This window comes from Xanthomonas sontii (assembly GCF_040529055.1).
GTDB classification, from domain to species: Bacteria; Pseudomonadota; Gammaproteobacteria; order Xanthomonadales; family Xanthomonadaceae; genus Xanthomonas_A; species Xanthomonas_A sontii.
Genome location: NZ_CP132342.1, coordinates 2,909,368 through 2,967,038, shown reverse-complemented (window position 1 = coordinate 2,967,038; position 57,671 = coordinate 2,909,368). Strand labels below are relative to the sequence as shown.

Sequence of the window (57,671 nt, the reverse complement as noted above, 5' to 3'; positions counted from 1 at the left end):
CAGCGGCGATTCGCCCAGCACCACGTTGGAATCGATGTACTCGCCGTGCAGCGCGTCCTTCAGCAAGGCCTCGATGCGCAGGCGCACGTCGGTGTTGAAACGCTCGCGCGGGATGTACACCAGCGCGGAAATGAAGCGGCCGTACTTGTCGCGGCGCAGGAACAGGCGGCTGCGCACCCGCTCCTGCAGGCCCAGAATGCCCATCGCGGTGCGGTACAGCTCTTCCTCGTTGGACTGGAACAGCTCCTCGCGCGGCAGCGTCTCCAGGATATGGCGCAGCGCCTTGCCGCTGTGGCTGCTCGGGGTCAGTTCGGACTTGCGCATCACGTAGTCGAAGCGCTCGCGCACCAGCGGGATCTCCCACGGGCGGCGGTTGTAGGCGCTGGAGGTGAACAGGCCGAGGAAGCGCTGTTCGGCGACGATGCGGCCCTTGGCGTCGAACTCCAGCACGCCGATATAGTCCATGTAGCCGCTGCGGTGCACCCGCGAGCGCGCATTGGTCTTGGTCAGGATCAGCGCTTCCTTGGTGCCGGACTCGCTGAGGCCGTGCGCGGCCAGCGTGCGCACCGGCCGCGCCGGCGACTTGTCCTGCCCGCGCAGCAGGCCCAGGCCGCTGTCTTCCAGCGGCGCCAGCACGTCTTCGCCGCCCTGCTTCTCCACGCGGTATTCGCGGTAGCCGAAGAAGGTGAAATGGTCGGCCGCGGCCCAGCGCAGGAATTCCTGCGCCTCGCGCCGGCCCTTGTCGTCCACCGGCAGGCGCCGCGTGGTCAGGTCGTCGGCCAGCGCCAGCATCTTCTCGCGCATGCCGCCCCAGTCGCGCACGATGTTGCGCACCTCGCCGAGGATACGCCGGATCGCCGCTTCCACCTGCGCCATGTCTTCCGGCGGCTGGCGGTCGATCTCCAGCGCCATCAGCGATTCCGCCTTGCCCTCGCCCACGTTCTCCAGCGTGCCGCCCTTGTCGCGCTGCATGCGCAGCACCGGGTGGCCGAGCACGTGCACGCCGATGCCCAGCTCGGCCAGCGCCATGCTCACCGAATCGACCAGGAACGGCATGTCGTCGTTGACGATCTGCAGCACCGTGTGCGACGACTCCCAGCCGTCGTCCTTCAGGTTCGGGTTGAACACCCGCACGTTGACCGTGCCCGGCTTGCGCTTGCGTGCGAACTCCAGCATCGACGCGGCCAGCGCCGCCCACTCCTGCGCGCTGTGGTGGGGGAACTCGTCCTCCTCCATGCGCTTGTAGAACTCCTCGGCGAAGGTCTGCGCCTCCTCCTGGCGCGCGGCCGGATAGCGCTTGCGCAGCGCCGCGAACACCGAGGCCAGGCTGAAGGCGCTGGCGGCCGGCGCCGCGTCGATCACCTTGGCGGTCGCCGGCACGGTCGCGGCCAGCCTGGGCGGCGTCGCGGCCTTGCGCGGGGCGGCGGCCTTGGCCGCAGGCTTGGCGGCCGCCTTGGTCTTGGCAGGCGCCTTGGCCGGCTTGGTGGCGGACGGGGTCGCGGAGGTGCGGGTGGCGGCCGAGGATTTGGAACGGGAAGCGGCGTGTTTGGGTTTCATGACGGAGAGCAGCAACGATGCTCGATGGGAAAGCCGGAATTGTACCGGTGCTCCGTTCAACTACCTTGCTGCATCGCAAACCAATGGAGCGGCCGCGGCGACGCACCAGATCGCGCAAAGCGACCGCAACACCATCATCACGCGGCGGTCACCATGCTTTGCCGGCCACGCTGTTGTCAGCAAGAACACCCGTGTGTCAAGGCTGTTCTAATTCTAAACTGGACGGTATAGTCCACAATCGATGAGCACTCCCCTCGCCTCCGCCGCACAGCGCCAGGCGCGCGACCAGCGCGTGTACGCTGCCGTGCGCGAATTGCTGGCCGAGGAAGGCATGGGCCTGAGCATGGATGCAGTGGCGGCACGTGCCGGCTGCTCCAAGCAGACCCTGTACAGCCGCTACCGCAGCAAGCAGGGCCTGCTGCGGCGGGCGATGCAGGATCACCTGGACCTGGCCACCGCGCACCTGGAGCCGGTGCAGGACGACCTGCGCGGCAGCCTGCTGCGTTTCGCCTGCGAGTACCTGGAACAGCTGTCGGAACCGCGTGTGCTGCAGAGTTGCCAGCTGATCGCCGCCGAGTCGCGGCACTTCCCCGAAGAAGCGCGCGCCATGTTCCGCGACAGCGCCGGCGCGCTGATGCAGCGCCTGAGCGAGCGCCTGCGCGGCGCCATGGCGCGCGGCCAGCTTCGGCATGACGATCCGCACTTCATGGCCGAGCTGCTGTTGAGCATGATCGTCGGCATGGATTTCGAGCGTCAGCGCTTCCACAGCGCGCATCGCGGCGACGCCGCCGCGCAGCGCGCCTGGGCCGAGTTCGCCGTGGACGGCTTCTTGCGCGCGTTCGCCGCCGCCCCTTTTCTTCCTTCTACAAAACCAGACCGGAGTACCACCCGATGACCTCCCCGTTGCGTTCTCTCGCCCTGGCCTGCGCCGTCGTGGTGGTGTTGGCGTCCTGCAAGAAACAGGAGCAGCAGCAGGCCATGCCGCCGCCGGAAGTGGGCGTGCTGCAGGCGCAGCCGCAGACCGTGCCGCTTGAGCGCGAACTGGTCGGCCGCCTGTCCGCGTTCCGCAGCGCCGATGTGCGCGCCCGCGTGCCCGGCGTGCTGGAAAAGCGCCTGTACACCGAAGGCACCGACGTCAAGGAAGGCCAGCCGCTGTTCCAGATCGACCCGGCGCCGCTGCGTGCGACCCTGGCCTCGGCGCAGGGCCAGCTGGCCGCGGCCGAAGCCACCTACGCCAACGCCAAGGCCGCCGCCGCCCGCGCGCGCAGCCTGGCGCCGCAGGCCTACGTGTCCAAGTCCGACCTGGACAACGCCGAGGCCACCGAACGCAGCTCCGCCGCGTCGGTGCAGCAGGCCCGTGCGGCGGTGGAAACCGCGCGCATCAACCTCGGCTACGCCACCGTCACTGCGCCGATCGCCGGCCGCGCCGGCAAGCAGCAGGTCACCGAGGGCGCGCTGGTCGGCCAGGGCGACAGCACGCTGCTGACCACGATCGACCAGCTGGACCCGCTGTACGTCAACTTCTCGATGAGTTCCGACGAACTGGCGCAGCTGCGCCAGGCGCAGACCGAAGGCAACGTCGCCCTCAACGCCGAGGACAAGTCCACCGTGCAGATCAAGCTCGGCGACGGCAGCACCTATGCGCATGCCGGCACCCTGGACTTCTCCGGCGCGGCGGTCGACCCGAGCACCGGCTCGGTGACGCTGCGCGCGCTGCTGCCCAATCCGGACCGGGTGCTGCTGCCCGGCGCCTTCGTCAGCTTCTCGGCCAACCTGGGCCAGCGCAAGGACGTGTACCTGATCCCGCAGGCGGCCGTGCTGCGCGACGCCAAGGGCGCCTATGCGCTGGTCGTCGGCAAGGACAGCAAGGTGGTGCGCAAGGACCTGACCACGGTCGGCCAGCAGGGCGACAAGTGGATCGTCAGCGGCGGCCTGCAGAACGGCGACCAGGTCGTGGTCAGCGGCCTGCCCAAGGTCAAGGAAGGCGCACCGGCCGTGGCCAAGCCGTGGGATCCGAATGCCGCCGCCCAGGGCCAGGGCCCGGGTGCCGGCGCAGCGCCCGGCCAGGGTGCACAAGGCGCCGCGGCGCCGGCCAAGGGCGCCGCCCCGGCGCAGGGCGCAGCGCACGGCGATGCGCCGAACGCCGCCTCGCCTTCCGACCAGCCGAAGCAGTAACGGACTCCCCCCATGCCTAAGTTCTTCATCGAACACCCGGTCTTCGCCTGGGTGGTGGCGATCCTGATCTCGCTCAGCGGCGTGATCGCCATCCTCAATCTCGGCGTCGAGTCGTATCCCTCGATCGCCCCACCCCAGGTCACCGTCAACGCCACCTATCCCGGCGCCAGCGCCAGCACCACCGAACGCTCGGTCACCCAGGTCATCGAGCAGCAGCTGACCGGCATCGACCACCTGCTGTACTTCAGCTCGTCGTCGTCCTCCAGCGGCAGCGCCACCATCACCCTGACCTTCGAGACCGGCACCGACCCGGACATCGCCCAGGTGCAGGTGCAGAACAAGGTGTCGCTGGCGACCCCGCGCCTGCCCTCGGAAGTGACCGCGCAGGGCGTGGTGGTGGCCAAGGCCAACGCCGGCTTCCTCAGCGTGATCGCGCTGCGTTCGGACAACCCGTCGATCGACCGCGACGCGCTCAACGACATCGTCGGGTCGCGCGTGCTGGAACAGATCTCGCGCGTGCCCGGCGTCGGCAGCACCCAGCAGTTCGGTGCCGAGTACGCCATGGACATCTGGTTGAACCCGGAGAAGCTGCAGGGTTACCACATGTCCGCCACGGACGTGTACAACGCGATCCGCGCGCAGAACGTGCAGTTCGCCGCCGGCTCGCTCGGTTCGGATCCGGCGCCGCAGGGCCAGTCGTTCACCGCCACGGTCAGCGCCGAGGGCCGCTTCACCTCGCCCGAGCAGTTCGAGAACATCATCCTGCGCGCCGACGGCAACGGCACCGTGGTGCGGCTGAAGGACGTGGCCCGGGTCGCGTTCGGCCCGACCAACTTTGGCTTCGATACCCAGTACAACGGCAAGCCGACCGGCGCCTTCGCCATCCAGCTGCTGCCGGGCGCCAATGCGCTGAGCGTGTCCGAGGCGGTCAAGGCCAAGATGGACGAGCTGCAGCCCAGCTTCCCGCAGGGCGTCACCTGGTTCACGCCGTACGAGAGCACCACCTTCGTCAAGATCTCGATCGAGGAGGTGGTCAAGACCCTGGCCGAGGCGATCGTGCTGGTGTTCCTGGTGATGCTGGTATTCCTGCAGAACTTCCGCGCCACCATCATCCCCACCCTGGTCATCCCGGTGGCGCTGTTGGGCACCTTCCTGGGCATGTGGGCGATCGGCTTCACCATCAACCAGCTGACCCTGTTCGCGATGGTGCTGGCGATCGGCATCGTGGTCGACGACGCGATCGTGGTGATCGAGAACGTCGAACGCATCATGTCCGAGGAGCACCTGGCGCCGAAGGCGGCCACGCACAAGGCGATGACCCAGATCACCGGCGCGGTGGTGGCCATCACCGTGGTGCTGGCGGCGGTGTTCATTCCGTCGGCGATGCAGCCCGGCGCGGCCGGCGCGATCTACAAGCAGTTCGCGATCACCATCGCCATGTCGATGGCGTTCTCCGCCTTCCTGGCGCTGAGCTTCACCCCGGCGCTGTGTGCGGCGTTCCTCAAGCCCACCCACAACGACAACCCGAACTGGGTCTACCGCACCTTCAACAAGTACTACGACAAGCTGGCGCACCGCTACGTCGGCGCGGTGGGCAACACCATCCGCCGCGCGCCGCGCTGGATGGCGGTGTTCGCCCTGCTGGTGGTGCTGTGCGGCTTCCTGTTCACGCGCATGCCGGGCAGCTTCCTGCCGGAAGAGGACCAGGGCTTCGCGCTGGCGATCGTGCAGCTGCCGCCGGGTGCGACCAAGACCCGCACCAACGAGGTGTTCGCGCAGATGCGCGGCGTGCTGCAGCAGCAGAAGGCGGTCGAAGGCATGCTGCAGGTGGCCGGCTTCAGCTTCCTGGGCCGCGGCGAGAACGTGGGCATGGGCTTCATCCGGCTCAAGCCCTGGGACGAGCGCGACATCGCCGCCGGCGACCTGATCCAGCAGTTGAACGGGATGTTCTACGGCATCAAGGACGCGCAGATCTTCGTGGTCAACCTGCCCACGGTGAACGGCCTGGGCCAGTTCGGCGGCTTCGACATGTGGCTGCAGGACCGCAGCGGCCAGGGCGAGGAAGCCCTGCTGCAGGCACGCAACATCGTGCTCGGCAAGGCCGCGCAGCGCCAGGACACCCTGGCCGGCGTGCGTCCGAACGGCCTTGAGAACTCGCCGCAGCTGCAGTTGAAGGTGGACCGCGTGCAGGCGCAGTCGATGGGCCTGTCGGTCAACGACATCTACCAGTCGATCCAGCTGATGCTGGCGCCGGTGTACGTCAACGACTTCTTCTACGAAGGCCGCATCAAGCGCGTCAACATGCAGGCCGACGCGCCGTTCCGCACCGGTCCGGAGTCGCTGCGCAACTTCTACGTGCCCAGCAGCACCGCCTCCGATAGCAGCGGCCTGCCGCAGATGATCCCGCTGAGCACGGTGGTGAGCTCGGACTGGATCTACAGCTCGCCGTCGCTGAGCCGCTACAACGGCTACTCGGCGATCAACATCGTCGGCAACCCGGCGCCGGGCGGCAGTTCCGGCCAGGCGATGAGCGCGATGGAGGACATCGTCAACAACGACCTGCCGCCGGGCTTCGGCTTCGACTGGAGCGGCATGTCGTACCAGGAAATCATCGCCGGCAACACCGCCACGCTGCTGCTGGTGCTGTCGATCGTGGTGGTGTTCCTGTGCCTGGCGGCGCTGTACGAAAGCTGGTCGATCCCGGTGTCGGTGCTGCTGGTGGTGCCGATCGGCGTGCTCGGCGCGGTGGCGTTCTCGCTGCTGCGTGGCCTGCCCAACGACATCTACTTCAAGATCGGCCTGATCACGGTGATCGGCCTGGCCGCCAAGAACGCGATCCTGATCGTCGAGTTCGCGGTGGAGCAGCGGGCGATGGGCAAGACCCTGCGCGAGGCCGCGGCCGAGGCGGCGCACCTGCGTTTCCGTCCGATCCTGATGACCTCGTTCGCCTTCATCCTCGGCGTGCTGCCGATGGCGATCTCCACCGGCGCCGGCGCCAACGCCCGCCACGCCATCGGTACCGGCGTGATCGGCGGCATGCTGTTCGCCACCGTGCTGGGCGTGCTGTTCATCCCGCTGTTCTTCGTGATGGTGCGGCGCATGCTCGGCGACAAGCTGGACGAGCCGTCGAAGGAGTTCATGCAGATGCAGGAAGCCGGCCTGGCGCGGCATCAGCCGGATCGCTGAGGAGCCGGGATGAGCAGCCATTCGGCTGCTGAAAAGCCAGGGATTCGGGAGTGGGGATTCGTGAATCCTCCTCTCGGACTTGATCCTTCCGCCTGGTAGAGGCAAACAAAGAGCGGCCGCAAGGCCGCTTTTTGTTGTCCGGGAATCTGGTCGGGAAGCGCGACCCAACACCCCATGCAGGCGGAGCGCTCCTTGAAGGCTGAGCGCTCCTTGTGGGAGGGACTTCAGTCCCGACGCATTGCAGCCCGAACCTCACTCATCCCTTTTCCACAAAAAGAAAAAAGCGGCCTTGCGGCCGCTTCTCCTGATGCCTCAACCGATTCGGGAAACGGCGAATCCCCAATCCCGAATCCCCACTCCCGGCCTCACCGCAACCCGGTCTCGTTGCGCGCGATCACCAGGCGCTGGATCTCACTGGTGCCCTCGTAGATCTCGGTGATCTTGGCATCGCGGAAGTAACGCTCCAGCGGCATCTCCTTGGAATAGCCCATGCCGCCGTGGATCTGCACCGCCTGGTGGGTGATCCACATCGCCGCCTCGGAGGCGGTCAGCTTGGCCACCGAGGCCTCGGTGGTGAAGCGCTGGCCCTGCCCCTTCAGCCAGGCCGCGCGCAAGGTCAGCAGCAGCGCCGCGTCCAGCTTGCACTTCATGTCGGCGATCTTGGCCTGGGTCATCTGGAACGCGCCGATCGGCGAACCGAACGCCTTGCGCTCCTTCACGTACTCCAGGGTCGCCTCGTAGGCGGCGCGGGCCAGGCCGATCGCCTGCGAGGCGATGCCGATGCGGCCGGCGTCGAGCACGCTCATCGCGATCTTGAAGCCCTCGCCCGGCGTGCCCAGCACCTCGTCGGCGCTGGCCACGTAGTCCTGGAACTCGATCTCGCAGGTGGCCGAGGCGCGGATGCCGAGCTTGGGCTCGGTCTTGCCGCGGTGGAAGCCGGGCTTGTCGGTGTCGACCACGAAGGCGGTGATGCCGCGCGCGCCCTTGTCCGGCTCGCTCATCGCGAACAGCACGATGTACTTGGCGACCGGGCCGGAGGTGATCCAGCTCTTCTTGCCGTTGATGACGAAGCCGCCGTCGTCCTGGCGCACCGCGCGGCACCGCATCGCGGTGGCGTCGGAGCCGGACTGCGGCTCGGTCAGCGCGAAGGCGCCGATCTCGCGGCCCTCGGCGATGGCGCGCACATACTTCTGCTTCTGTTCCTCGTTTCCGTTCTTGAGGATGCCGGCGCAGAACAGCGAGTTGTTGACCGACATGATGGTCGAATGCGCCGCATCGCCGGCGGCGATCTCGACCATCGCCAGCACATAGGCGATCGGGTCCATGCCGGCGCCGCCGTACTCTTCCGGCACCTCGATGCCCATCAGCCCGTTCTCGCCCAGCAGGCGGATGTTCTCCAGCGGGAACTCGCCGGCACGGTCGTGGTGCTCGGCGCTGGGGGCGATGCGCTCCTGGGCGATGCGCCGCGCCACGTCCTGGATCATCAATTGCTCTTCGGTAAAGCTGAAATCCACGTCGAACCCCTCCCGGGCATATTGGTCCGGCCATTGTAGCCGTGCCGACCATACGCCGGCGTGTGCAACTTGACCGGAACCGCCGCGCGGACCAAAATATCTCTATATCGCGATAGGAAGATATTTATGGATCTGGAGGACTGGTCGTCCCGGCTGAAGGTCTTCGCCGACGCCACCCGCGTGCGCCTGCTGGCACTGCTGGAACAGGAGGAGCTGACCGTGGCCGAGTTGTCGGCCATCACCCGCCTGGCGCAGCCGCGGGTCTCGACCCACCTGGCCAAGCTCAAGGAGGCCGGGCTGGTGCGCGACCGCCGCGCCGGCGTGTCGGCCTATTATCGCTTCGACGAGACCCTGCTGGACCCCGCGCAGCGTGCGCTGTGGCTGGCGCTGAGCACCGGCAGCGACGACCCGCTGCTGCGCCAGGACGCCGAGCGCGTGGCCGCGGTGCTGGCCAACCGCGCCGCCGACCAGAACTGGGCCGACTCGGTGGCCGGCGACATGGAGCGCCACTATTCGCCCGGCCGCACCTGGGAAGCGCTGGCACGCACCGCCCTGCCGCTGCTGGAGACCGGCGACGTGCTCGACATCGCCTCCGGCGACGGCGTGCTGGCCGAACTGGTGGCGCCGCACGCACGCCGCTATGTCTGCATCGACACCAGCGCACGGGTGGTGGCCGCGGCCAGCGAGCGCCTGCGCCGGCTTGGCAACGTGGAGGTGCGGGAGGGCGACATGCATGCCCTGCCCTTCGCCGATGCCAGCTTCGACCTGGTGGTGATGATGCATGCCCTGACCTACGCGACCAAGCCGGCGCAGGCGGTCTGCGAGTCGGCGCGGGTGCTGCGCCCGGGCGGCCGCCTGCTGCTGTGCAGCCTGGCGCGCCACGAGCACAAGGCCGCGGTGCAGGCCTACGGCCACGTCAACCTCGGCTTTTCGGCCAAGGAACTGCGCAAGTTCGTCGGCAAGGCCGGGCTCGAAGTCTCCAGCCTGGAAACCGTGACCCGCGAGAAGCGCCCGCCGCACTTCGAAGTGATTTCGTTGATTGCGGGGAAGCCGGGAATCGGGAGTGGGGAATCGGGAATCGAAAAAGCAAGCGCCAAGGCCAAGGTGGCCGCAGGAGATGTCGCATGAGCGCCGTCGCTCCTCCCCCATTCCCCATTCCCCATTCCCCACTCCCGGCCTTCCAATGGCTGCACCCGCAGCGCGCCGAAGCGCTGCTGCAGGCCTTGTCCCAGCGCATCCTGATCATCGATGGAGCGATGGGCACGATGATCCAGCGCCATGGGCTGCAGGAGGCCGACTATCGCGGCGAGCGCTTCGCCGAGGGCTACGACGCGCAGGCCGGGCACGTGCACGGCCCCGGCTGCGACCACGCGCCGCAGGGCCACGACCTCAAGGGCAACAACGACCTGTTGCTGCTGACCCGGCCGGAGGTGATCGCCGAGATCCACCGCGCCTACCTCGACGCCGGCGCCGACCTGCTCGAGACCAATACCTTCAACGCGACGTCGATCAGCCAGGCCGACTACCACCTGGAACACCTGGTCTACGAACTCAACAAGGCCGGCGCGCAGGTCGCGCGTGCCTGCTGCGACGCGGTCGAAGCGCTGACGCCGGACAAGCCGCGGTTCGTGATCGGCGTGCTCGGCCCGACCAGCCGCACCGCCTCGATCAGCCCGGACGTCAACGACCCCGGCTTCCGCAACACCAGCTTCGACGAGCTGCGCGCCACCTACCGCGAGGCCATCGACGGCCTGATCGACGGCGGCGCCGACACGCTGATGGTGGAGACCATCTTCGACACGCTCAACGCCAAGGCCGCGCTGTACGCGATCGAAGAGGTGTTCGACGCACGCGGCGGGCGCCTGCCGGTGATGATCTCCGGCACCATCACCGATGCCTCCGGCCGCACCCTGTCCGGGCAGACCGCCGAAGCGTTCTATGCCTCGGTCGCGCACGGGCGGCCGCTCTCGGTCGGACTGAACTGCGCGCTCGGCGCCAAGGACCTGCGCCCGCACGTGGAGACCCTGGCGCGGATCGCCGACGGCTACGTCAGCGCGCATCCCAACGCCGGCCTGCCCAACGCCTTCGGCGAATATGACGAGACCCCCGAGGAAATGGCGGCGACGCTGCGCGAGTTCGCCGAGTCCGGGCTGCTGAACCTGGTCGGCGGCTGCTGCGGCACCACCCCGGCGCACATCCGCGCCATCGCCGAAGCCGTGCGCGGGCTGCCGCCGCGCGTGCCGCTGGCGGCGCCGGCGCAGGCCGCCTGATGTCCGTCGCGCGCACGCCCGCCGCCCCCGCCCGCGCAGTCCTGCGCGGGCACGCTGCCGCCTGCGCGTGCGCCGGCACCTCCCCGTTTTTGGAACGCTGACCATGTCCTCCGCCCGCCACACCCGCCTGTCCGGCCTGGAGCCGTTGCTGCTGACCCCGGACCTGCTGTTCGTCAATGTCGGCGAGCGCACCAACGTCACCGGCAGCGCACAGTTCCGCAAGCTGATCAAGGAAGAGCGCTACGAGGAAGCGGTGGAGGTGGCGCGCCAGCAGGTCGCCAACGGCGCGCAGATCCTCGACGTCAACATGGACGAGGGCCTGATCGACTCGGAGAAGGCGATGGTGCGCTTTCTCAACCTGATCATGTCCGAGCCGGACATCGCACGCATCCCGGTGATGGTCGACTCCTCCAAGTGGAGCGTGATCGAGGCCGGGCTGAAGTGCCTGCAGGGCAAGAGCGTGGTCAACTCGATCTCGCTCAAGGAAGGCGAGGCGCCGTTCGTCGAACACGCGCGCAAGGTGCTGCGCTACGGCGCCGCGGCGGTGGTGATGGCCTTCGACGAGGTCGGCCAGGCCGACACCTGCGCGCGCAAGGTGGAGATCTGCACCCGCGCCTACCGCATCCTCACCGAGCAGGTCGGGTTCCCGCCGGAAGACATCATCTTCGATCCGAACATCTTCGCCGTAGCCACCGGCATCGAGGAGCACGACAACTACGCGGTCGACTTCATCGAGGCCACCCGCGAGATCAAGCGCACCCTGCCGCATTGCCACGTCTCCGGTGGTGTGTCCAACGTGTCGTTCTCGTTCCGCGGCAACGAGACCGTGCGCCAGGCGATCCATTCGGTATTCCTGTACCACGCCATCGCCGCGGGCATGGACATGGGCATCGTCAACGCCGGCGGCATGCCGATCTACGACGAACTGGACCCGGAGCTGCGCGAGCGCGTGGAGGACGTGATCCTCAACCGCCGCCGCGACGCCACCGAGCGCCTGCTGGAGATCGCCGAGCGCTACAAGAAAGCGGGGAATCGGGATGCGGGAATCGGGAATCGGGAAAAGCTGGCGTGGCGCGAGAAGACGGTGCGCGAGCGGTTGAGCCATGCGCTGGTGCATGGCATCGACGAGTTCGTCGAGGTCGATACCGAAGAGGCCCGGCAGCAGGCCGCGCGGCCGCTGGACGTGATCGAAGGCCCGCTGATGGACGGCATGAACGTGGTCGGCGACCTGTTCGGCGCCGGCAAGATGTTCCTGCCGCAGGTGGTGAAGTCGGCGCGGGTGATGAAGAAGGCGGTGGCCTACCTGCTGCCCTACATCGAGGCGGAGAAGCTGCGCAGCGGCGACACCGGCAAGTCCAACGGCAAGATCGTCATGGCCACGGTCAAGGGCGACGTGCACGACATCGGCAAGAACATCGTCGGCGTGGTCCTGGCCTGCAACAACTTCGACGTGATCGACCTGGGGGTGATGGTGCCGACCCAGACCATCCTCGACCGCGCCCGCGCCGAGAACGCCGACATCATCGGCCTGTCCGGGCTGATCACCCCGTCGCTGGAGGAGATGACCCACGTCGCCCGCGAGATGCAGCGGCAGGGCTTCTCGATGCCGCTGCTGATCGGCGGCGCCACCACCTCGCGCGCGCACACCGCGCTGAAGATCGACCCGCATTACGCGGCGCCGACGGTGTGGGTGAAGGACGCGTCGCGCGCGGTGGGCGTGGCGCAGTCGCTGATCTCGCGCGAACTGCGCGCGGCCTTCGTGGCCGCCAACGACGCCGACTACGCCGAGATCCGCCAGCGCCACAAGAACCGCGGCGACGCCAAGCGCCTGGTCTCGCTCGCGCACGCGCGCGGGCAGCGCTTCGACGGCGGCTGGGACGCCTACACCCCACCGGTGCCCAGGCAGCCCGGCCTGCACGTGTTCGACGACTACCCGCTGGACGACCTGGTCCCGCTGATCGACTGGACCCCGTTCTTCCAGGCCTGGGAACTGGCCGGCAAGTTCCCGGCGATCCTCACCGACGAGATCGTCGGCCAGCAGGCCAGCGAGCTGTACCAGGACGCGCGCGCGATGCTGCATCGGATCGTGGAGGAGAAATGGCTGACCGCCAAGGCCGTGTTCGGGCTGTGGCCGGCGCAGTCGGTGGGCGACGATGTTGTGGTCCTGACGGACCGGGAATCGGGAAACGGGAATGGGGAATCGTCAGGCGCGACCGCGCCGCTCGACCATTCCCGATTCTCCATTCCCCATTCCCTGCACTTTTTGCGACAACAGGTCGACAAGCCCGCCGAGCGCCCGGACTTCTGCCTGGCCGACTTCATCGCCCCGCGCGACAGCGGCAAGCAAGACTGGATCGGTGCGTTCGCGGTGACCGCCGGCATCGGCATCGAACCGCACGTGGCGCGCTTCGAGGCGGCGCACGACGACTACAACGCGATCCTGCTCAAGGCCCTCGCCGACCGCCTGGCCGAGGCGCTGGCCGAGCGCCTGCACCAGCGCGTGCGCACCGAGTTCTGGGGTTTCGCCGACGACGAGGCGCTGGACAACGAGGCGCTGATCGCCGAGCGCTATCGCGGCATCCGTCCCGCGCCCGGCTATCCGGCCTGCCCCGACCACAGCGAGAAGCAGACCCTGTTCGCCCTGCTCGATGCCGGTCGCAATGCCGGCATGTCGCTGACCGAGAGCTTCGCGATGCTGCCGACCGCCGCGGTGTCCGGCTACTACTTCAGCCACCCGCAGAGCCAGTACTTCGTGGTCGGCCGGCTGGGCAAGGACCAGCTCGCCGACTACGCCCGGCGCAAGGGTGTCTCGCTGCAACAGGCCGAACGCTGGCTGGCCTCCAACCTGGACTACGATCCGGAGTGAGCCCACGCCGACCGCAGGCGCCCCCCATAGCGCCTGTGCCGCCCCGCGCGCCTTCGAGTGCATCGCCGATGCCCATGTCCACACCGTCCCCATTGAAGATCGTGGTCACCGGCAGTGCCGGCCGGGTCGGCCGAGCGATCCATATCCGGCTCGCGCGCGCGCACCACGTCAGCGGCTTCGACCGGACGCCCTGCTCCACAACCGACTGGGTCGGCGACCTCGACGATGCCGCCCTGCTGGCGCGCGCACTGCAGGGCGTGGACGCCGTGATCCACACGGCTGCGCTGCATGCCCCGCACGTCGCGCATGTGCCGGCGGCGCGCTTCCGCCAGGTCAACGTCGACGGCACCCGCCGCGTGCTGGATGCCGCCGCGGCGGCCGGCGTGCGCCGCATCGTGTTCACCAGCACCACCGCGCTGTATGGCGACGCAGCCACTCCCGACGGCAGCGCCGGCTGGGTCGACGAGATGCTGGCGCCGCAGCCGCAAACCATCTACCACCACACCAAGCTGGAGGCCGAGGCGCTGCTGCGCGAAGCCGCCGATCAGGGCGGTCCAAGCGTGCGCATCCTGCGCATGTCGCGCTGCTTCCCGGAACCGGTCAACGTGATGGCGGCATTCCGCCTGCATCGCGGCATCGACGCGCGCGACGTCGCCGAGGCCCATGCGGCGGCATTGCGGCATGCCGGATCGGCAAGCGCGACGTTCGTGATTTCCGGCGCCACCCCGTTCCTGCGCGAAGATTGCGCCGAACTGCACACCGCAGCACCGGCGATCCTGCACCGCCGCGCGCCGACGCTGGTGGCGGCGTTCGCGCAACGCGGCTGGGCACTGCCGGAACGGATCGATCGCGTCTATTCGCCGCAACGGGCGCTGGACGCACTGGGCTGGCAACCGCGCCATGGTTTCGCGGAAGTGCTGCACCAATACGACACGCACGTGCCCGAGGTACTGCCGCCCAACGACGGGCGCGCCGTCAGCGACTGAGCGCCTGGCGCTGATCGGCACACCGGGTTCGGATGGCGGAGCAAGGATGTGCGCCGTCGGCGCGAACCGGAAGCGCCCGGGGTTTTCCCGGCCGGTTCGCGAATCCCGATAAGCACTTGATCGAAAAAGCGAAATGCCTGGGCAGCGTGAAACCTGGCAAGGCAGCCCCGCCCCCTGCACGTCGCCGCACGCCCGTTCCGCGAAATCGGCACTTTTTCCTTAGTCCCGGCCGGCAGTTATGCTGAGGGCTGTCGCGCCCTCACGGGCGCGTGGATTGAAACTCCTGCAACTGCCGGCGCTCGGCTTCGCGCCACGTCGCGCCCTCACGGGCGCGTGGATTGAAACTTGGAGTTATGGCCCAGGTACTCGAAGTCGCGGTGGTCGCGCCCTCACGGGCGCGTGGATTGAAACTTTTACGGTCGGATTCAAGGTTAAGCGCCATGCCGGTCGCGCCCTCACGGGCGCGTGGATTGAAACTTCAGGCTGGCCAGGAAACAGTCGCACAGCGCTGCCGTCGCGCCCTCACGGGCGCGTGGATTGAAACATCCAGCTCGTCGTAGGTGCGGCGGATCAGCAACCCGTCGCGCCCTCACGGGCGCGTGGATTGAAACTGGAAAACGCAGCTCTTGATCGTGGCGCGCGCAGGTCGCGCCCTCACGGGCGCGTGGATTGAAACTGCCAGTTCGGCTGGCCATTCCGACTCTCGCCGCGTCGCGCCCTCACGGGCGCGTGGATTGAAACGCATGCACGAGGCGGGGCTGCACGTCGTAGGCCAGTCGCGCCCTCACGGGCGCGTGGATTGAAACGCGTCACCACCGGCAACATCGACGGCGGCGAAAGTCGCGCCCTCACGGGCGCGTGGATTGAAACCACCGTCGGCGGTACCTTCGTCGTGTCGTGGGTGGTCGCGCCCTCACGGGCGCGTGGATTGAAACCTTCTCCGCGGCGACCTTAGTCGCCACACCATCACAGTCGCGCCCTCACGGGCGCGTGGATTGAAACCAGCTATCGACCGCTAGTTTATCCAGGTACGACTGTCGCGCCCTCACGGGCGCGTGGATTGAAACGGCCAACCAGGCGAACATGCAGCCATACTTGGACGTCGCGCCCTCACGGGCGCGTGGATTGAAACAATAAGTAGCGCGGAATGAGCAGCCGCACCGAGTGGTCGCGCCCTCACGGGCGCGTGGATTGAAACCAGCATGGTGCGCTGTACATCCCCGCGGGCTCCACCGTCGCGCCCTCACGGGCGCGTGGATTGAAACTGCTTCTTGTCGGGGGTGTGCGTGGGCGTTCTTGGTCGCGCCCTCACGGGCGCGTGGATTGAAACCAGTTCGGCATGCCCATAGCCGTCACGGCGCGGTTGTCGCGCCCTCACGGGCGCGTGGATTGAAACCAAAACGCGGATGCGCTCGCCCATCGCAGCGTGTGTCGCGCCCTCACGGGCGCGTGGATTGAAACTGGTCGTACCGCTCACCGATGGCCTCGGCCACGCGGTCGCGCCCTCACGGGCGCGTGGATTGAAACTTCTGCAGCGACGCAACACCTGCCAGGACTAAGTGTCGCGCCCTCACGGGCGCGTGGATTGAAACGCCGTTGTCTTCGCCGCCCTTACCGCGTGCATGTGTCGCGCCCTCACGGGCGCGTGGATTGAAACCTGCGTCCTCCTCCGGGCCGGCATCGCCTTCGAGCGGTCGCGCCCTCACGGGCGCGTGGATTGAAACTATCGTTCCAGCGCGCCGATCATCGACGCCAACGGTGTCGCGCCCTCACGGGCGCGTGGATTGAAACAAAGAATTTTTGCAGGACTGTGTGACCTGATTACCGTCGCGCCCTCACGGGCGCGTGGATTGAAACCCATCTGCCAGCACTGGTTCGGCCACCGCGCGCGCGTCGCGCCCTCACGGGCGCGTGGATTGAAACCTCTGGAACAACGATCGCTGATTCGCTGCTGAAGGTCGCGCCCTCACGGGCGCGTGGATTGAAACCCGCTCAACAAGCCGGTGCTCGTCACCGACGTCCTGTCGCGCCCTCACGGGCGCGTGGATTGAAACCTGTACGAACCGCGGCGGCGGCCGCTGCAGGCGGTGTCGCGCCCTCACGGGCGCGTGGATTGAAACCCGTTGTCCACGAAATAGCTGGCGCCGCCGCTGCGTCGCGCCCTCACGGGCGCGTGGATTGAAACATGATCCACAACGCGTGGACGATCGCCGTCGGCAAGTCGCGCCCTCACGGGCGCGTGGATTGAAACTTCGCTGCGGCGGTCAGGGTCATGCGTAGTCTCCATGTCGCGCCCTCACGGGCGCGTGGATTGAAACATCTCAGCGACGGTCTTCAGCAACTCGTTGCAGGTGTCGCGCCCTCACGGGCGCGTGGATTGAAACTCACCAATCCAGCCAAGTACTACCGCGGCGCCTACGTCGCGCCCTCACGGGCGCGTGGATTGAAACGGTCCACGACTCATGCAGCGTCACCGACGCCACCGTCGCGCCCTCACGGGCGCGTGGATTGAAACCGGATCGTGGTGGCGGCGCCCATCGTGTAGCTCTTGTCGCGCCCTCACGGGCGCGTGGATTGAAACCTCTCCACGCTCGCGTCGCCGCCTCCCATTTTCGTCGCGCCCTCACGGGCGCGTGGATTGAAACACGTACAGTGCTTTTTCACCGACTACCGGGTCGTGTCGCGCCCTCACGGGCGCGTGGATTGAAACGATGCACGGTCGTGGTAGATGGAGTGATGTACGAGGTCGCGCCCTCACGGGCGCGTGGATTGAAACTTGCTGCGCCATTCCTCAACCAACGCACGCAACTGGTCGCGCCCTCACGGGCGCGTGGATTGAAACGTAGATCAGCCTGACGAGCCGCGCATAGCGCGGGCGTCGCGCCCTCACGGGCGCGTGGATTAAAACCCTAATCGGGGTTGCCTCGCGCGGCACTCGCGCAGTCGCGCCCTCACGGGCGCGTGGATTGAAACGCATCGGACAGCGGGGAGAATAATCAGTGAGCGCCGTCGCGCCCTCACGGGCGCGTGGATTGAAACCTGGCTTGCAAGATCGACGCGCTGGTCGGTTCCGGTCGCGCCCTTACAGGCGTGTGGATTGAAACCCCTTGCCGGCAGGACTCGCTCACGCATGCCTGTCCCGCCATCCAAGGCGCCTGGGTGGAACCGTGCAGGCCCTTGGTTGCGCGTAGGCGCGATTCACGACATCACCGCACCATTGAACTCAGCGCAGCAACACCGAAATGCCGAGGCCGCCCTGCCAGTCCGGGGTCTGCGACGACAGGCCGCGCAGCACCGACAGATCCAGTTGCACGCGGTTGGCGAACAGCCAGGTGACGCCGCTGCCAAGCGCACGCATCTCGTCCTCGCCGCCGCCGATGCCGGCCTCGACGTAGGCGCTCAGCGTGTCGCCGGCGTAGAACGTGTAGCTCGGCGAGATGCTCCAGCCGGAGCCGTCCTCGCTGTCGCTGACATTGCCGTACAGCGCCAGGCTGCGCCCCTCCGGCAGGTCCCAGCCGGCGCTCACGCCCAGGTCGTAGCGGTGGCCGGCATCGCCGTACGGCGCGCGCCCGACCGGCAGGCTGGCGCTGCCGAGCAAGGCCCAGCTGACGCGGTCGCTGGCGCTGGGCAAGGCCTGCTTCAAGCCGATACTGGCGTCGCCGCCACTGTGCCCGCGCTGGTCCTGCCCGCCACCATGCACGCGCTGCCACACCTGGCTGTCGATCGCCAGCTGCAACTCGGTGCGCGCGCTCAGGCCGAACCGCAGCCGGCTGTTGGCGACGTATTCGGTGCTGCGCACGTCGCCGTCGCGGTCGTAGCTGCCATCGAAGAACGCCTGCTCCCAGGCCAACTGTCCACGCTGCAGGGTGGTCGAGGCGAAGCCGATACCGGGCCGGTCGAACGCCGGCGTGTCCTCGGCGCAGGCCACGCCGGCAGTGCCGGTAGTGGCCGCCAGCAGCAGCAGCGCCCCGCGCAGCAGCACATCGCCGCGGCGGCGCAACTGCGGCCGGCGGCCATGGTGGGTGGCGACGAACGACGGCACCGCCCGCGATCGCTGCGGCGCGAGAAAAGGCAGAACAGGCATGCGCGAACTCCTTGCGATGCGGGAGCGGAGGGCTGCGCCTCAAGGCGCCGGCGGCGAGTGTGCCTGGATCGCCGCAATGTGCGATGTGAAGCCCGGCAGCAGCACCCGGTTGCCGTAGCCGCTGAGGTGATCGGCATCGAAGAACAGCGGGCGCCCGTCGCGGCTGCCGCTGCAGTACTGCGCGTCGCACAGCAGCGGCAACGGATCCCACACCGAGGCATGCGGCAGCTGCGCGGCGATGCGCTGCAGGCTCTGCAGTACCGGCGCACGGTAGCGCTCCATCGTCGCGCGTGGGATCGGGATGCCGCGCGCGCAGATCGGATTGCCGCGGTTGAACCAGTCCGAACAGCGATACGGCGGCGCGCGCAGCACCGGCTTGGGCGCTTCGAAGACGATGCGCACGCCGCGCTGCGCCAAGGGCTGCAGCAGCGCGACCGCAGCCGCTTCGCCAGCGCTGCGCGCGGCCTGCGCCTCGGCACCCTCCTGCTCGGCCATCGCCGCGGTCTCGTCGAACAGGCGGTCCTGATCGGCCAGGCGCAGCACGCGCAGGGCGGGCAGAAACAGTACATCGCCGTCGCGCGCGTGCGCGGCGACGTCGGCCAGGGTGCTGCGCTCATAGGCCTGGCAGCCGGGATTGCTGGCCTGCCAGGCCTGCAGGCCGACGATGGGGCAACCGCCGACACCGTAAAGTCGCACCGGCACCCCGCTCTGCAGCGCGAAGCGCCGCAGCAGTTCGTTGTAGGCCAGCGCATGCGAGTCGCCGGCCACGAACACCTGGCCGCCGTCATCGCGGTTGGGCAGCGTGCAGGCGCCGCGCTCGAACAGCTTGGCGCTGCCCACCTGCACCGGCACCTGGCGGGTCTGCAGCGCGCACTGCGGAAACTCCCGGCGCAGGCCCTTGGCATAGGCGTACCAGTCCAGCGGATGCCGGCTGACCGTGCTCAACCCGTAATAGCGCTGGGCGTTCTGCAGCAGCGCATGGGTGCCGCCGGCGAGCAGCACCAGGCCCAGCCCGGCGACGATGGTCCGCGCCGGCGTGCGTGCGCGGCCGATGCGGCCATGCCGCCACGGCAGCTCCACCCAGCGGTACGAGGCCAGCGCCAGCAAGGCGACCAGCAGCAGCGCCGCGGCTCTGGTCGGCGCCGATTCCAGACCAACGGTCCAGCGGAACAGCACGAACACCGGCCAGTGCCACAGATACAGCGAGTACGACACGCGGCCGATCGCCACCGGTACGCGGTGCGCCAGCGCGCGCCGGGTCCAGCCGGCCGGGGCGCCATGCAGCAGCGCCAGCAAGGCGAGTGTGCCCAACACCGGCCACAGTCCATCCGGCCACGGCGAGTGGCCGGGACGCGCGCACCACAGGCCGACCACCACCGCCGCCAGCGCCATCGCCAGCAACGGCGAACGCCAGCTCCAGGCGCCCGGCGGCGGCGCCTGCGTCCCGGCCTCGAAGCGTCCGCGCAGCGCCAGCACCTGGTACAGCAACACGCCGCTGCCCAGTTGCCAGAAGCGTGCGGTGGTCAGGTAGAACGCGGCCACCGCATCGCCGGCATCGCGGCTATGCCGCCAGGCGAACGCCAGCGAGGCGGCCGAGGCCAGCGCCACCAGCAGCGTCGACCACACCCGACCGCGGCCGCCACGGTTCCAGGCCAGGAACAGCAGCGGGAACAGCAGATAGAACTGCTCCTCCACGCCCAGCGACCAGGTATGCGTGTACGGATTGAATTCGGCCTTGGGCGAGAAGTAATCGTTGCCGGTCGCGGCCAGCACCCAGTTGCTGAGGCCGACGAAGGCCATGCGCCCGGTCCTGGCGCTGGTCTCGCTGAGCCAGGACTCGGGAATGAACAGGCCGCTGGCCAGGGCCGTGACCAGCAGGCACGCCACCAGGGCCGGCGCGATGCGGCGCAGGCGCCGCGCATAGAACTGCGCGAACACGCCCAGCTGTCCGGCCGCCGGCAGGCGCTGCAACGACGCGCTGACCACGAAGCCGGAGATCACGAAGAACATATCCACGCCGGTGAACCCGCCCGGCAGCCACGCCGGATCGAGGTGGTAGGCGATCACCGCCAGCACCGCGATCGCGCGCAGCCCGTCCACGTACGGCAGATAGCCGCCGCCGGCCTGCGCGTGCGGCGGCATGTGGCCGCGCCCGGCGGCCAGCGTGCCCGTCCCTGGCAGCGCCACGTTTACCAGACCAGATCGTCGGGGATCTGGTACTTGGGATCGGCGTAGGGGTCTTCTTCCGCCGTCGCGTTCGGATCGACCCGCAGCGCCACCGCCGCCGGGAAGATCGCTTCGGCCTGGTCCAGCAGCGCCGCGGTCACCAGCAGGTAGCGACCGTTCTGCTGCAGCACGCCCAACTCGCCGGCGTTGAGCGCCTTGAGCTGGTCGGCGGTGACGTAGATGCGCTTGATCTTGCCGCCATAGGGGAAATGGCGGGCGATGTCGGCCTCGGCGTGGTTCAGCGCCTGGCCCTTGAGCAGTTCGTCGAGCTTGGCGCGCGCCTCGCGGCGCAGGCGCGCTTCTTCCTGCTTCTGCCGCTCGGCCTCGATGCGCTCGTCCTTCTCGCGCTGGGCACGGATCGCATAGGCCTTGGCCAAGTCGATGTCCTCGCGGCTGCGCGGCGGTCGCCCCGGCTGGCCGCCAGCGCCCTGCGGCTTGCCCTGGCCAGCGCCGTTCCCGTGCGGACGGCCGCGCCCGCCGCCAGGCTTGCCGGCGTTGGGCGCGCCGCCGGGAGCGCGCTCGCCGCGCGCCCCGGCCGGTGCCGGGCGCTGGCCCGGCCGTCCCTGCGGCCGCGGCGCGGCAGGCGGGGCTTTGCGTTCGGGTTTCGGCGCGGGCTTGAAGCCCAGGCCCAGCAACTGCTCGCGGAGGGTATCGCTCATCGGGACGGCATCGGTCGGTTCGGGGGATCAGTAATGCGGCGGCGGCGGTTCGTCGGCCGGATCGGCGTAGAGCGTGCTGCGCACCTTGCCCAGATCTTCGAGCAGGTGACGCAGCAACTCGGCGTTGCGCTGGCTTTCGATACGCGCTTCGGCCAGGGCATCGCTCATTTCCGACAGCGCCTGCTCCTGGAAGGAGAGGCGCGTTTCCAGCTCGATCAGGCGGTTTTCCAGCAACCGATCCTGGGTGGAAAAATCATGCTGCATGGATCGAACGTCCGCGGCCGATGCCGTAGTACGCCAGGCCGAAGCTCTCGATTTCCTGCGGATCGTAGAGATTGCGGCCGTCGAACACCACCGCATCGCCGATCAGCTCCTTCATGCGGGTGAAGTCGGGGCTGCGGAACTGCTTCCACTCGGTGACCACCGCCAGCGCATCGGCGCCTTCCAGCGCGTCGAAGGCATCGTCGCAGAAATGCAGATCGGCGCGCTCGCCGAAGATGCGCTTGGCCTCGTCGGTCGCCTCCGGATCGTAGGCACGCACCGTCGCGCCCGCCTCCCACAGTTGCGCCAGCAGGCGGCGGCTGGAGGCGGCACGCATGTCGTCGGTGTTGGGCTTGAAGGCCAGGCCCCACACCGCGAAGGTCTTGCCCTTCAGCGACTGCGCCGCACCGTAGTGGCGCTGGATCAGCTCGTACAGATGGCCCTTCTGCGCCTCGTTGACCGCTTCCACCGCATCCAGCAGCCGGGGCGCATGCCCGACCTGCTGCGCGGTACGCGCCAGCGCCTGCACGTCCTTGGGGAAGCACGAGCCGCCGTAGCCGGCACCCGGGTAGATGAAGTGCCAACCGATGCGCGGATCCGAGCCGATGCCCTGGCGCACCTTCTCCACGTCGGCACCGACGCGCTCGGCGATGTTGGCGATCTCGTTCATGAAACTGATCTTGGTCGCCAGCATCGCGTTGGCCGCGTACTTGGTCAGTTCGGCCGAGCGCACGTCCATCTCCACGATGCGGTCGTGGTTGCGATTGAACGGCGCGTACAGGCGACGCAGGCGCGCGGCCGAGCCGGGCTTGCTGCTACCGATGACGATGCGGTCCGGGCGCATGCAATCGGCGACGGCATCGCCTTCCTTCAGGAACTCCGGGTTGGAGACCACGTCGAACTCGATCGCCTCGCCGCGCGCTTCCAGCTCGGCGGCGATCGCCGCGCGCACCTTGTCGGCGGTGCCGACCGGCACCGTCGACTTGTTGACCACGATGGTCGGCCCCTGGATGTGCTGGCCGATGGTACGGGCCACCGCCAGCACGTACTGCAGATCTGCGCTACCGTCCTCGTCCGGCGGCGTGCCGACGGCGATGAACACGATATCCCCATGCGCGATGGCGCTGGCCGCATCGGTGGTGAAGAACAGCCTCCGTGCGGCGTGATTGGCCTTGACCATCGGCGAGAGGCCAGGCTCGTAAATCGGGACCACGCCCTTGTTGAGCCCATCCACCTTGGCCTGGTCGATGTCTACGCACACCACATGGTGGCCGACTTCGGCCAGACAGGTTCCGGTGACGAGCCCGACATAGCCGGTGCCGAATATCGCTACGCGCATGTAATCTCCTTTCGGTTATTGAAGGATGTTCAAAAGTTCCACGTCGAAGGTCAACATCGCATCCGGGCCGATCGGGCTGCCCGGCATTCCCTGCGGGCCGTAGCCCAGATTGGACGGAATCCAGAAGCGGTACTTGGACCCCACCGGCATCAGCGCCACGCCCTCGCTCCAGCCCGGCACGACCTGGTTCAGCGCGAACTCGGCCGGCTGGCCGTTCTTGTAGGAGCTGTCGAAGACGGTGCCGTCGAGCAGCTTGCCCTCGTAGTTCACCCGCACCTTGCTGCTGGACGTGGGCCGCGCGCCGCTGCCTTCGCGCAGCACCATGTACTGCAGGCCGGACGGGGTGGTGATCACGCCCTTCTGGTTCTTGTTCTGCGCCAGGAAGGCATTGCCTTCCTGCTTGTTCTTGGTCGCCACCGCGGCCTGCTTGGACGCACCGAAGGCCTGCAGCGTGGCCATCGCCTGCTCCTGGGTCATCGCGGTCTGGCCCTTGGCGAACACCGTGCGCACCGCGCCCATCAGCGTCGGCAGATCGATGTCGTTCTGGATCCGCGCCAGCGACGGACCGACCGCACGGTCGCCCAGCATCAGGCCCACGTTCTCCTTGGACACCGGCGGCGGCTGCGTGCCCGGCGCCATGCCCGGCACCGGCTGGCCGTTGCGCGCGGCCAGCTGCGTGCGCAGCGCGGTATCGGTGGCCTGGGTCTGCTCATCGGACAGCAGCGGCTTGCCCTGCTTGAAGGCGTTCTCGATCGCGCGCTGCATCGCGTCCACGTCGATGTCCTGGGCGATGGGCTCGAACGAACGCGCCACATCCATGCCGATCGCGTAGCTGACCTTCTGCTTCTCGGTGCTCAGCGTCGTCGCCGTGCCGCCGGCCGCCGGCGCCTGCGCGGACGCGTGACCGGCGACCATCGCCATCCCCACCACCAGCGACGCCACGGCGCCGCGCATTCCCATCTTCATTCGCTACTTTCCCTGGAAGTGAACTGTGAACTGGACGCGCCGAACTGGCGCAGACAGAGGCCGGCATTGTCGCATGTGCGGCCGAGATGTTGACCCGCTTTCAGTGCGACGCCGGCTGCGCTTTCAGTTCGCGTTCGATGGCACTGCGCAAGGCCGGATCGTCCGGCGTGACCTTGCTCGGGAATTGCGCGACCACGCGCCCATCGCGCGCGATCAGATACTTGTGGAAATTCCAGCCCGGCGCCACGCCGGTGGCCTGGGTCAGTTGCTTGTACAGCGGCGTCGCATCGTCGCCGATCACGTGCACCTTCTCGAACATCGGAAACTTCACCCCGTAGGTGAGCGTGCAGAATTCCTGGATCTGCTTCTCCGATCCGGGCTCCTGGCCCTTGAAGTCGTTGGATGGGAAGCCGAGCACGCTGAAGCCATGCGCCGCGTACTGCTGCTGCAGCTTCTCCAGGCCGTCGTACTGCGGGGTGTAGCCGCACTTGCTGGCGGTGTTGACCACCAGCAGCACCTTGCCGCCGTAGGTCTTGTTCAGGTTCACCTTCTCCTTGCCGGCCAGCGGACGGTAGTCCCGGTCCAGCAGAGAGCCGGCCCAGGCACTGCCGACGGTGCCGGCAGCGGCCAGGATCGCGAGGAAAAACAGACGCTTGGAAAGTTTCATGGGGCACCGTCGAGTAGAAGAAGGGAGTGACGCACGACCAGGTCGGAATTTGGGTCTGCAGCGTGTTGACATGCCGTGTAACGGTGTTATAGTTAAATACAACACCACTCACCCAGAGCAGGTCCCACGATGAATCTCAAACGCCTCCAGCGCAGTCTTCCGGCCCTGGTCATCGTCGGCACCCTGCTCTGCGCGAGCTGGATCGGCGCCCAACGCCACCAGGGACGGCCGCTGGATTATGGCGCCAGCACGCCGCACGACGACAGCGCCGCCGGCGCCGCACCTTCCACCGTCCCGGCGGTGCGGCGTCTGCGGGCTTCGCTGTCCGTGCCTTATTTCTCCTTCGCGCGCACCCTGCGCCCACGGAGCTGACCATGAGCGATATCCAATGGAGCGACGGCGCTCCGATCTACCGCCAGCTGAAGGAGCGCGTCATCGCGATGATGCTCGACGGCATCCTCAAGCCCGGCGACGCCCTGCCCTCGGTGCGCCAGGTGGCTGCCGAGTACCAGCTCAATCCGATCACCGTCTCGCGCGCCTACCAGGAACTGGCCGACGAGGCCCTGGTCGAGAAGCGCCGCGGGCTGGGCATGTTCATGACCGAGGAAGCGGCGCAGAAGCTGCGCGGCAGCGAGCGCGAGCGCTTCCTCAACGAAGAGTGGCCCCTGGTGCTGGAACGCATCCAGCGCCTGGGCCTGACACTGCAAGACTTGTTGCCACCGGGGAAAACGCCATGACTGCCGCTGTCGCCGCATCCGAATCCGTCGTCTACGCGCAGGGGTTGCGCAAGACCTACAACAACAAGCCGGCGCTGGCCGATGCGTCTTTCGCCATCGCGCCGGGCCGCATCGTCGGCCTGATCGGCCCCAACGGTGCCGGCAAGACCACCGCGCTGAAGGCGGTGCTGGGCCTGACCGCCGTGGAAGGCGAACTGCGCGTGCTGGGCATGGACCCGCGCAAGCAGCGCGACGCGCTGATGAACGAGGTGTGCTTCATCGCCGACGTGGCGGTGCTGCCGCGCTGGATGCGGGTCAGCGAGGCGATCGACTTCGTCGCCGGCGTGCATCCGCGCTTCGATCGCGCCAAGTGCGAGCGCTTCCTGGCCAACACCAAGCTCTCGCCCAAGCTGCGGGTGCGCGAGATGTCCAAGGGCATGATCGTGCAACTGCACCTGGCCCTGGTCATGGCGATCGACGCGCGCCTGCTGGTGCTGGACGAGCCGACCCTGGGCCTGGACATCCTGTACCGCAAGGAGTTCTACCAGCGCCTGCTGGAAGACTACTTCGACGAGCAGAAGACCATCGTCATCACCACCCACCAGGTGGAGGAGATCGAGCACATCCTCACCGACGTGCTGTTCATCCGCGACGGTCGCATCGTGCTCAGCGCCGACATGGAGCACATGGCCACCCGCTACACCGAACTGCTGGTGCCGGCCGAGCGCATCGAGGCGGCGCGCGCGCTGCAGCCGATCGACGAACGCGGCCTGCCGTTCGGCAAGTCGGTGTTCCTGTACGACGGCGTGCCGCAGGCGCAGCTGACCGCACTCGGCGAAACCCGCACCCCCGGCCTGGCCGACCTGTTCGTCGCCATCATGAAGGGCACCTACGCATGAACGCTCCCGCCAAATCGATCTCTCCCGTGTCCACCTTCAAGTGGCTGCTCAAGCGCGAGTTCTGGGAACACCGCGGCGGTTTCCTGTGGGCCCCGGTCATTACCGGCGGCATCGTCGCCACCCTGTACACGGTGCTGTCGATCATCGGCAGCATCGCCGGCCGCAACCACGGCGGCGGCGTACGTCTGAACGATGTGCAATGGGAAGGCCAGGCCAACAATGCCCACCAGATCATCGGCGCGGTCGGCGACGGCACCATGCTCGCCGGGGTGATCCTGGCCTGCATCGTGGTCGGCTTCGTGGTGTTCTTCTACGCGCTGGGCGCGCTGTACGACGACCGCCGCGACCGCAGCGTGCTGTTCTGGAAGTCGCTGCCGCTGTCGGACACCGGCACCGTGCTGTCCAAGGCCGCCTGGGCGCTGCTGCTGGCGCCGCTGCTGGCGATCGGCATCGGCCTGCTGATCGGTCTGGCACTGTGGGTGGTCACCGCCCTGACCCTGTCGGTCAACGGTATCCCGCAGAGCACCGCGGTCTTCACCGAATCGCACCCGCTGCGCATCATCGGCATGGTCCTGGCCGCACTGCCGGTGCAGGTGCTGTGGTCGCTGCCGGCGATCGGCTGGCTGATGCTGTGCTCGGCCTGGGCGCGCAGCAAGCCGTTCCTGTGGGCGGTGCTGATCCCGATCCTGGGCTGCGTGATGGCGAGCATGATGGGCATCCTGCCGATGCTCGATGTCAACCACAACCTGATCTGGTACACCGTGGTCTACCGCGGCCTGCTCAGCGTGCTGCCCGGCAGCTGGGGTCCGGTGCTGAACGAGCAGGTGGCCGAGACCCACATCAGCGGTCCGCAGGATCTGGTCAATGCGATCCATCTCGGCGACAGCTGGGTGCTGTTCCGCGACCCCGACATCTGGATCGGCGCCGCGGTCGGCGTGGCCTTCATCGTCGCCGCGATCTACGTGCGCCGCTGGCGCGACGAAGCCTGATCGCACCTCCGTCTCTCTTCCCTTTTCCGCAAGGAGTTTTCCGATGCGCAAGACCCTCGCCCTGTGTGCCCTGCTGTCGCTGCCGGCCGTCGCCATGGCCGACGACTGCAAGTATTCCGAACCGCGCGAACTGAAGCTGGACCTGACCGGCGTCAAGTCGGTGCTGCTGGACGTGCAGCAGAACGACCTCAAGCTCAGCGGCGCCAGCGGCGACTCCACCCTGCGCGGCCGCGCCTGCGCCTCCGACGCGGACATGCTCAAGGAGCTGACCCTGCGCCAGCGCCACGACGGCGACACCCTGGTGGTGACGCTGAAGCACGAGGGCAAGATCCACGGCATCAGCGTCGGCAACCGCTACGCCTACCTCAACGTGGCCGGCAGCATCCCGGCCAACCTGCCGGTGCAGCTGCAACTGGGCTCCGGCGACGCCGAGATCAGCGGCGTGGCCTCGCTCGACGCCAAGGTCGGCTCCGGCGACCTGCACGCGCAGAACATTCGCGGCGCGGTCAGCGCCACGGTCGGCTCCGGCGACATCGAACTGCGCAATGTCGGCAGCGTGGCTTTGCCGACGCTGGGCTCGGGCGACGTCAAGGCCGATCAGGTCGGCGGCGACGTCAAGGTCGGCACCGTCGGCTCCGGCGACCTGACCGTGCACGGCGTGCGCGGCAGCGTGCAGGTCGACAGCGTCGGCTCCGGCGACGTGCAACTGCGCGACGTCACCGGCAATGTCGCGGTGCAGACGGTCGGCTCCGGCGACCTGGATGTCGGCACCGTCGGCGGCAACCTGAGCGTGCAGAAGGTCGGCAGCGGCGACGTCACCCACCGCGGCGTGCGTGGCAGCGTCAACCTGCCCAAGCCGCGCTGATCCTGCTACCCGATTCTCCTTCCACATCCACACGAGGACGCGCCCATGCAGTACCGTTCCCTGTCCCTGGCCGGCGTCGCCCTGGCCGTGCTGTTCTCGCTCAGCGCCTGCCAGCGCTCGGCCTCGTCGAACGACCGCGTCGTCGTCGATCACGGTGGCGCGCAAAGCCTGACCTTCCTCAACGGCGACCTCACCCTGAAGGCCGATGGCCAGCCGCCGGCCACCATCACCCGCGACGGCAAGCTGCTGATCGACGGCAAGCCGGTCGCGCTGGACGCCGAGCAGCAGCGCCTGTTGCTGGCCTACCGCAGCCAGATCGAGGCGGTCGGCAAGCAGGGTGTGGAAGTCGGCAAGGCCGGCGCGGCACTGGGCGTGAAGGCGGCCGGCGATGCGATCAGCGGCGTGCTCAGCGGCGACACCGACCATATCGGCGCGCAGGTCGAGGCGCAGGCCGACAAGATCAAGCAGGCGGCGCTGAAGATCTGCGACCAAGTCGCCGCGCTGCGCGCCGCGCAGGATGCGCTGATGCAGAAGGTGCCGGCGTTCCGTCCGTATTCCACGCTGGAAGACAGCGACGTCAGCGACTGCAAGCACTCGGCCGCGTAATCGGCGGCAGCCACGCTGCCGCGACCATCGTCCACGAGCGCCCGCTGAGTCCGCGCTCCACCCGGCAGGCGTGCAAACGCCTGCCGGGCGGTCGCGGTTTCAGCGGGCGTAGTGTTTCGCGCCGGCCACGCAGACCATCGCGACCAGGGTCACCGCCAGCATCGTCCAGCGCACCGTTTCGTGCAGCAGCAACGCGGCCAGGCCCAAGCCGATGAAGGGCTGGAACAACTGCAGTTGCCCGACCGCCGCGATCCCGCCTTGCGCCAGGCCGCGGTACCAGAACACGAAGCCGATCAACATGCTGAACAGCGAGACATAGCCCAGGCCAAGCCATGCCGGCATGCGCACGGTGCCGAACGACGCAGGCTGCGTCAGCAAGGCCAGGGACACCATCAGCGGCAGCGACAGCACCAGCGCCCAACAGATGACCTGCCATCCGCCCAGCGTGCGCGACAGGCGCGCGCCCTCCGCATAGCCCAGCCCACACAGCACCACCGCGGCCAGCATCAGCAGATCGCCCTGCCACGAGGCGTCGATCCCGCCGATCGCCGCATAGCCGACGACGCTGCAGGCACCGGCCAGCGAGAACACCCAGAACGGTGGACGCGGGCGTTCGCCGGCGCGCAACACGGCGAAGACGGCGGTGCACAACGGCAGCAGGCCCACGAACACGATGGAATGCGCCGAGGTGACGTGCTGCAGCGCCAGTGCGGTCAGCAGGGGAAATCCGGCCACGACCCCCAGCGCCGTCATCGCCAAGGCGGGGAGTTCGGCGCGGCGCGGACGCGGTTGCCGAAACCCGAGCAGGAGCGCCAGCCCCAGCGCGGCGGCAATGCTGGCGCGGGCGCAGGTCAGGAACACGGGGGAGAAATCGGCGACCGCGACGCGCGTTGCGGGCAACGACCCCGCAAAAATCATCACGCCGATACATCCATTGATCCAGCCACCGGTGGTTTTTTCCATGCGCGTCTCCTTCTGCATCGCCGTTGAGTAGATGCCTCGCGGGACCAATCCGGCCAGATACGATCCAATACGGTTTCGCAGTACTGTTATGGCTCAAGACCCAGTACAGCTGACGACAGTGGACAGACCCGCAGCACCCGGCACGCGCATCGATGCGGTGATGGCCGACATCCGCGCCCGCATCGCCAACCGCACCAGCCTGCCGGGAGCGCGCCTGCCCTCCGTGCGTGCGCAGGCGCGCGCGCTGCGGGTGTCGGTGTCGACGGTGGTGGAAGCCTACGAGCGGCTGGCGGCCGAGGGCGCGATCGCGGCGCGCCCAGGGTCGGGCTTCTATGTGGCCGGGTCGGTGGCCCCACTGGCGCTGGCGCAACTCGGCCCGAAGCTCGACCGGCAGATCGATCCGCTGTGGGTATCGCGGCAGTCGCTGGAAGCGGATGCGCGCGTGCTCAAGCCCGGCTGCGGCTGGCTGCCACCCGAATGGCTGTACGGCGCGGGCATGCGCCGCGCACTGCGCACGCTGGCGCGCGCCGACACGCAGGAACTGACCGAGTACGCCACGCCCCTGGGCCACCCCGGCTTGCGCCAATTCCTGTCGCGACGGCTGGCGGGCAATGGCGTGCAGGCGCCGCCCGAACAGATCCTGCTCGCCGAATCGGGCACGCATGCGATCGACCTGATCGGCCGTTTCCTGCTCTCGCCCGGCGACACGGTGCTGGTCGACGACCCGTGCTACTTCAATTTCCATGCCTTGCTCAAGGCGCATCGCGTGCAGGTCGTGGGCGTGCCCTATACGCCGAACGGACCGGACGTGGCGCACTTCGAAGCGGCGCTGCGGGCGCATGCGCCGCGGCTGTACATCACCAATTCGGGGATCCACAACCCCACCGGCGCGACCCTGTCCGCGGCGACGGCGCACCGGCTGCTGCTCCTGGCCGAGGGCTCGGACCTGGTGATCGTCGAGGACGACATCTTCGCCGACTTCGAGACCAGCCCCGCCCCGCGGCTGGCGGCCTTCGACGGTCTGGCGCGGGTCATCCAGATCGGCAGCTTTTCCAAGACGGTGTCGGCGTCGCTGCGTTGCGGCTACATCGCCGCACGTGGCGACTGGATCGAAAGCCTCGCCGACCTGAAGATCGCCACCAGCTTCGGCGGCGGCCGGCTGGCGGCCGAGGCCGTGCGGATCGCCCTGACCGACAGCGGCTACCGCCGGCATCTGGAGACCTTGCGGCGGCGCCTGGCGGAGCAGATGGCCAGGACGGTAGAGCGGCTCCAGGGTCTCGGCATCCGACCCTGGCTGATTCCACGGGCCGGCCTGTTCCTTTGGTGCAGGCTGCCCGCGGGCATGGAGGCCGCGGCGATCGCGCACGCCTGCCTGCAGGAAGGCGTGGTGCTGGCGCCGGGCAATGCCTTCAGCCAGTCGTTGAGCGCAGGCGATTTCCTGCGTTTCAACGTCGCGCAATCCACCGACGAACGGATGTTCAGCGTGCTCGCGCGCGCCATGCAGTCCGCTTCGACCTCACGCAGCTGATGCGCGGCCAGCGCGCCTCGCCACGACCGCAGCCGCCGCACGTTCTAGAATGCCCGCACTCCCCCACTGCATCGCCTCCATGAAGAAGACGCTGTTCGCCTGGTTCTCGCTGCTGTCGTTATGCCTGCTGCTCGCCGCCTGCGGCGGACGCGGCGGCGAGACCACCTCCTCGCGCGCCGAGCGCAGCAAGCCGCGGGTGGCGGTGGACAGCATGAACGTGATGCTGCGCCGCGCCCCGGCCGCCAATGCCACCATCGGGCCCGACGGCAGCCTGCGCATCGACGACATCGAACTGCCGCTGCCCGCCGCGCAGCGCACCGAACTGCAGCAGTTGTTCATGCACCTGCAGATGCAGCGCCAGCGCACCCTGGAGACCGCGGCGCCGGACCCGAACATGCGCTCGGTGGGCTTCGCGCCGACCCCGGAGATCACCGAAGCGCAGGCGGCCGTGCTGCGCGACATTCCCTCGTTGCAGCCGTATCGCGACAGTTTCGGCAACCTGCAGGCCGAACGCCGCTGAGACGTGCCGGCGCGCGTGCGCCGGCATGAGAGCCTTCAGTAAGAGTTCGCTCCTTCCTTTAGGAGCGGCTTCAGCCGCGATGGGCTTTACCGGGAAGGCCCGTCGCGGCTGAAGCTGCTCCTACGCAGCTTGCGATAAGGTGTCTGGGCGCAGTGTGGGAGGGACTTCGTCCCGACGGCTGTCAGGTTCAACCGCCAGCATGCGCTCCGTCACGACTCAGCCGCCGCCACCCGCGCCGGCATGGATGCCGCCTTCGGTCAGTGCGGCAGGGTCCAGCAGCCGGCGCAGTTCGTCCTCGCCGAGGCCGCTGTCCTCCCTGGCCACCTCCAGCACCGGCCGGTTCTCCTTGTAGGCACGCTTGGCGATCGCCGCGGCCTTCTCGTAGCCGATGATCGGATTCAGCGCGGTCACCAGGATCGGATTGCGGTCCAGCGCCTCGCGTACCCGCTCCTCGCGCACCTTGAGCCCGGCGATCGCCGAATCGGCCAGCAGCACCGACACGTTGCCCAGCAACTGGATCGAGTCCAGCAGGTTCGCCGCGATCAGCGGCAGGGTCACGTTCAACTGGAAGTTGCCGGTCTGCCCGGCCACGGTGATCGCGGTGTGGTGGCCGATGACCTGCGCGCAGGCCATCACCGTGGCTTCGGGAATCACCGGATTGACCTTGCCCGGCATGATCGAGCTGCCCGGCTGCAGCGCCGGCAACTCGATCTCGCCGAGGCCGGCCAGCGGCCCGGCGTTCATCCAGCGCAGGTCGTTGGCGATCTTGATCAGCGCCACCGCCAGCGCGTTGAGCTGGCCGGACAGTTCCACCGCATCGTCCTGCGCGGCCAGGCCCTCGAACTTGTTCTCGGCGCTCTCGAAGGTATGGTCGGTCAGCGCCGACAGCGCCTTGGCGACCTTGCCGCCAAAGCGCGGATCGGCGTTGATGCCGGTGCCGATGGCGGTGCCGCCCAGCGGCAGCCGGCGCAGGCGCTTGAGGCTGTCGTCGATGCGCGCCTGCGCCGACACCAGCTGCGCCGACCAGGCACCGAACTCCTGGCCGAAGGTCAGCGGCATCGCGTCCATCAGGTGGGTGCGCCCGGTCTTGACCACACCCTGCAACTGCTTGGCGCGCTTGTCGATCGTCTTGCGCAGGTGCTTGAGCGACGGCAGCAGATGCTCGCGCGCAGCGAGCAACGCAGCGACGCGGATCGCGGTGGGGACCACGTCGTTGGAACTCTGGCCGAGGTTGACGTGGTCGTTGGGATGCACCGCCGGCCGTGTCTTGCTGCCGTTCTTGCCCTCGGCCTTGGCGGCGCGGTTGGCCAGCGTGGCAATGACCTCGTTGGCGTTCATGTTCGATGAGGTGCCGGACCCGGTCTGGTAGATGTCGATCGGGAAGTGCGCGTCGTGGCGACCATCGGCCACCTCAAGCGCCGCGGCCTGGATCGCCTTGGCGACGGCCTTCGGCAACAGCTCCAGGTCGGCATTGACGCCGGCCGCGGCGGCCTTGATCAGGCCCAGCGCGCGGATGAAGCCGCGTGGCATCGGCTGCCCGGACACCGGAAAGTTCTGCACCGCACGCTGGGTCTGCGCTCCCCACAAGGCCTCTGCAGGCACCTGCAGTTCGCCCATGCTGTCGTGTTCGACCCTGAATGTGTCACTCATCGCACAATCTCCGCATCTGCAAAAGGGAATCCATCGGCGCCGTCGTCGGACGTCCGGGGAGGCAGGCTGGCGGGACTGCGGCTGGCGCGCGCATTATCCGTGGCGCAGCGCCCGGCGTCAGCAGTGTGCGCCGGCGGATGTTAGGAATGTCTGGAGGCGTGCCAGGCGCGCGCGGTGATCGGCGGATGCAGGCAGCCAACGCGGTGACCGTCGACGGTACGCAATGACCGGCCGTAGCGCCGACAAGACGCGGCAGCACGCGGGCTGCCGTGGCGACCGCCGCGGCAGACCGGCGGCATTGCGCCGCCGGCCAGGACGCTTACTGCTGGCGATTGCTCTGGAACACCAGGTCGTTGTAGCTCTTCATCAGGCGTGCCGGCGAGCCTTCCGGCGCGACGATCGGATTGTCCAGCGAGCGCTGCTCGAATGCGCTGTACGGAATCTTCTCCGCCACCCGCTTGATGCGCGCCTTGGATTCCTTGCGGAAGTTCTCCGCCGCGGTCTCGAAATCGCTCCAGTCGGACTTGCCCGGCTCCTGGTTGGCGACCTTGGCGTGCGCCTCGTCGGACAGGCTGTTGAAGCCGGCCACCAATGCCGTGGCCTTGGCGGTGTCGAAGTCGTCGTCCTGCATCAGGCCGACGATGTCCTTGGCCTCGAGCATCATCGACAACCGATAAAAGTCGCGGGTGCGGCCCTCGGCCTTTTCCATCGCCTTCAGCTGTTCGCGCTGTGCGGCGTCGTTCTGCGCCTCCAGTTCGTGGCTGAAGGCCTCGCTGGCCTCGTGGAATTCGGACAGCGCGGCCATCAGCGGCGCATGCAGTTGCTTGCCCTTGGCGAACTGGTCGTCCTGGTAGTCCTCGCGGTCGTAGTAGTCGCGCGCCTGGTTGGCCAGCGGCTGCAGCGTCTTCAAGGCGGCCAGATAGCGCTTCGCCGCGGCATCCAGCGCCGGCAGCGACGGCTTGGCCGCGATCGCCTGGGTCATCGGCGCATCGCACAGCTTCATCGCGTACTCGTCGATCGGGGCGGGCCCGTACACGCTGGTTTCCTTGCCGGTGGGGCCGGCCTTGGGATCGGCCATCCAGCGCACGTACTGCTGCGCGCCTTCGTGGATGCGTCCATCGACCTTGTTGAAGCATTCGATGTAGGCGTTGAGTTTGCCGGTCAGCGCCTGGTCCGCGTCGCTGGCGCCGACATCGGCGGATGCATGGTTGGCATCGGCACTGGCATCGGAACCGGCCGGTGTCGCCGCAGGCTTGCCACCGCAGGCGGTGAGAAAAACGGACACAGCGGCTGCCAGCGCCGCCAGACGCAAGGAAGATTTCATGGGGGAATATCGAGATTGAAAACGGTTACAGAAAGTCTAGCAAACGAAAAGATCGTCGCGGCGTGATGGTTGAGTGCGGGGATGATCAGCCATTCGGCTGCTGAAAGGCCGGGGAGTCGGGATTGGGGATTCGCAACAGCGGTTGCGCGTCCTTCCACGGTATTCGTTGGCGACGCTTTGCCTGTGACGGACTGCGCGAGATGGCGCGCGCCTGCGGCGGCGACGCAGTGCATCGGCTAGACTGCGGCGACGTATCACCGATGGAAATCTCACGCCGCCATGGGCGACGATTCAGACTGTAGATGCCGGCGCACGCTGCGCCGGACCACGCACCCCGCCGTTTCCACCCCTCCCGCCCGGCGCCATGACGCGCCAGCCGCGCGCGCCGGGGAACGCACATGATCGGCAACCTCCTGCTGCTGGCACTGGCGATGCTGCTGGTGCTGCTCAACGGCTTCTTCGTCGCCGCCGAGTTCGCCCTGGTCAAGTTGCGCCACACGCAGGCCGTGGGCCTGGCCGAGCACCACGGCTGGCGCGGCCGCCTGCTGCTCAACGTGCACGGCCACCTCGACGCCTACCTGTCGGCCTGCCAGCTCGGCATCACCCTGTCCTCGCTGGGCCTGGGCTGGGTCGGCGAGCCGGCCTTCGCGCACTTGCTGCAGCCGCTGTTCGACCTGCTGGGGCTGAGCGAAGAGGCGGCGCGCCTGAGCGCCTTCGTCATCGCCTTCAGCGTCATCTCGTTCCTGCACATCGTGCTGGGCGAACTGGCCCCGAAGTCGATGGCGATCCGCCGCCCGGAGCGCATGTCGCTGTGGACCGCCGCACCGCTGTACCTGTTCTACTGGGCGATGTATCCGGCGATCTGGCTGCTCAACACCAGCGCCAACGCGCTGCTGAAGGCCGCGGGCTGGGGCGATGTGGAGCACACCTCGCATCGCTATTCGCGCGAGGAGCTGAAGCTGATCGTCGGCCGCCAGCAACCCGCCGGCGGCGCGCCGGATCACGAGCTGACCCTGATGAGCCATGCCTTGGAGTTGCCGGAACTGGTGGCCGGCGACCTGATGCGCGCGCGCGACCATCTGCGCGGGTTCCGCGAGGGCATGGCGCTGGACGCGGTGATGGCCGAGTTCGCCGACAGCCGCTACAGCCGCTATCCGTGGTTCGACCGCGACGGCGAGCAGGTGCTGGGCATCCTGCACATGAAGGACCTGCTGGTGGAGATCGCCCGCGGCCGCCGCAGCGACGACCTGCGCCCGCTGCTGCGCCCGGCCAATCTGATCGCACTGGAAACGCCGGTGCCGCTGGTGCTGGAGCGCTTCCGCACCGGTACCACGCACATGGCGCTGTGCGTGGACGAGCACGGCCGCATCCTCGGCTACTTCACCCTGGAAGACCTGCTGGAAGTGGTGGTCGGCGACATCGAGGACGAGCACCCGCACGTGGTCAAGGACGCGCCGACCCGCGGCGCCGACGGCAGTGTGCTGGTGGCCGGCTCGACCTCGATCTTCCGCCTCGAACGCCTGCTCGGCCGCGACCTGCGCGCACCGGAGCACCTCAACTCGGTCGGCGGGCTGATCGTGCACCAGTTGCAGCGGCTGCCCGAGGAAGGCGAGCAGTTGGAGATCGACGGCCACCTGTTCACGGTCAAGCGCATGGCCGGGCACCGCATCCAGGCGGTGACGGTACGCCTGGCGCCGGCCGAGGCCGCGCCGACGTAGAATGGCGCTCCCGCCGACACCACCCCACGCCCCGCCATGTCCGATTCCGCCCTGCTCGCCCTGTCCCCGCTCGATGGCCGCTATGCCGGCAAGGTCGACGCCCTGCGGCCGATCTTCTCCGAATACGGCCTGATCAAGGCGCGGGTGAAGGTGGAGATCGAATGGCTGCTGGCGCTGGGCGCCGAGCCGGGCATCGGCGAGCTGGCCGCGTTCTCGCCGGCGGCGGCGCAACGCCTGCGCGCGCTGGCCGAGGGCTTCGGCGTGGAGCACGCGGCGCGGGTCAAGCAGATCGAGCGCACCACCAACCACGACGTCAAGGCGGTGGAGTACTTCATCAAGGAGCAGCTCAAGGACGACGCCGAACTCGGCCCGGCCCTGGAGTTCGTGCATTTCGCCTGCACCAGCGAGGACATCAACAACCTCAGCTACGGGCTGATGCTGGAGCAGGCCCGGCGCGAGGTGCTGCTGCCGACCCTGGACGCGGTGATCGCGACGCTGCGCGCCCTGGCCCATGCGCAGGCCGCACAGCCGATGCTGTCGCGCACCCACGGCCAGACCGCCTCGCCGACCACCCTGGGCAAGGAGATCGCCAACGTCGTCGCCCGCCTCGAGCGCCAGCGCCGGCAGATCGCCGCGGTCGAGCTGACCGGCAAGATCAACGGCGCGGTCGGCAACTACAATGCCCACGTCGCCAGCTATCCCGACGTCGACTGGCCGGGCTTCGCGCAGCGTTTCGTGGAAAGCCTGGGCCTGGTGTTCAACCCCTACACCACCCAGATCGAGCCGCACGACAACGTCGCCGAACTGGGCGACGCCACCCGCCGCGCCAACACCGTGCTGATCGACCTGGCGCGCGACATCTGGGGCTACATCTCGCTGGGCTACTTCAAGCAGAAGCTCAAGGAAGGCGAAGTCGGCTCCTCGACCATGCCGCACAAGGTCAACCCGATCGACTTCGAGAACGCCGAAGGCAACTTCGGCATCGCCAACGCCCTGTTCGAGCACTTCTCGGCCAAGCTGCCGATCAGCCGCTGGCAGCGCGACCTCACCGACTCCACCGTGCTGCGCGCGCTCGGCACCGCCTTCGGCCATACCCAGGTGGCGCTGGACTCGCTGGCCAAGGGCCTGGGCAAGCTGACCGTGAACCCGGAGCGCCTGGACGCCGACCTGGATGCCGCCTGGGAAGTGCTGGCCGAAGCCGTGCAGACGGTGATGCGCCGCCACGGCCTGCCCAATCCCTACGAGCAGCTCAAGGCGCTGACCCGCGGCCAGGGCATCACCGCCGACTCGATGCGCGCCTTCGTCGAGACCCTGGACCTGCCCGAGGACGCCAAGCAGCGCCTGCGCGAGCTGACCCCGGGCGGCTACGTCGGCCTGGCCGAGCGGCTGGCGCGCGGCGTCTAGGGCGCGTCACCCATTCCCGAGTATGCCGCGTTGGGTCTGCCAGGCCCAACCCGAAGGGCCACGGCGCGGCATGCTCGGGGATTGATGGCACGCCCTAGTCCCGTCCATCCTGGGTTAATCGGCCGGGGGCATGCTGGTGGCTCACAGCAGAGTCCCGCGATGAGACCCACCCCGTTGTTTGTGTTGCCGCTGCTGATCCTGGCCGGCTGCGCGCAGGCGCCACGCCCGCCGGCCGGCGATGGCGCGCACACCGCCGCCCCACGCACCGTGGTCATGCCGGCCGCGCCGCCGATCGCGGCGGCGCCGTCGGCCGGCGACATCGCCGATGGCGACGAGCGCGACGCCGAGGCGCCGATCCGCATGGCCGCCTCGGCCAGCGGCGACATCGATTGCGACGGTCGCGACCTGAACATCGTCGGCCGCGACGCCACCCTGGTGCTGCACGGGCATTGCGCCACCGTCAGTCTGTTCGGCCGCAACGGCAACCTGCAGATCGAGCGGGCCGACACCCTGCGCGTGCTCGGCGACAACGCCCAGATCGCGATGCGCGGCGATGCCGGGCAGGTCGCCTTGTTCGGCCGCCATGGCCGGCTGCAAATGGCGCGCATCGCGACACTGGACGTGTCCGGCGACCAGAACCAGTTGCAGGCCAGCGAGATCGACACCATCGCTCTGCAGGGCAACGGCAATGCCATCGTCCAGCGCAGCGGCAGCGCCCAGGTCGACGACAGCGGCCGCGACAACCGCATCCTGGTCCAATAGCGCGAGCGGCGCTGCGCCCCCACTGCCCTGACCTACCCGGCGTCGCCGTCATCGCCCAGTCCGGATGCGCCTGGCGCCGCCCCTGGCCTGCGCGCACGGGGTCACCCACGTTGCGCGGTCGCGACACACCGCCAGGGCATCCGCGCGGCCGTCCATCCGCGCACAGCGGCGCACACGAAGGCCAGCGCGATGGCCCCACGGGCCAAACCGGCGGACAATGGCCGGGTCCGCCGGCGCCGCTGCGCCTGCCCTTTACCTTCCGCGTCGCAAGGACCCACCGCACATGGCTGCCCGCAAGACCGCCCCTCCCGCCTTCGAACTCCACGCCCGCCCCGGGCAACCGCTGGGCATGCCCGCGGCGACCTTCCTGCGCGACTACTGGCACAAGCGCCCGTTGCTGATCCGCAACGCCTTCCCCAACTTCGTCTCACCGATCGAGCCCGGCGACCTGGCCGGCCTGGCCTGCGAGGAAGCGGCGCTGTCGCGGCTGATCGAGCACGACCGCGCCAACGACCGCTGGCGGGTGCGCAGCGGCCCGTTCCAGGAGCACGAATTCCCGGGCATGCCCGACCACGACTGGACCCTGCTGGTGCAGGACGTGGACAAGTGGGACCCGGACATCCGCGCTCTGCTCGAGCAGTTCCGCTTCCTGCCGCGCTGGCGGGTGGACGACGTGATGGTCAGCTTCGCCGCGCGCGGCGGCTCGGTCGGCGCGCACGTGGACCACTACGACGTGTTCCTGCTGCAGGCCCACGGCCATCGCCGCTGGCAGATCGACGCCAGCGTCGCACTGGGCCGCCCGGCGCCGCCGACCGACTTCCGCGACGACGTGGAGCTGAAACTGCTGCGCCAGTTCGACCCGACCCACGACTGGGTGCTGGGACCGGGCGACATGCTGTACCTGCCGCCGCTGGTGCCGCATCACGGCGTCGCCGAAGACGCCTGCCTGACCTTCTCGGTGGGCATGCGCGCACCGTCCTCGGCCGAGCTGATCGCCGATTACCTGGACACCCTGATCGACGGCGCCGACGAGGCATTGCGCTACCACGACGAAGACCTGCAGGCGCCGGCCGATCCGTACGAGATCGACGCGGCGGCGATGGGTCGCGTGGTCGAGGCGCTGAACGCCCTGCGCATGAACGACCCGGACAAGCTGGGCGCCTGGTTCGGCCGCTTCATCACCACCTACCGTGCCGCTGGCGAGATCCTGCCGCCGGCCGGCCTGCCGCCGGCGGAAGAGATCGCCGCCGCGCTGGAACAAGGCCTGGTCCTGCAGCGGCACCCGTGGGCGCGGCCGGCGTGGCGGCGTGCCAGCCGCGGCGCCATGCTGTTCTGCAGCGGCCAGGAGTTCGCGCTGCCGGTCAAGGACGCCAAGCGCCTGGCCGCGGCCGAACACATCGACGGCACCGACTACGCCGCGCTGTCGGCGGCCGGCAGGCAGACCCTGCTGGAGCTGATCGAAGGCGGCTTCTACCAGCCGCTGGAGGCCGAGGACGCCACCGACGAGGACGCCGACGCGGCCTGATCCGACCATGCCCGGCCCCGGTTTCCGCATCGCTGCGCTCGACCCCGTCCGCGACGGCGCCGAACTGCGCGCGCTGCGTGCCGCGGCCGGCACCGCCGTGGACCTGGCCGACGCCGCCGCCGCGCTGGACGCGCTGGGCGACCATCTGGTCGCGCGCAGCGACGACGGCCAGGCGGTGGGCGCGGCCCGGCTCGGCGCGGACCGGCGGATCGCCGCGCTGGCGGTGCTGCCGGACTGGCGGGGACGCGGCGTCGGCAGCGCGCTGCTGCGCGGCCTGATCGAGACAGCGCAGCGCCGGCACTGGCCGCAGTTGGAACTGCAGGCGCCGGCCGCGGCACTGGCGTTCTGTGCCCGCCACGGCTTCCTGCCGCCCCCGGGCGGCGTGGCCGCCACCGCGGAGGCCGTGCCGCTGCGCCGCCGCTTCGACGGCGCGGTGGCGGTGGAGGACGCGGCGATGGCGATCGCCGCCAGCATCGCGGTGCTGGCGCAGGCCCGCCGCCAGGTGCTGATCCACAGCCGCATGCTGGATCCCGGCCTGCTCGACGATGCCCGCGTGGTGGAGCAACTGCGGCGCTTCGCGGTCGCCGCGCATGCCAAGCAGGTGCGTGTTTTGCTGCACGACGCGGCCGCGCCGCAGCGCGTCGGCGCCCCCTTGCTGGCGCTGGCACAGCGCCTGCCCAGCGTGTTCCAGTTCCGCGAAGTCAGCGATCCGGTGGACCGCAGCGACGCCACCGCCTACCTGGTCAACGACGGCGGCGGCTACTACTTCCGTGGACTCGGTCACCGTTACGACGGCGAGACCGACCTGCTCGGTGGCGGCCGCGCGCGCCAGTTGCGCGCCACCTTCGACCGGGTCTGGGAGCGCGCCCGGCCCTGCAGCGAACTGCGCGCCCTGGGCTGGTGAGGCGGCCGCGACCACGCCGCAACTGCCACGGATGAACCGGGATCGGCCTTGACCACGCCGAATGCACACCCCGGCTGGTTCATGGGGGTATAATTTTTGCGCTTGATTACGCCCGCGCGGCCCTCGCGTCCGCCGGTTCCTGCCGCAAGCCACCCCAAACAAAGCGACCGCACCCCACCATCGTGGACAATCTACTCAAGCAGTTTGCGCAGTCATCGCAACTCGCCGGCGGCAATGCCGCCTATATCGAAGACCTGTACGAACAGTATCTGGTCTCTCCCGACAGCATCGATCCCAAGTGGAAAACCTACTTCGACGGCTTCCAGGGCCGCGATGCCGGTGACGTCCCCCACTCGGCGGTCATCGCCCACATCGCCAGCGCCGCGCGCCAGGCCGCCAACAGCGGCACCGGCCCGAGCGGCGACGAGCGCGAGCGCCATGTCGGCCGCCTGATCACCGCCTACCGTTCGCGCGGCCACCTCGGCGCGCGGCTGGATCCGCTGGGCCTGACCCCGCCGGTGAACCCGCCGGACCTGGGCCTGCCGTTCCACAGCCTGTCGGAAAGCGATCTGGGCAGCGAGTTCAGCACCGGCGGCCTCGGTGGCCAGCCGCGGATGAAACTGCGCGACCTGCTGGCGCGGCTGAAGGCGACCTACACCGGGTCGATCGGCAGCGAGTTCATGCACATCTCCGAGTTCGAACAGCGCCAGTGGATCTACCAGCGCCTGGAGAACGCGGGCGGCAACATCGCCGGCGACACCGCCAGCCGCCGCCGCACCCTGGAGCGGATCACCGCCGCCGAGGGCCTGGAGCGCTACCTGCACACCAAGTACGTCGGCCAGAAGCGCTTCTCGCTGGAAGGCGGCGACTCGCTGATCCCGATGATGGACGTGCTGGTGCAGCGCGCCGGCAGCGACACGGTCAAGGACATCGTGGTCGGCATGGCCCACCGCGGCCGCCTCAACGTGCTGGTCAACACCCTGGGCAAGAACCCGCGCAAGCTGTTCGACGAGTTCGAAGGCAAGTTCGAGCACGCCCACGACGACCGCGCCCACACCGGCGACGTGAAGTACCACATGGGCTTCTCCGCCGACGTGGCGGTGGCCGACGGCAAGTCGGTGCACCTGGCGCTGGCGTTCAACCCCTCGCATCTGGAAATCGTCGACCCCGTGGTGGTCGGCAGCGTGCGGTCGCGCCAGGAGCGCTACGGCGACGCCGCGCGCAAGTCGGTGCTGCCGGTGATCATCCACGGCGACGCCGCGTTCGCCGGCCAGGGCGTGGTCATGGAGCTGTTCCAGATGTCGCAGGCGCGCGGCTTCGCGGTCGGCGGCACCGTGCACATCGTGGTCAACAACCAGATCGGCTTCACCACCAGCGCCCGCGACGACGCCCGTTCCACGCTGTACTGCACCGACGTGGCCAAGATGATCGGCGCGCCGGTGTTCCATGTGAATGGCGACGATCCGGACGCGGTGGCGTTCGTGGCCAACCTGGCCTACGACTTCCGCCAGCAGTTCAACAAGGACGTGGTCATCGACCTGGTCTGCTACCGCCGCTGGGGCCACAACGAGGCCGACGAGCCGGCGGCCACCCAGCCGGTGATGTACCAGACCATCCGCAAGCACAAGACCACCCGCGAACTGTACGCCGCCCAGCTGGAAAGCGAAGGCGTGCTGCAGGCCGGCGAGGCGCAGGCGCTGGTCGACGGCTACCGCAACAAGCTCGACTCGGGCGAATACACCACCGAGCTGGCGACCCGCAAGCCCGACGAGTTCGCCATCGACTGGTCCAAGTACCTGTCGGGCAAGCTGTCGGACAAGGTCGACACCACGGTCAAGCGCAAGACCCTGGACCAGCTGGCCAAGATCATCACCACCATCCCGGGCGGCGTCGAGCTGCACCCGCGCGTGGCCAAGATCTACGAGGACCGGGTGAAGATGGCCGCCGGCGAACTGCCGGGCGACTGGGGCTTCGCCGAGAACCTGGCCTACGCCACCCTGCTGGGCGAAGGCCACAAGCTGCGCCTGGTCGGCCAGGACGCGGGCCGCGGCACGTTCTTCCACCGCCACGCGATCCTGCACGACCAGAAGACCGACAGCTACTACCTGCCGCTGCGGCAGCTGGTGGAGAACCCGGAAGACGCCACCGTGATCGACTCGCTGCTCAGCGAGGAGGCGGTGATGGGCTTCGAGTACGGCTACTCCACCACCGATCCCAACGCGCTGTGCATCTGGGAAGCGCAGTTCGGCGACTTCGCCAACGGCGCGCAGGTGGTGATCGACCAGTTCATCGCCGCCGGCGAAGCCAAGTGGGGCCGCATCTCGGGCCTGTCGCTGTTCCTGCCGCACGGCTACGAAGGCCAGGGCCCGGAGCACAGCTCCGCACGCCTGGAGCGCTTCCTGCAGCTGTGCGCGCTGGAGAACATGCTGGTCTGCGTGCCGACCACCCCGGCGCAGGCCTTCCACATGATCCGCCGGCAGATGCGCATGTCCACGCGCAAGCCGCTGGTGGTGATGACGCCCAAGTCGCTGCTGCGCCACAAGCTGGCGGTGTCGACGCTGGAGGAACTGGCCGACGGCGAGTTCCAGCACCTGATCCCGGACGCCAAGGCCGACCCGAAGAAGGTCAAGCGCGTGGTCGCGTGCTCGGGCAAGGTCTACTACGACCTGCTCGAGGACCAGACCAAGCGCGGCCAGGACGACGTCGCCATCCTGCGCGTGGAGCAGCTGTATCCGTTCCCGCGCGAGCTGCTGTCGGCCGAACTGAAGCGCTACGGCAATGCCACCGACTTGGTCTGGTGTCAGGAAGAGCCGCAGAACCAGGGCGCCTGGTACCAGATCAAGCACCACCTGCAGGCCTGCCTGGCCGACGGACAGAGCCTGCACTACGCCGGCCGCGCCCGTTCGCCGTCTCCCGCCGCCGGCCACTTCGCCGAGCACGTGGAAGAGCAGCTGAAGCTGGTCGCCGATGCGCTGTTGAATCCGTTCAACGACCAAGTCGCTGAATAAACCCCCTTTCACACTTCAAAAAAGACACCACTAGGACGCCCCCTGCAATGGCCACCGAAGTCAAAGTTCCGGTACTGCCCGAATCCGTATCCGATGCCACCATCGCCAGCTGGCACAAGAAGGCCGGTGAGGCGGTCAAGCGCGACGAGAACCTGGTGGACCTGGAGACCGACAAGGTCGTGCTGGAAGTGCCCTCGCCCGTCGATGGCGTGCTGAAGGAGATCAAGTTCGAGACCGGCGCCACCGTGACCAGCTCGCAGATCCTGGCGATCATCGAGGAAGGCGCGACCGCCGCTGCGGCGCCGGCCGAGGCCAAGGTCGCCGAGGCGCCAAAGGCCGAAGCGCCCAAGGCCGCCGCCGCGGAAGCACCGAAGGCCGCCAAGGCCGACGCGCCGAAGGCCGCCGGCGATGTGTCCAGCCTGCCGCCGGGCGCGCGCTTCAGCGCCATCACCGAAGGCGTGGACCCGTCGCAGGTCGAAGGCACCGGCCGCCGCGGCGCGGTGACCAAGGAAGACATCCTCAACTACGCCAAGAACGGCGGCGCCGGCAAGGCCGCCGGTGCGCGTCCGGAAGAGCGCGTGCCGATGACCCGCGTGCGCAAGCGCATCGCCGAGCGTCTGATGCAGTCGAAGAACTCGACCGCGATGCTGACCACCTTCAACGAGGTCAACCTGGCCAAGGTTTCGGCCGCGCGCAAGGAGCTGCAGGACGAGTTCCAGAAGGCTCACGGCATCAAGCTCGGCTTCATGAGCTTCTTCGTCAAGGCCGCGGCCAACGCGCTGCAGCGCTTCCCGCTGGTCAATGCCTCGATCGACGGCGACGACATCATCTATCACGGCTACAGCGACATCTCCATCGCCGTGTCCACCGACAAGGGCCTGGTCACCCCGGTGCTGCGCAACGTCGAGCGGCAGTCCTTCGCCGACATCGAACAGGGCATCGCCGACTACGCCAAGAAGGCGCGCGACGGCAAGCTGAGCCTGGAAGAACTGCAGGGCGGCACCTTCACCGTGACCAACGGCGGCACCTTCGGCTCGCTGCTGTCGACCCCGATCATCAACCCGCCGCAGAGCGCGATCCTGGGCATGCACGCGATCAAGGAGCGTCCGATCGCCGAGAACGGCCAGGTCGTGATCGCGCCGATGATGTACCTGGCGCTGTCCTACGACCACCGCATCATCGACGGCAAGGACTCGGTGCAGTTCCTGGTCGACATCAAGAACCAGCTGGAAAACCCGGGCCGGATGCTGTTCGGTCTGTAAGAGCCGGGAATCGGGAATGGAGAGTGGGGAATGGGACAAGCGCCCATTTCCCTGCCCTGTTCCCGCCTGGACCTGGATGGGAGGCGGCAGGCGCCTGCGCTTTTGCGATTCCCCATTCCCTATTCCCCATTCCCGTGTGAGCGAATGAAATGAGCGAACAATACGACGTCGTCGTCATCGGTGCCGGTCCCGCCGGCTATCACGCGGCCATCCGTGCCGCCCAGTTGGGCCTGAAGACCGCTTGCATCGACGCGGCGCTGGGCAAGGACGGCAAGCCGGCGCTCGGCGGCACCTGCCTGCGCGTGGGCTGCATTCCCTCCAAGGCGCTGCTGGATTCCTCGCGCCAGTTCTGGAACATGGGCCACCTGTTCGGCGAGCACGGCATCAGCTTCAAGGATGCCAAGATCGACGTCGCGGCGATGGTCGGGCGCAAGGACAAGATCGTCAAGCAGTTCACCGGCGGCATCGCGATGCTGTTCAAGGCGAACAAGATCACCCCGTACTACGGCTTCGGCGAGCTCCAAGCAAACGCGGGGCAGCCGGGCAACGTGGTCAAGGTCAAGCAGCACGACGGCAGCGAAGTCGAGCTGAAGGGCACCAACGTGATCCTGGCCGCCGGCTCGGATTCGATCGAACTGCCGTTCGCCAAGTTCGACGGCGAGACCATCGTCGACAACGTCGGTGCGCTGGACTTCACCGAAGTGCCCAAGCGCCTGGCGGTGATCGGCGCCGGCGTGATCGGCCTGGAACTGGGCAGCGTGTGGAAGCGCCTGGGCGCCGAGGTCACCATCCTCGAGGCGCTGCCGGACTTCCTGGCCCTGGCCGATGCCGAAGTGGCCAAGACCGCCTTGAAGGAATTCAAGAAGCAGGGCCTGGACATCAAGCTCGGCGCCAAGGTCTCCAAGACCGAAGTCACCGGCAAGGGCAAGAAGCAGGAAGTGGTCGTCACCTATAGCGACAGCGAAGGCGAGAAGACCCTCAACGTGGACAAGCTGCTGGTGGCCGTCGGCCGCCGCGCCGCCACCAAGGGCCTGCTGGCCGACGGTACCGGCGTCAAGGTCAACGAGCGCGGCCAGATCGAGGTCGATGCGCACTGCCACACCGGCGTCGACGGCGTGTGGGCGATCGGCGACTGCGTGCGCGGGCCGATGCTCGCGCACAAGGGTTTCGAGGAAGGCATCGCGGTCGCCGAACTGATCGCCGGCCTGCCCGGCCACGTCAACTTCGACACCATTCCGTGGGTCATCTACACCGAGCCGGAAATCGCCTGGGTCGGCAAGACCGAGCAGCAGCTCAAGGCCGAAGGCGTGCCGTACAAGGCCGGCAGCTTCCCGTTCGCGGCGATCGGCCGTGCGGTGGCGATGGGCGAGCCCGCGGGCTTCGTCAAGGTCATCGCCCACGCCGAGACCGACCGCGTCCTGGGCATGCACCTGGTCGGCGTCGGCGTCTCCGAACTGGTCCACGAAGGCGTGCTGACCATGGAGTTCAACGGCTCGGCCGACGACCTGGCGCGCATCTGCCACGCCCACCCCACCCTGTCCGAAGCGATCCACGACGCGGCCATGGCGGTGAGCAAGCGGGCGATTCATAAGGCCAATTGAGGCCGGGAAACGGGAATGGAGAATCGGGAATGGCAAGCGCATTCCCGGCACTGCATTCCCACTGCATAACGCCGGGCCCGAGTCCGGCGTTATGCGTTTCGGCTTTTGATTTTCCCTATTCCCCATTCCCGACTCCCCATTCCCGATGAAAAGCATCTGCGTCTACTGCGGCTCCAACGCCGGCAACAAGCCCGCCTATGTCGAACGTGCCACCGCGCTGGGCACCCGCATCGCCGAACAGGGGCTGCGCCTGGTCTATGGCGGCGGCAATGTCGGCCTGATGGGCACCGTGGCCAATGCGGTGCTCGCCGCCGGCGGCGAGGTCACCGGCGTGATTCCCAAGCAACTGGCCGACTGGGAAGTGGCGCACCGCGGCCTCACCGAGCTGGAGATCGTCGGCTCGATGCACGAGCGCAAGTCGCGCATGTTCGACCTGTCCGATGCCTTCGTCGCCCTGCCCGGCGGCTTCGGCACCATGGAAGAAATCTTCGAGATGCTGACCTGGCGCCAGCTCGGCATCGGCAACAAGCCCTGCGCCTTCCTCGACGTGGAAGGGTTCTACGCGCCGCTGATCGGCATGATCGATCGCATGGTCGAAGAGCGCTTCCTGCACCCGGACCAGCGCGCCGACCTGTGGTACGGCAGCGACATCGACACGATGCTGGGCTGGATGCGGGAGTACACGCCGGCGCAGGCTTCCAAGTGGATCGACGAAAAGCGTCGCAACGCGTTGCGCTGAGACGCCGAAAGCGGCAACGTCATGACGCGTGGCGACGCGCCATGAATTCCGGCGCACGATTGTTCCTGCGGCGCGGATCGACAAAAAGCGCCGCAACGCGTTGCGCCAGGCGCATCCGATCCACGGCAAGCGCTTGGCGCGTGGCGAACCGTTCAGGCCGCCGCCCATACCGACAGGACGTGTCCTGCAGGAGCGGCTTCAGCTGCGACGGGCGTGCTCGATAAAACCCATCGCGGCTGAAGCCGCTCCTACGCGGCAACCTGCCATGGCGGCATCTTCAGTCGCTCCAGCATCGGAGGCGCGGATCGAACAAACGCGCCGCAACGCGTCGCGCTGCGAGCAACGGGCGCATGGCGCCGCGCTCCGCACTCGATCGCCTCAAAGCAGCTGCGGCGCGGCGGCCGGGCGCCCGAGCAGATAGCCCTGCCCGTAGTCGCAACCCAGTTCGCGCAGGGTCGCCAGTTGCTGCTCGGTCTCGATGCCTTCGCCCACCGTTTCGATGCCCAGGGTGCTGGCCAGGGCGAGAATGCCGCGTACCAGCGCGTGGCTGCCGGTGCTGCCCTCGTCCTGCAGGCCGGCGACGAAGCTCTGGTCGATCTTCAGCACCGAGATCGGGAAGCGGTGCAGGTAGGACAGCGCCGAGAAGCCGGTACCGAAGTCGTCCAGTTGCGCCAGGACGCCGCGCTCGCGCAGCGCCTGCAGGATGGTCAGGGTGCGCGGTGCGTCGTCGAGCAGCGCCACCTCGGTGATCTCCACGCGCAGGCGGCGCGGATCTGCGCCGGCGGTGTCGATCAGCCCGAACAGCCGTTCGGTGAAATCCGGCGAGCGGAAGTGCCGCGGCGAGACGTTGACCGAGACGTAGCCGCCCTCGCTCTGCGCCAGGCGCCGGATCACCTGCGCGTACAGCAGCCAGTCCACCTGCTCGATCAGGCCGCTCTCCTCGCCCAGGTCGATGAACTGGCTCGGCACCAGCAGCCCGCGGCTTTCGTGGCGCCAGCGCAGCAGCGCTTCGTGGCCGATCACCTCGCCGTCGCGCAGGCGCACGATCGGCTGGTAGAACGGCTCGAAGTCGCGGTTGTTGATCGCCCGGCGCAGGTCCGCCTCCAGATCGAGGCTGCGCAGCGCCGCCTCGCGCATGGCCTCGTCGAACACCACGCAGCGGTCCTGCGTCTGCGCCTTGGCCCGGTACATGGCCGCGTCGGCGTCGCGCAGCATCTCCTCGCCGTTGTGGTAGCGCGGATGCCAGGCGGCGATGCCCAGGCTGCCGGACGGGAACAATTCGCGGCCGGCCACCCACATCGGCTGGCCAAGCACGTGCAGCAGGCGCCGCGCCAGCTCGCGCGCGCCATCCAGGCCATGCTCGCACGGCGTCAACACCGCGAATTCGTCGCCGCCCAGGCGCGCCACCACGTCCTGGCCGCGGATCGTGGAGACGATGCGCTTGGCCACCTGCACCAGCATCTCGTCGCCGGCGGCGTGGCCGATGCTGTCGTTGACCAGCTTGAACCGGTCCAGATCCAGGAACAGCACGGCGAAGGTCCTGCCGCCGCCGCGGGCACGGGAGATCGCCTCGCTGAGCCGGTCCAGCAGATGCGATCGGTTCGGCAATCCGGTCAGCGCGTCGTGCAGCGCCTGGTGGGTCAGGCGCTGCTCGGCACGCCAGCGTTCGGCGATCTGCGCCAGCAGTTGCTCGTTGACCTCGGCCAGCTCGCGGGTGCGCTCCTCCACGCGCTGCTCCAGCTCCGCGTGCGCCAGCCGCAGCCGTTCCTGCGCGCGCTGCCGCGCCAGACCGCTGCCGACGTTGTGCGCGACGAAGGTCAGCAGGCGCTGGTCGTGCTCGGTGAACCGCACCTTGGCGATGTAGCTCTGCACCACGATCGCGCCGATCACCTCGCCTTCGTCGAACAGCGGCACGCCCAGCCAGCTGTAGGGGCGCTGGCCGTACTCCTGTACCTCGCCCTGCGTCAGCAAGGCGTCGATGTCGGGAAGTTCGAGCAGTTGCGGACGCCGCACCCGCATCACGTACTCGGTCAGTCCGCGGCCGCGGCGCCGTTGCGGCCGGTAAGGGGTGAACTCGTCCACCGAGTAGACGAACTCCAGCATCGTGTCGTCGTCGGACAGCAGCGCGATGTACAGGTTGCGCGCGTCGATCAGCCCGCCGACGATGGCGTGCACCTCGGTGTAGAACTGCTGCAGGCTCTCCGAACGGATCGCCAGCTCGGCGATGCGGAACAGCGCCAGTTGCAGCGTCTCGGCGCGCTTGCGCTCCTGGATCTCGTCCTGCAGGTCGCGGTTGGCGCGCTGCAGTTCCTGGGTCCGCAGGTGCACCCGCCGCTCCAGTTGCACCTGCGCATGGCGCCGGTCCATCGCGGTCTGCACGTGTTGCGCCACGTAGGCCAGCAGCGCGCGGTCGGCGTCTGTGTAGCGCAGCGCGTAGTCGTAGTTCTGCACCACGATCGCGCCGCACACCCGGCCCTCGCGCAGCATCGGCACGCCCAGCCAGTCGCGGCTCTCCGGGCCGTGTTCGGCGTTGTAGCCCACCTGCAGGCGTTCGCGCACCTGCTCCGAGGGCCCACGCACCGCGCGGCCGTGGCGCAGCAGTCCCACGGTGAGGCTGTGCGGCATGTCGCGCAGGAAGTAGGTCTGCTCCGGATCGGCGACGAAGTCGTCGTGGCGGTCGGAGAAGTACAGAAAGCGCATGCTCTGCTGATCTTCGTCGTATTCGACGATGTAGCAGTTCTCCGCGTACATCAGCGATTCCAGCACCGCATGCACGCGCTGCAGCATCTGGCTCATTTCCAGATCGGCGCCGGCCAGATCGGCGATCTCGTACAGCGCCTGCTGCAGCTGCTTGGATTTCTCCAGGCCCTCGATGCGCGCGCGCATGCGCTCGGTGTCGAGCAGGTTGAGGCCGAAGGCGACCGCGGCCTCGCACCAGGCGGTGCGGTACGCTTCGTCCAGCGGCTGTCTCACCTGCGCACCGATGACCACGCAGGCCCCCTCGGCGGTGCGATGCACGTGCAGCACCGTGGGTGTCGTCGACGGTGGCAACTCGGTGGCGGCCAGCGTCTGCGCGACCAGCGCCTGCAACCACTCCGGCGCCTCCGCGCTGGCGCCGTGGAGGCGCCCGACCACGCCGTCGCCGCAGCCGACCACCACGGCGCTGCCGGGCGGCAGCAGCCTGCACAAGGCCTGCGCCGTGCGGGCGGGCGCATGGCCGCCGGAAGCGTCTTCGCGGGCGGTGGCGGACGAATTGAACAGCATCGACAACGATTCTCCTGCAGGGCCCCCGGAACTGCTCCACGCTCGCCCTTTCACCCCCAGCATACCCGTTGCATGCACCGATCGACGCCCGATCGACCCCGAAGTGCCGCGATACGCGTTTGTCTACCCATGTTGTCCGAATGTCCGCCATCGACGCCCTCTCCCGGGCCCCCGCCTCCCGACTATGCGGCGGACCGGCGAACGCTTAGGCTTGCCGCCGTGGACGCCCCGGTCGACGCGAGCGACGAAGCCCTGATGCTGGCCTATGCCGCCGGCGACGCACGCGCGTTCGAGACTCTGTACCTGCGCCATCGCGGCCGCCTTTACCAATACCTGCTGCGGCAGCTGCGCGACCGGGCGCTGGCCGAAGAACTGTTCCAGGACGTGTGGCAGCGGGTGATCGCCGCACGCCTGGACTGGCAGCCGCAGGCCGCGTTCACCACCTGGCTGCTGCGCATCGCCCACAATCGGCTTGGCGACCATTGGCGCGCGGCCAAGCACCGCCCGCCGGCGCCGGCCGACGCCGACCTGCGCACCGCGCGCGTGCAGGACCCCGACACCCCGGAGCGGCAGTTGTCCGCCTTCGAACAACGGCGCCAGTTGCAACTGGCGCTGGATGCGCTTCCCGAGGAGCAACGCGACGTGCTGCTGCTGCGCCTGGAGCAGGAATTGAGCCTGGACGAGATCGGGCACATCACCGGCGTCGGCCGCGAGACGGTCAAGTCGCGGCTGCGCTATGCGATGGACAAACTGCGTGCGAGGTTGGGCGGATGAGCGCCGACGAACCGCTGACCCCGGAAGAGCGCGCGCTCGCCGAACGCCTGCGCCTGGGCCGGCAGGCATTGCCGCCGCCGGCGCTGGATGCGGCGATCCTGGCTGCCGCGCGCGCGGCGGTCGCACCGGGAGCCGCCGAGGTCCCGGAGTATCCCAGCAGCGCCGCGGAGCGCGCGCGGGCGCAAGCCACCGCGGCGATGCCAGCGTCCGCACCCGCCTCCATCGCGACCGCCGACCCGGCCGGGCCAGGCCCGGCGCCCGCATCGCGTGCCGCCCCGCCGGCGTCGCGGCCACGCTGGCCGACCTGGCTCGGCCTGGCGGCCTCGCTGGTGCTGGTGGCCGGCATCGCCTGGCGCGCACGCCCGCCGGTGCCCTCGGCGCCGATGCCGTCGGCAGCGCCTGCTCCGGCAGCGACGCCCGCCACCGACGCCGCTTCTGCGCCAGCCGCATCGCCGGCACCGCCCTCCGCGGAGCCGGCGCCGGATGCCACCGCGCCGGCGGCCCCCAAGGCCACAGCGCCCGCCCCTGTGGCCTCGGCGCGCAGGGAAGCGGAAGCACCTGCCGCGCCACTGCCGGAGGCGCAGGCGCGCAAGCCGGTGCCCGCGAAGAGCCTGGCCCCTCCCGCGTCACCGGCGATGGTGGCGCCAGTTGCACCGCCGGCCCCGGCACCACCGCCACCGGCGATCGCAGCGGATAACAGCGAGCCGGCTGCCGCACCGGCCGCCGAACAGCAAGCCGCCCCCGCCGCCATGGCCTTGCGCGCACCGGCGCGCGCGGCAACGACGCAGGACACCTGGGCACGCAGCGCGCCCACCGACGACGCCCGCCAGGCCAAGCTGGCGGCCGCCGCGCGCGCGCAGGCGGCAGCGACCGGGTCCTCGGAGGCGCTGTCGCTGCAACCTTCGACGTCGTCTGCCGCGCCCGCCGCCGCATCGGCGCAGCCACGGTCCTCCGCTGGCGTCTTGGCGGCCGCAGTGGAAGTGGCCGTGGAGGCCGACGCACAATTGCCCCCGCGGCGCTGGCTGCAACGGATCCGCGAGCGCCGCGACGGCGGCGAACTGGACGTCGCCCGCGCCAGCCTGCTGCGCTTCCAGCGCACCCACCCATACCGCACGGTGCCCGCGGACCTGCGCCCGCTGCTGCAGGACTGAGCCGCACGCTGCCGGCGCCTGCGCCGCAGGCCGGCAGCGCACCTCGTCTACAATGCCGCCGATGCCCGATACGCTCCCGCACCCCGTCAGCCACAGCGTGGAGATCAAGCACAGCCGCTTCGTTGCCCACGCCGCGCCGATCGCCGACGCCGGCGCAGCGCTGGCGTTCGTGCAGCAGGTGATGGTGGCCGACGCCACCCACAATTGCTGGGCCTACCGCCATGGCGACGAATACCGCTCCAGCGACGACGGCGAGCCCGCCGGCACCGCCGGCCGGCCGATCCTGGCGGCGATCGACGGCCAGGGCTTCGACCGCGTGGTGGTGGTGGTCACGCGCTGGTACGGCGGCATCAAGCTCGGCGCCGGCGGCCTGGTCCGCGCCTATGGCGGCAGTGCGGCCGAATGCCTGCGCCTGGCGCCACGGCAACCGCTGCTCGCGTTAAGCCTGCTGACCCTGCACTGCGGCTTCGACGACCTGGGCGCGGTGCACGCCGCGCTGAGCGCCTGCGCCGCGGAAAAACTCGATGAACGCTTCGATGCCGGCGGCGCCGAACTGCGCCTGCGCCTGCCCCGCGATCGCGTCGACGCCTTGAAAACCCGCCTGCGAGACGCCACTCGCAATCGGGTCCGCTGTTCGGAACCCGCCCCCGCATGAACACCCCGTCGGCCGACCAGGCCAAGTCGCTGCGCAGACTCGGCAGCCTGCGCACCCTGTGGCCGTTCGTGCGTCGCCGGCGCGGCCTGCTGATCGCCTGGCTGGTGGCGCTGGCGATCTCGTCCAGCGCCACGCTGAGCCTTCCGGTCGCGGTCCGGCAGATGATCGATCATGGCTTCGAGGACGTCGGCCTCATCAACCAGTCGTTCGCCCTGTTGTTCGCGGTCTCGGTGGTGCTGGCGGTGGCCACCGCCACGCGCTTCTACTTCGTGTCGCTGCTCGGCGAAAAGGTGGTCGCCGACCTGCGCGAACGCCTGTACACGCACCTGATCGGCCTGCATGCCGGGTTCCACGACCGCAACCGCAGCGGCGAACTGGTCTCGCGCCTGTCGGCCGACAGCGAACTGCTGCGCGGGGTCATCGGCAGCACCATGTCGGTGGCGCTGCGCAGCACGGTCACCGCGGTCGGCAGCGTGGTGATGCTGTGCGTGACCAGCCCGCACCTGGCCGCCTACACCCTGCTCGGCATCCCGCTGGCGGTGCTGCCGATCGTGCTCGGCGCGCGGCGCCTGCAGAAGATCTCGCGCGCCAGCCAGGATCGCGTCGCCGACGCCAACACCCTCGCTGCCGAGACCCTGGGCGCGGTGCGCACGGTGCAGGCCTACGCGCGCGAAGGCTACGAACGCGGCCGCTTCGGCGAAGCGCTGGCGCAGACCGTGGCGGTGGCGCGGCGCCGGGTCCGCGCACAGGCGCTGATCACCGCCGCGGCCATCGTGTTGATCTTCGGCGCCATCGTGCTGGTGCTGTGGTTGGGCGCGCACGAGGTCGCCGCCCACGAACTCAGTGCGGGCGCGCTCGGCCAGTTTTTGCTGTATGCGATGTTCGGCGGCGGTTCGGTGGCCTCGCTGGCCGAAGTCTGGAACGACCTGCAGCGCGCGGCCGGCGGCATGGGCCGCATCGCCGAATTGTTCCAGGAACGTCCCGAGATCGTCGCCCCGGCGCAGCCACGTGCGCTGCCGCAGCCGCTGCGCGGCGAGGTGCGCTTCGACAACGTCAGCTTCCGCTACCCGCAGCGCCCCGATCACCCGGCGCTGGACGGCTTCGATCTGCACGTGCGGCCCGGCGAGAGCGTGGCCCTGGTCGGCCCCTCCGGCGCCGGCAAGAGCACGGTGCTGGCGCTGCTGATGCGCTTCCACGATCCGCAATCGGGCAGCGTGCAGGTGGACGGCCTGGATCTGCGCACGCTGGACCCCTTGCAACTGCGCGCGGCGATCGGACTGGTGCCGCAGCACCCGACCCTGTTCGCCGCCAGCGCCGCCGACAACATCCGCTACGGCCGGCTCGAAGCCAGCGAAGCCGAGGTCGAGGCCGCCGCGCGCGCGGCCGAAGCCGACGCGTTCCTGCGGCAATTGCCCGACGGCTATGCCAGCGAACTGGGCGAACGCGGTGCGCGCCTGTCCGGCGGCCAGCAGCAGCGCATCGCCATCGCCCGCGCCCTGCTCAAGGACGCGCCGATCCTGTTGCTGGACGAGGCCACCAGCGCCCTGGACGCGCAGAGCGAACACGCCGTGCAGCACGCGCTGGAGCGGCTGATGGCCGGACGCACCACCCTGGTGATCGCGCACCGCCTGGCCACCGTGCTGAAGGCCGACCGCATCGTGGTGATGGACCATGGCCGCATCGTCGCCCAGGGCACCCACGCCGAGCTGCTGGCGCAGGACGGGCTGTACGCCGAACTCGCTCGCCTGCAGTTCATCGACTGAGCACGCCGCGCTAACGGCGGCGGGACTACGGTCGAGCCGCGTCTGCTGCGGTCCGCGCGCCCGCGACCGCACGCTCCGGCGTCCCGCATTCGATGCAGCGTTCGACAGGAGGCTTCCGATGTCCTTTCGCCAATTGCCCGCCCTCGGTCCCGACGGCGAGGCCTATCTGATCACCGAGTTCCAGGGCGATGCGCCGCGCCAGCAACAGGCGCAGCACGACCCGCACGCCGACAGCGGACTGCGCTACGAGCTGGCCGATGGCCGCAAGCTGATCCGCCGCGGCCAGCAGTTCGTCACCACCGGCGGCGAGTTGACCCTGACCGCGGTCTAGCGTCGCCACCACGCTGTGCCCGCCATGCCCTGTCATCGCCACTGGCGTTCGGGGTGCTGGCGGCAAGCTGGTGAATTTTTCGCCACACGGCTTGACAGGCTTGCCCCGCAAGGCGCGCCGACAGTTATCCACATGTTTGCGCAGTGGCCATCCACATGCGCTGTGGATGAATCTGGAGGTGGGCGTCGTGCGTCCATGTGTTCTGGAGCGCAGCTGAAGCCGCGACGAGCGAAGCGGTGCGCGTTCCGATCGCGCACCGCGTCGGGACTGAAGTCCCCCACAGTGCCCCAGCCCACTCGCCGCAAGTTCCTGCAGGAGCGGCTTCAGCCGCGACGGCGTTCGATGCAATTCACCCCGCCAGCACCCGCCCAATCCCACTGGCATCGATCTCCGCCGCAGCCCTGCGCACGGCGCCGGCATCGCTGGCCGGATCGAAGCCGAGCCGGAAATGCAGCTCGCCCGCCTGCGTGCGCGAGGAGTGGATCGAAGCGAGATTCACCCCATGGCGCTCGAACACGTGCAGCAGCGCGCGCAACGAGCCGGCGCGGTCTTCCGGCAAGTACACGCTGAGCGTGGCCTGCTCGGTCAGATCGGCGAGCAAGTACCCCACCCGTTCGTAGCTGTAGTTGCCCTGCGCGATCGCCGCCTCGCCCAGCGCCTGCCGATTGGCATCGAGAAACTCGGCACGAAACTGCGCGCGTGCGGCATCGTCGCCGCGACCGACCTGGTCGCGCAGCCGCGACAGCTGCGCGATCAGCCCGTCCAGCACATCGCCGACATGCGGATTGCCGAACTGGATGTCTTCGTAGATGGCCGGATTCAGGGCCAGGATGCGCGCGATGATCGCGGTATCCAGTTCGAACGAGGCCGAGCGGTACGGCAGCAGCGCCTGCAACGGCCCCAGCGCCGGCGCATGCTCGCGCAGCACGCCGGCCTGGGCCAGATGCGTGGCGTGGACCATCGCCTGCACCAGCGCCATCACCCGGTCGTGGTGCTCGGGCGTGGTGCGCACGCACTCGCCTTCCAGCGCCGTGTACAGCTGTTGCAGCCAGGGCTGCCACTGCGCCACCCGCGCCTCGCAGACCACCAGCACGCGGCCCTTGAGCGTGGGCGACTTCGGCGGCGCGGTCATCGGATGCAGGCCGGCCACTTCCGCCTGCGAGGCCAGCATCGCCGCCACCGGCGCGGCCTTGACCGAGGTGACGTCCAGCCACAGCTGGTCGCGCTCGCGGCCGCCGGCGCGCTGCACGTACTCGCCGATCAAGGCCGGCGTGTGCCGGATCGGCGCGGAGAAGATCAGCACCTGCGCCTGCTGCAGCAGCGCCTCCGGCGCCAGCGACTGCAGGTCGGCCGGATCGTGGCCGATCACCTGCAACTGCATGCGCTCGCGGAAGAAGCGGCTCAGCCAGCGACCATAGGCGCCGGCGCTGCCGACGATGCCGACGACCGGGCGCAGGCTCACGCCAGGCGCTCGGCGACGAAGCGCAGCGGCGTGGCCAACGCAGCCGGCGCCGCCGCCAGCACGTCCAATTCTTCCACGTCCGCGGCCAGGGTCGCCTCCAGCGCCGCGTGCACACCGGCGATGGCGCGGCCGATCGCCGCCTCGAAGCTGTCGCCGCGCAGCAGGAAGGCCACCAGCAGCGCCATCAACACATCGCCGGTGCCGGCGACATCCACCGGCAGCAATGGCGAGCACCAGCGGTAGACCGCCTCGCGGCTCACCGCCAGCGTGACCAATTGCCCGGCATCGCCGCCGACGCTATGCGCGAGCACCCACTGCGGGCCGCGCGCCAGCAACACACGCGCCGCGGCGATCGCCTCGTCCTGCGCCAGTGCCGGCATGCCGGTCAGGCGGCCGAGTTCGAACGCATTCGGTGTCACCAGCCATGCGTGCGGCAACAGGCGCTCGGCGAAGATCGCTTCCAGGCCCGGTTCCACGTAGGGGCCGGTGTGCGTATCGCCGATCACCGGATCCAGGCAGTAGCGCAGCGTCG

General features: G+C 68.8%; 45 protein-coding genes and 1 CRISPR repeat array (2 of these 46 only partly in view). Of the genes, 29 read left to right on the top strand and 16 right to left on the bottom strand.

Annotation, left to right across the window (positions count from 1 at the left end; translation table 11 throughout):
- Positions 1–1,380, bottom strand: partial view of an NAD-glutamate dehydrogenase gene (locus RAB70_RS12510; protein WP_408068877.1) — the start only. It extends 3,561 nt beyond the left edge of the window; only the first 1,380 of its 4,941 coding nucleotides appear in the window; its start codon is at positions 1,378–1,380; the stop codon falls past the left edge of the window.
- A 418-nt stretch (positions 1,381–1,798) separates the two neighbouring features.
- Between RAB70_RS12510 and RAB70_RS12505 the strand changes: the two genes are divergently transcribed.
- The 3 genes from RAB70_RS12505 to RAB70_RS12495 are packed head-to-tail and all read left to right on the top strand — an operon-like array spanning position 1,799 to position 6,918.
- The gene (locus RAB70_RS12505; RefSeq protein WP_017907605.1) at positions 1,799–2,452 is read left to right on the top strand and encodes a TetR/AcrR family transcriptional regulator; all 654 of its coding nucleotides are present in this window, start codon (positions 1,799–1,801) and stop codon (positions 2,450–2,452) included.
- Positions 2,449–3,732, top strand: coding sequence for an efflux RND transporter periplasmic adaptor subunit (locus tag RAB70_RS12500; protein ID WP_017907604.1), 1,284 nt, complete (start codon positions 2,449–2,451; stop codon positions 3,730–3,732). Before RAB70_RS12505 ends, RAB70_RS12500 begins: the two co-directional genes overlap by 4 nt.
- Before the next feature lie 12 nt (positions 3,733–3,744).
- Positions 3,745–6,918, top strand: a complete 3,174-nt coding sequence (locus RAB70_RS12495) for a multidrug efflux RND transporter permease subunit (RefSeq protein WP_017914984.1) — start codon at positions 3,745–3,747, stop codon at positions 6,916–6,918.
- A 365-nt stretch (positions 6,919–7,283) separates the two neighbouring features.
- Here RAB70_RS12495 and RAB70_RS12490 read toward each other — a convergent pair whose 3' ends face one another.
- Positions 7,284–8,432, bottom strand: a complete 1,149-nt coding sequence (locus tag RAB70_RS12490; RefSeq protein WP_148830066.1) for an acyl-CoA dehydrogenase family protein — start codon at positions 8,430–8,432, stop codon at positions 7,284–7,286.
- Between the two features lie 126 nt (positions 8,433–8,558).
- Between RAB70_RS12490 and RAB70_RS12485 the strand changes: the two genes are divergently transcribed.
- The 4 genes from RAB70_RS12485 to RAB70_RS12470 all read left to right on the top strand — a co-directional run bounded on the left by RAB70_RS12485 (position 8,559) and on the right by RAB70_RS12470 (position 14,554).
- The gene (locus RAB70_RS12485; protein WP_265531491.1) at positions 8,559–9,560 is read left to right on the top strand and encodes a metalloregulator ArsR/SmtB family transcription factor; all 1,002 of its coding nucleotides are present in this window, start codon (positions 8,559–8,561) and stop codon (positions 9,558–9,560) included.
- On the top strand, positions 9,557–10,702 hold the full coding sequence (locus tag RAB70_RS12480) for a homocysteine S-methyltransferase family protein (protein WP_148830632.1): 1,146 nt from the start codon (positions 9,557–9,559) through the stop codon (positions 10,700–10,702). Before RAB70_RS12485 ends, RAB70_RS12480 begins: the two co-directional genes overlap by 4 nt.
- Before the next feature lie 103 nt (positions 10,703–10,805).
- Positions 10,806–13,568: a methionine synthase gene (gene metH, locus RAB70_RS12475; protein ID WP_148830630.1), complete on the top strand. Its 2,763-nt coding sequence runs from the start codon at positions 10,806–10,808 to the stop codon at positions 13,566–13,568.
- Between the two features lie 74 nt (positions 13,569–13,642).
- Positions 13,643–14,554 (top strand): NAD(P)-dependent oxidoreductase, encoded by a 912-nt coding sequence (locus RAB70_RS12470; protein WP_225851540.1) that lies wholly within the window; start codon positions 13,643–13,645, stop codon positions 14,552–14,554.
- Positions 14,555–14,804: 250 nt separating this feature from the next.
- A CRISPR array of direct repeats spans positions 14,805–17,658; the repeat unit is 31 nt; unit sequence GTCGCGCCCTCACGGGCGCGTGGATTGAAAC.
- A 119-nt stretch (positions 17,659–17,777) separates the two neighbouring features.
- On the opposite strand, the gene RAB70_RS12465 is transcribed toward RAB70_RS12470, so the two are convergent.
- The 7 genes from RAB70_RS12465 to RAB70_RS12435 all read right to left on the bottom strand — a co-directional run bounded on the left by RAB70_RS12465 (position 17,778) and on the right by RAB70_RS12435 (position 24,756).
- Positions 17,778–18,638: a transporter gene (locus RAB70_RS12465; protein ID WP_225851538.1), complete on the bottom strand. Its 861-nt coding sequence runs from the start codon at positions 18,636–18,638 to the stop codon at positions 17,778–17,780.
- Between the two features lie 39 nt (positions 18,639–18,677).
- Positions 18,678–20,780 (bottom strand): acyltransferase family protein, encoded by a 2,103-nt coding sequence (locus tag RAB70_RS12460; protein ID WP_225851537.1) that lies wholly within the window; start codon positions 20,778–20,780, stop codon positions 18,678–18,680.
- A gap of 47 nt (positions 20,781–20,827) precedes the next feature.
- Positions 20,828–21,523 carry a DUF2058 family protein gene (locus tag RAB70_RS12455; protein ID WP_148827767.1) on the bottom strand — a complete coding sequence of 232 codons (696 nt, stop codon included), beginning with the start codon at positions 21,521–21,523 and terminating at the stop codon, positions 20,828–20,830.
- A 27-nt stretch (positions 21,524–21,550) separates the two neighbouring features.
- Complete coding sequence (locus tag RAB70_RS12450) at positions 21,551–21,787, bottom strand: SlyX family protein (RefSeq protein ID WP_017908102.1); 237 nt, start codon at positions 21,785–21,787, stop codon at positions 21,551–21,553.
- Positions 21,777–23,123 carry a UDP-glucose/GDP-mannose dehydrogenase family protein gene (locus tag RAB70_RS12445; RefSeq protein ID WP_017908103.1) on the bottom strand — a complete coding sequence of 449 codons (1,347 nt, stop codon included), beginning with the start codon at positions 23,121–23,123 and terminating at the stop codon, positions 21,777–21,779. The genes RAB70_RS12450 and RAB70_RS12445 overlap by 11 nt, the downstream gene beginning before the upstream one ends.
- A gap of 15 nt (positions 23,124–23,138) precedes the next feature.
- Positions 23,139–24,089, bottom strand: coding sequence for an FKBP-type peptidyl-prolyl cis-trans isomerase (locus RAB70_RS12440; protein ID WP_148827766.1), 951 nt, complete (start codon positions 24,087–24,089; stop codon positions 23,139–23,141).
- 100 nt (positions 24,090–24,189) lie between these two features.
- Positions 24,190–24,756, bottom strand: coding sequence for a glutathione peroxidase (locus tag RAB70_RS12435; protein ID WP_148827765.1), 567 nt, complete (start codon positions 24,754–24,756; stop codon positions 24,190–24,192).
- A gap of 129 nt (positions 24,757–24,885) precedes the next feature.
- Between RAB70_RS12435 and RAB70_RS12430 the strand changes: the two genes are divergently transcribed.
- From RAB70_RS12430 to RAB70_RS12405, 6 genes are read left to right on the top strand one after another with little or no spacing between them, the layout of a single operon-like run.
- A complete protein-coding gene (locus RAB70_RS12430; protein ID WP_010344229.1) occupies positions 24,886–25,128 on the top strand; it encodes a hypothetical protein in 243 nt (80 codons plus the stop codon).
- 2 nt (positions 25,129–25,130) lie between these two features.
- Entirely contained in the window at positions 25,131–25,493 is a 363-nt protein-coding gene (locus RAB70_RS12425) for a GntR family transcriptional regulator (RefSeq protein WP_017908106.1), read from the top strand.
- Entirely contained in the window at positions 25,490–26,371 is an 882-nt protein-coding gene (locus RAB70_RS12420) for an ABC transporter ATP-binding protein (protein ID WP_148827764.1), read from the top strand. Before RAB70_RS12425 ends, RAB70_RS12420 begins: the two co-directional genes overlap by 4 nt.
- Entirely contained in the window at positions 26,368–27,360 is a 993-nt protein-coding gene (locus tag RAB70_RS12415; RefSeq protein ID WP_170268172.1) for an ABC transporter permease, read from the top strand. Before RAB70_RS12420 ends, RAB70_RS12415 begins: the two co-directional genes overlap by 4 nt.
- Positions 27,361–27,403: 43 nt before the next feature.
- Complete coding sequence (locus RAB70_RS12410; RefSeq protein ID WP_017908109.1) at positions 27,404–28,225, top strand: DUF4097 family beta strand repeat-containing protein; 822 nt, start codon at positions 27,404–27,406, stop codon at positions 28,223–28,225.
- 45 nt (positions 28,226–28,270) lie between these two features.
- Positions 28,271–28,831, top strand: a complete 561-nt coding sequence (locus tag RAB70_RS12405; RefSeq protein WP_148827763.1) for a DUF2884 family protein — start codon at positions 28,271–28,273, stop codon at positions 28,829–28,831.
- A gap of 99 nt (positions 28,832–28,930) precedes the next feature.
- On the opposite strand, the gene RAB70_RS12400 is transcribed toward RAB70_RS12405, so the two are convergent.
- A complete protein-coding gene (locus RAB70_RS12400; protein WP_148827762.1) occupies positions 28,931–29,794 on the bottom strand; it encodes a DMT family transporter in 864 nt (287 codons plus the stop codon).
- Positions 29,795–29,954: 160 nt separating this feature from the next.
- Here RAB70_RS12400 and RAB70_RS12395 point away from each other — a divergent pair, with 160 nt between their 5' ends.
- Both RAB70_RS12395 and RAB70_RS12390 read left to right on the top strand, forming a co-directional pair.
- The gene (locus RAB70_RS12395; RefSeq protein WP_148827796.1) at positions 29,955–31,322 is read left to right on the top strand and encodes a PLP-dependent aminotransferase family protein; all 1,368 of its coding nucleotides are present in this window, start codon (positions 29,955–29,957) and stop codon (positions 31,320–31,322) included.
- Positions 31,323–31,401: 79 nt separating this feature from the next.
- On the top strand, positions 31,402–31,842 hold the full coding sequence (locus RAB70_RS12390; protein ID WP_017915026.1) for a hypothetical protein: 441 nt from the start codon (positions 31,402–31,404) through the stop codon (positions 31,840–31,842).
- Between the two features lie 216 nt (positions 31,843–32,058).
- On the opposite strand, the gene RAB70_RS12385 is transcribed toward RAB70_RS12390, so the two are convergent.
- The 3 genes from RAB70_RS12385 to RAB70_RS12375 all read right to left on the bottom strand — a co-directional run bounded on the left by RAB70_RS12385 (position 32,059) and on the right by RAB70_RS12375 (position 35,049).
- Positions 32,059–33,492: an aspartate ammonia-lyase gene (locus RAB70_RS12385; RefSeq protein ID WP_148830443.1), complete on the bottom strand. Its 1,434-nt coding sequence runs from the start codon at positions 33,490–33,492 to the stop codon at positions 32,059–32,061.
- Positions 33,493–33,811: 319 nt separating this feature from the next.
- Positions 33,812–34,816: a YiiG family protein gene (locus tag RAB70_RS12380; protein WP_148830444.1), complete on the bottom strand. Its 1,005-nt coding sequence runs from the start codon at positions 34,814–34,816 to the stop codon at positions 33,812–33,814.
- Complete coding sequence (locus tag RAB70_RS12375; protein WP_148830445.1) at positions 34,813–35,049, bottom strand: hypothetical protein; 237 nt, start codon at positions 35,047–35,049, stop codon at positions 34,813–34,815. The genes RAB70_RS12380 and RAB70_RS12375 overlap by 4 nt, the downstream gene beginning before the upstream one ends.
- A gap of 165 nt (positions 35,050–35,214) precedes the next feature.
- Here RAB70_RS12375 and RAB70_RS12370 point away from each other — a divergent pair, with 165 nt between their 5' ends.
- The 9 genes from RAB70_RS12370 (at position 35,215) to RAB70_RS12330 (ending at position 47,739) form a co-directional block, all read left to right on the top strand.
- Complete coding sequence (locus RAB70_RS12370) at positions 35,215–36,534, top strand: hemolysin family protein (protein WP_017911492.1); 1,320 nt, start codon at positions 35,215–35,217, stop codon at positions 36,532–36,534.
- Positions 36,535–36,570: 36 nt separating this feature from the next.
- Positions 36,571–37,938, top strand: coding sequence for an adenylosuccinate lyase (gene purB / locus RAB70_RS12365; RefSeq protein ID WP_017908117.1), 1,368 nt, complete (start codon positions 36,571–36,573; stop codon positions 37,936–37,938).
- Between the two features lie 159 nt (positions 37,939–38,097).
- Positions 38,098–38,700: a DUF3060 domain-containing protein gene (locus RAB70_RS12360; protein ID WP_148830446.1), complete on the top strand. Its 603-nt coding sequence runs from the start codon at positions 38,098–38,100 to the stop codon at positions 38,698–38,700.
- Between the two features lie 283 nt (positions 38,701–38,983).
- Entirely contained in the window at positions 38,984–40,225 is a 1,242-nt protein-coding gene (locus RAB70_RS12355) for a JmjC domain-containing protein (RefSeq protein WP_148830447.1), read from the top strand.
- 7 nt (positions 40,226–40,232) lie between these two features.
- Positions 40,233–41,129, top strand: coding sequence for a GNAT family N-acetyltransferase (locus RAB70_RS12350; protein WP_148830448.1), 897 nt, complete (start codon positions 40,233–40,235; stop codon positions 41,127–41,129).
- Positions 41,130–41,311: 182 nt separating this feature from the next.
- The gene (locus RAB70_RS12345; RefSeq protein ID WP_148829755.1) at positions 41,312–44,137 is read left to right on the top strand and encodes a 2-oxoglutarate dehydrogenase E1 component; all 2,826 of its coding nucleotides are present in this window, start codon (positions 41,312–41,314) and stop codon (positions 44,135–44,137) included.
- Positions 44,138–44,184: 47 nt separating this feature from the next.
- Positions 44,185–45,399, top strand: a complete 1,215-nt coding sequence (gene sucB / locus RAB70_RS12340) for a dihydrolipoyllysine-residue succinyltransferase (protein WP_148829754.1) — start codon at positions 44,185–44,187, stop codon at positions 45,397–45,399.
- Positions 45,400–45,548: 149 nt separating this feature from the next.
- On the top strand, positions 45,549–47,000 hold the full coding sequence (gene lpdA, locus RAB70_RS12335; RefSeq protein ID WP_148829753.1) for a dihydrolipoyl dehydrogenase: 1,452 nt from the start codon (positions 45,549–45,551) through the stop codon (positions 46,998–47,000).
- Positions 47,001–47,145: 145 nt separating this feature from the next.
- On the top strand, positions 47,146–47,739 hold the full coding sequence (locus RAB70_RS12330) for a TIGR00730 family Rossman fold protein (protein ID WP_017913415.1): 594 nt from the start codon (positions 47,146–47,148) through the stop codon (positions 47,737–47,739).
- 378 nt (positions 47,740–48,117) lie between these two features.
- Here the strand turns inward: RAB70_RS12330 and RAB70_RS12325 are convergent, their stop codons facing one another.
- Positions 48,118–51,003: an EAL domain-containing protein gene (locus tag RAB70_RS12325; protein WP_017913416.1), complete on the bottom strand. Its 2,886-nt coding sequence runs from the start codon at positions 51,001–51,003 to the stop codon at positions 48,118–48,120.
- Between the two features lie 219 nt (positions 51,004–51,222).
- Here RAB70_RS12325 and RAB70_RS12320 point away from each other — a divergent pair, with 219 nt between their 5' ends.
- From RAB70_RS12320 to RAB70_RS12300, 5 genes are all read left to right on the top strand, one after another.
- A complete protein-coding gene (locus RAB70_RS12320) occupies positions 51,223–51,777 on the top strand; it encodes an RNA polymerase sigma factor (protein WP_017909180.1) in 555 nt (184 codons plus the stop codon).
- Complete coding sequence (locus RAB70_RS12315; RefSeq protein ID WP_265531490.1) at positions 51,774–52,928, top strand: hypothetical protein; 1,155 nt, start codon at positions 51,774–51,776, stop codon at positions 52,926–52,928. Before RAB70_RS12320 ends, RAB70_RS12315 begins: the two co-directional genes overlap by 4 nt.
- Before the next feature lie 61 nt (positions 52,929–52,989).
- Positions 52,990–53,583, top strand: coding sequence for a YigZ family protein (locus RAB70_RS12310; protein ID WP_017913577.1), 594 nt, complete (start codon positions 52,990–52,992; stop codon positions 53,581–53,583).
- The gene (locus tag RAB70_RS12305; protein WP_148829320.1) at positions 53,580–55,346 is read left to right on the top strand and encodes an ABC transporter transmembrane domain-containing protein; all 1,767 of its coding nucleotides are present in this window, start codon (positions 53,580–53,582) and stop codon (positions 55,344–55,346) included. The genes RAB70_RS12310 and RAB70_RS12305 overlap by 4 nt, the downstream gene beginning before the upstream one ends.
- Positions 55,347–55,464: 118 nt before the next feature.
- Positions 55,465–55,677 (top strand): hypothetical protein, encoded by a 213-nt coding sequence (locus RAB70_RS12300; RefSeq protein WP_148829319.1) that lies wholly within the window; start codon positions 55,465–55,467, stop codon positions 55,675–55,677.
- A 349-nt stretch (positions 55,678–56,026) separates the two neighbouring features.
- Here RAB70_RS12300 and RAB70_RS12295 read toward each other — a convergent pair whose 3' ends face one another.
- Positions 56,027–57,139: a prephenate dehydrogenase gene (locus RAB70_RS12295; RefSeq protein ID WP_148829318.1), complete on the bottom strand. Its 1,113-nt coding sequence runs from the start codon at positions 57,137–57,139 to the stop codon at positions 56,027–56,029.
- Positions 57,136–57,671 carry the 3' portion of a pyridoxal kinase gene (gene pdxY / locus RAB70_RS12290; protein WP_148829317.1) on the bottom strand. 385 nt of this gene lie beyond the right edge of the window, so only the last 536 of its 921 coding nucleotides appear in the window; the start codon falls outside the window, past its right edge; its stop codon occupies positions 57,136–57,138. Before pdxY ends, RAB70_RS12295 begins: the two co-directional genes overlap by 4 nt.

What these genes read in the sequence shown, in the direction of transcription:
- RAB70_RS12505 (WP_017907605.1), top strand. Translation starts at nt 1,799, where the DNA reads ATGAGCACTCCCCTCGCCTCCGCCGCACAGCGCCAGGCGCGCGACCAG.
- RAB70_RS12500 (WP_017907604.1), top strand. Translation starts at nt 2,449, where the DNA reads ATGACCTCCCCGTTGCGTTCTCTCGCCCTGGCCTGCGCCGTCGTGGTG.
- RAB70_RS12495 (WP_017914984.1), top strand. Translation starts at nt 3,745, where the DNA reads ATGCCTAAGTTCTTCATCGAACACCCGGTCTTCGCCTGGGTGGTGGCG.
- RAB70_RS12485 (WP_265531491.1), top strand. Translation starts at nt 8,559, where the DNA reads ATGGATCTGGAGGACTGGTCGTCCCGGCTGAAGGTCTTCGCCGACGCC.
- RAB70_RS12480 (WP_148830632.1), top strand. Translation starts at nt 9,557, where the DNA reads ATGAGCGCCGTCGCTCCTCCCCCATTCCCCATTCCCCATTCCCCACTC.
- metH (WP_148830630.1), top strand. Translation starts at nt 10,806, where the DNA reads ATGTCCTCCGCCCGCCACACCCGCCTGTCCGGCCTGGAGCCGTTGCTG.
- RAB70_RS12470 (WP_225851540.1), top strand. Translation starts at nt 13,643, where the DNA reads ATGTCCACACCGTCCCCATTGAAGATCGTGGTCACCGGCAGTGCCGGC.
- RAB70_RS12465 (WP_225851538.1), bottom strand. Translation starts at nt 18,638, where the DNA reads ATGCCTGTTCTGCCTTTTCTCGCGCCGCAGCGATCGCGGGCGGTGCCG.
- RAB70_RS12460 (WP_225851537.1), bottom strand. Translation starts at nt 20,780, where the DNA reads ATGCCGCCGCACGCGCAGGCCGGCGGCGGCTATCTGCCGTACGTGGAC.
- RAB70_RS12455 (WP_148827767.1), bottom strand. Translation starts at nt 21,523, where the DNA reads ATGAGCGATACCCTCCGCGAGCAGTTGCTGGGCCTGGGCTTCAAGCCC.
- RAB70_RS12450 (WP_017908102.1), bottom strand. Translation starts at nt 21,787, where the DNA reads ATGCAGCATGATTTTTCCACCCAGGATCGGTTGCTGGAAAACCGCCTG.
- RAB70_RS12445 (WP_017908103.1), bottom strand. Translation starts at nt 23,123, where the DNA reads ATGCGCGTAGCGATATTCGGCACCGGCTATGTCGGGCTCGTCACCGGA.
- RAB70_RS12440 (WP_148827766.1), bottom strand. Translation starts at nt 24,089, where the DNA reads ATGAAGATGGGAATGCGCGGCGCCGTGGCGTCGCTGGTGGTGGGGATG.
- RAB70_RS12435 (WP_148827765.1), bottom strand. Translation starts at nt 24,756, where the DNA reads ATGAAACTTTCCAAGCGTCTGTTTTTCCTCGCGATCCTGGCCGCTGCC.
- RAB70_RS12430 (WP_010344229.1), top strand. Translation starts at nt 24,886, where the DNA reads ATGAATCTCAAACGCCTCCAGCGCAGTCTTCCGGCCCTGGTCATCGTC.
- RAB70_RS12425 (WP_017908106.1), top strand. Translation starts at nt 25,131, where the DNA reads ATGAGCGATATCCAATGGAGCGACGGCGCTCCGATCTACCGCCAGCTG.
- RAB70_RS12420 (WP_148827764.1), top strand. Translation starts at nt 25,490, where the DNA reads ATGACTGCCGCTGTCGCCGCATCCGAATCCGTCGTCTACGCGCAGGGG.
- RAB70_RS12415 (WP_170268172.1), top strand. Translation starts at nt 26,368, where the DNA reads ATGAACGCTCCCGCCAAATCGATCTCTCCCGTGTCCACCTTCAAGTGG.
- RAB70_RS12410 (WP_017908109.1), top strand. Translation starts at nt 27,404, where the DNA reads ATGCGCAAGACCCTCGCCCTGTGTGCCCTGCTGTCGCTGCCGGCCGTC.
- RAB70_RS12405 (WP_148827763.1), top strand. Translation starts at nt 28,271, where the DNA reads ATGCAGTACCGTTCCCTGTCCCTGGCCGGCGTCGCCCTGGCCGTGCTG.
- RAB70_RS12400 (WP_148827762.1), bottom strand. Translation starts at nt 29,794, where the DNA reads ATGGAAAAAACCACCGGTGGCTGGATCAATGGATGTATCGGCGTGATG.
- RAB70_RS12395 (WP_148827796.1), top strand. Translation starts at nt 29,955, where the DNA reads ATGGCCGACATCCGCGCCCGCATCGCCAACCGCACCAGCCTGCCGGGA.
- RAB70_RS12390 (WP_017915026.1), top strand. Translation starts at nt 31,402, where the DNA reads ATGAAGAAGACGCTGTTCGCCTGGTTCTCGCTGCTGTCGTTATGCCTG.
- RAB70_RS12385 (WP_148830443.1), bottom strand. Translation starts at nt 33,492, where the DNA reads ATGAGTGACACATTCAGGGTCGAACACGACAGCATGGGCGAACTGCAG.
- RAB70_RS12380 (WP_148830444.1), bottom strand. Translation starts at nt 34,816, where the DNA reads ATGAAATCTTCCTTGCGTCTGGCGGCGCTGGCAGCCGCTGTGTCCGTT.
- RAB70_RS12375 (WP_148830445.1), bottom strand. Translation starts at nt 35,049, where the DNA reads ATGCACTGCGTCGCCGCCGCAGGCGCGCGCCATCTCGCGCAGTCCGTC.
- RAB70_RS12370 (WP_017911492.1), top strand. Translation starts at nt 35,215, where the DNA reads ATGATCGGCAACCTCCTGCTGCTGGCACTGGCGATGCTGCTGGTGCTG.
- purB (WP_017908117.1), top strand. Translation starts at nt 36,571, where the DNA reads ATGTCCGATTCCGCCCTGCTCGCCCTGTCCCCGCTCGATGGCCGCTAT.
- RAB70_RS12360 (WP_148830446.1), top strand. Translation starts at nt 38,098, where the DNA reads ATGAGACCCACCCCGTTGTTTGTGTTGCCGCTGCTGATCCTGGCCGGC.
- RAB70_RS12355 (WP_148830447.1), top strand. Translation starts at nt 38,984, where the DNA reads ATGGCTGCCCGCAAGACCGCCCCTCCCGCCTTCGAACTCCACGCCCGC.
- RAB70_RS12350 (WP_148830448.1), top strand. Translation starts at nt 40,233, where the DNA reads ATGCCCGGCCCCGGTTTCCGCATCGCTGCGCTCGACCCCGTCCGCGAC.
- sucB (WP_148829754.1), top strand. Translation starts at nt 44,185, where the DNA reads ATGGCCACCGAAGTCAAAGTTCCGGTACTGCCCGAATCCGTATCCGAT.
- lpdA (WP_148829753.1), top strand. Translation starts at nt 45,549, where the DNA reads ATGAGCGAACAATACGACGTCGTCGTCATCGGTGCCGGTCCCGCCGGC.
- RAB70_RS12330 (WP_017913415.1), top strand. Translation starts at nt 47,146, where the DNA reads ATGAAAAGCATCTGCGTCTACTGCGGCTCCAACGCCGGCAACAAGCCC.
- RAB70_RS12325 (WP_017913416.1), bottom strand. Translation starts at nt 51,003, where the DNA reads ATGCTGTTCAATTCGTCCGCCACCGCCCGCGAAGACGCTTCCGGCGGC.
- RAB70_RS12315 (WP_265531490.1), top strand. Translation starts at nt 51,774, where the DNA reads ATGAGCGCCGACGAACCGCTGACCCCGGAAGAGCGCGCGCTCGCCGAA.
- RAB70_RS12310 (WP_017913577.1), top strand. Translation starts at nt 52,990, where the DNA reads ATGCCCGATACGCTCCCGCACCCCGTCAGCCACAGCGTGGAGATCAAG.
- RAB70_RS12305 (WP_148829320.1), top strand. Translation starts at nt 53,580, where the DNA reads ATGAACACCCCGTCGGCCGACCAGGCCAAGTCGCTGCGCAGACTCGGC.
- RAB70_RS12300 (WP_148829319.1), top strand. Translation starts at nt 55,465, where the DNA reads ATGTCCTTTCGCCAATTGCCCGCCCTCGGTCCCGACGGCGAGGCCTAT.